The organism is Niveispirillum sp. KHB5.9, from assembly GCF_048066115.1.
Classification (GTDB): Bacteria; Pseudomonadota; Alphaproteobacteria; order Azospirillales; family Azospirillaceae; genus Niveispirillum.
Genome location: NZ_JBLTYX010000003.1, coordinates 281,631 through 336,091, shown reverse-complemented (window position 1 = coordinate 336,091; position 54,461 = coordinate 281,631). Strand labels below are relative to the sequence as shown.

59 protein-coding genes and 3 tRNA genes (2 of these 62 cut by a window edge) are annotated in these 54,461 nt (G+C 66.5%); 28 read left to right on the top strand and 34 right to left on the bottom strand.

Annotated elements, in window-relative coordinates:
• On the top strand, positions 1–46 hold the end of the coding sequence (locus ACM9HJ_RS08250; protein ID WP_416571229.1) for a hypothetical protein. The gene continues 824 nt to the left of window position 1, outside the view; 46 of the gene's 870 nt are visible here — the last part of the coding sequence; its start codon lies off the left edge, out of view; the stop codon is at positions 44–46.
• On the opposite strand, the gene ACM9HJ_RS08245 is transcribed toward ACM9HJ_RS08250, so the two are convergent.
• Positions 47–352 (bottom strand): hypothetical protein, encoded by a 306-nt coding sequence (locus ACM9HJ_RS08245; RefSeq protein WP_416571228.1) that lies wholly within the window; start codon positions 350–352, stop codon positions 47–49.
• A 194-nt stretch (positions 353–546) separates the two neighbouring features.
• Positions 547–1,200, bottom strand: coding sequence for a S24 family peptidase (locus tag ACM9HJ_RS08240; RefSeq protein ID WP_416571227.1), 654 nt, complete (start codon positions 1,198–1,200; stop codon positions 547–549).
• A 135-nt stretch (positions 1,201–1,335) separates the two neighbouring features.
• Here ACM9HJ_RS08240 and ACM9HJ_RS08235 point away from each other — a divergent pair, with 135 nt between their 5' ends.
• Genes ACM9HJ_RS08235 through ACM9HJ_RS08215 form a run of 5 tightly spaced genes read left to right on the top strand, consistent with a single transcriptional unit; the run spans position 1,336 to position 4,854 of the window.
• On the top strand, positions 1,336–1,722 hold the full coding sequence (locus ACM9HJ_RS08235; RefSeq protein ID WP_416571226.1) for a hypothetical protein: 387 nt from the start codon (positions 1,336–1,338) through the stop codon (positions 1,720–1,722).
• Entirely contained in the window at positions 1,719–2,372 is a 654-nt protein-coding gene (locus ACM9HJ_RS08230; RefSeq protein WP_416571225.1) for a hypothetical protein, read from the top strand. The genes ACM9HJ_RS08235 and ACM9HJ_RS08230 overlap by 4 nt, the downstream gene beginning before the upstream one ends.
• A 4-nt stretch (positions 2,373–2,376) precedes the next feature.
• On the top strand, positions 2,377–3,870 hold the full coding sequence (locus ACM9HJ_RS08225) for a portal protein (protein WP_416571224.1): 1,494 nt from the start codon (positions 2,377–2,379) through the stop codon (positions 3,868–3,870).
• Positions 3,863–4,129: a hypothetical protein gene (locus ACM9HJ_RS08220; protein ID WP_416571223.1), complete on the top strand. Its 267-nt coding sequence runs from the start codon at positions 3,863–3,865 to the stop codon at positions 4,127–4,129. The genes ACM9HJ_RS08225 and ACM9HJ_RS08220 overlap by 8 nt, the downstream gene beginning before the upstream one ends.
• A gap of 11 nt (positions 4,130–4,140) precedes the next feature.
• On the top strand, positions 4,141–4,854 hold the full coding sequence (locus tag ACM9HJ_RS08215) for a capsid assembly protein (RefSeq protein ID WP_416571222.1): 714 nt from the start codon (positions 4,141–4,143) through the stop codon (positions 4,852–4,854).
• Between the two features lie 39 nt (positions 4,855–4,893).
• Here ACM9HJ_RS08215 and ACM9HJ_RS08210 read toward each other — a convergent pair whose 3' ends face one another.
• Both ACM9HJ_RS08210 and ACM9HJ_RS08205 read right to left on the bottom strand, forming a co-directional pair.
• Positions 4,894–6,336, bottom strand: coding sequence for a helix-turn-helix domain-containing protein (locus ACM9HJ_RS08210; protein WP_416571221.1), 1,443 nt, complete (start codon positions 6,334–6,336; stop codon positions 4,894–4,896).
• 5 nt (positions 6,337–6,341) lie between these two features.
• Positions 6,342–6,734: a hypothetical protein gene (locus ACM9HJ_RS08205; protein ID WP_416571220.1), complete on the bottom strand. Its 393-nt coding sequence runs from the start codon at positions 6,732–6,734 to the stop codon at positions 6,342–6,344.
• A gap of 243 nt (positions 6,735–6,977) precedes the next feature.
• Here ACM9HJ_RS08205 and aceA point away from each other — a divergent pair, with 243 nt between their 5' ends.
• Together aceA and ACM9HJ_RS08195 are read left to right on the top strand one after the other, a co-directional pair.
• A complete protein-coding gene (gene aceA, locus ACM9HJ_RS08200) occupies positions 6,978–8,264 on the top strand; it encodes an isocitrate lyase (protein ID WP_416571219.1) in 1,287 nt (428 codons plus the stop codon).
• A gap of 420 nt (positions 8,265–8,684) precedes the next feature.
• Complete coding sequence (locus ACM9HJ_RS08195; protein WP_416571218.1) at positions 8,685–8,831, top strand: hypothetical protein; 147 nt, start codon at positions 8,685–8,687, stop codon at positions 8,829–8,831.
• Positions 8,832–8,838: 7 nt separating this feature from the next.
• Here ACM9HJ_RS08195 and ACM9HJ_RS08190 read toward each other — a convergent pair whose 3' ends face one another.
• The 3 genes from ACM9HJ_RS08190 to ACM9HJ_RS08180 form a co-directional block, all read right to left on the bottom strand.
• Entirely contained in the window at positions 8,839–9,261 is a 423-nt protein-coding gene (locus ACM9HJ_RS08190; RefSeq protein WP_416571217.1) for a hypothetical protein, read from the bottom strand.
• 136 nt (positions 9,262–9,397) lie between these two features.
• Positions 9,398–10,192 carry a HesA/MoeB/ThiF family protein gene (locus ACM9HJ_RS08185; RefSeq protein ID WP_416571341.1) on the bottom strand — a complete coding sequence of 265 codons (795 nt, stop codon included), beginning with the start codon at positions 10,190–10,192 and terminating at the stop codon, positions 9,398–9,400.
• An 11-nt stretch (positions 10,193–10,203) separates the two neighbouring features.
• Complete coding sequence (locus ACM9HJ_RS08180; protein WP_416571216.1) at positions 10,204–11,004, bottom strand: TSUP family transporter; 801 nt, start codon at positions 11,002–11,004, stop codon at positions 10,204–10,206.
• An 84-nt stretch (positions 11,005–11,088) separates the two neighbouring features.
• Between ACM9HJ_RS08180 and ACM9HJ_RS08175 the strand changes: the two genes are divergently transcribed.
• From ACM9HJ_RS08175 to ACM9HJ_RS08140, 8 genes are all read left to right on the top strand, one after another.
• Positions 11,089–11,388, top strand: coding sequence for a type II toxin-antitoxin system Phd/YefM family antitoxin (locus ACM9HJ_RS08175; protein WP_416571215.1), 300 nt, complete (start codon positions 11,089–11,091; stop codon positions 11,386–11,388).
• Entirely contained in the window at positions 11,388–11,792 is a 405-nt protein-coding gene (locus tag ACM9HJ_RS08170) for a type II toxin-antitoxin system VapC family toxin (protein ID WP_416571214.1), read from the top strand. The genes ACM9HJ_RS08175 and ACM9HJ_RS08170 overlap by 1 nt, the downstream gene beginning before the upstream one ends.
• Before the next feature lie 155 nt (positions 11,793–11,947).
• Positions 11,948–12,430 (top strand): HPr kinase/phosphorylase, encoded by a 483-nt coding sequence (locus ACM9HJ_RS08165; protein ID WP_416571213.1) that lies wholly within the window; start codon positions 11,948–11,950, stop codon positions 12,428–12,430.
• Entirely contained in the window at positions 12,427–13,362 is a 936-nt protein-coding gene (rapZ, locus tag ACM9HJ_RS08160) for an RNase adapter RapZ (protein WP_416571212.1), read from the top strand. The genes ACM9HJ_RS08165 and rapZ overlap by 4 nt, the downstream gene beginning before the upstream one ends.
• Positions 13,359–13,763, top strand: a complete 405-nt coding sequence (locus tag ACM9HJ_RS08155) for a PTS sugar transporter subunit IIA (protein ID WP_416571211.1) — start codon at positions 13,359–13,361, stop codon at positions 13,761–13,763. The genes rapZ and ACM9HJ_RS08155 overlap by 4 nt, the downstream gene beginning before the upstream one ends.
• A gap of 30 nt (positions 13,764–13,793) precedes the next feature.
• A complete protein-coding gene (locus tag ACM9HJ_RS08150) occupies positions 13,794–14,087 on the top strand; it encodes an HPr family phosphocarrier protein (protein WP_416571210.1) in 294 nt (97 codons plus the stop codon).
• Positions 14,088–14,114: 27 nt separating this feature from the next.
• Positions 14,115–15,914 carry a phosphoenolpyruvate--protein phosphotransferase gene (gene ptsP / locus ACM9HJ_RS08145; RefSeq protein WP_416571209.1) on the top strand — a complete coding sequence of 600 codons (1,800 nt, stop codon included), beginning with the start codon at positions 14,115–14,117 and terminating at the stop codon, positions 15,912–15,914.
• A gap of 30 nt (positions 15,915–15,944) precedes the next feature.
• Positions 15,945–16,736, top strand: coding sequence for a hypothetical protein (locus tag ACM9HJ_RS08140; protein ID WP_416571208.1), 792 nt, complete (start codon positions 15,945–15,947; stop codon positions 16,734–16,736).
• A 155-nt stretch (positions 16,737–16,891) separates the two neighbouring features.
• Here the strand turns inward: ACM9HJ_RS08140 and ACM9HJ_RS08135 are convergent, their stop codons facing one another.
• Both ACM9HJ_RS08135 and ACM9HJ_RS08130 read right to left on the bottom strand, forming a co-directional pair.
• On the bottom strand, positions 16,892–18,106 hold the full coding sequence (locus ACM9HJ_RS08135; protein WP_416571207.1) for a murein transglycosylase A: 1,215 nt from the start codon (positions 18,104–18,106) through the stop codon (positions 16,892–16,894).
• A 73-nt stretch (positions 18,107–18,179) separates the two neighbouring features.
• Positions 18,180–18,905 (bottom strand): Tim44/TimA family putative adaptor protein, encoded by a 726-nt coding sequence (locus tag ACM9HJ_RS08130; RefSeq protein ID WP_416571206.1) that lies wholly within the window; start codon positions 18,903–18,905, stop codon positions 18,180–18,182.
• A 138-nt stretch (positions 18,906–19,043) separates the two neighbouring features.
• Here ACM9HJ_RS08130 and ACM9HJ_RS08125 point away from each other — a divergent pair, with 138 nt between their 5' ends.
• Entirely contained in the window at positions 19,044–19,544 is a 501-nt protein-coding gene (locus ACM9HJ_RS08125; RefSeq protein ID WP_416571205.1) for an FxsA family protein, read from the top strand.
• Between the two features lie 20 nt (positions 19,545–19,564).
• Here the strand turns inward: ACM9HJ_RS08125 and ACM9HJ_RS08120 are convergent, their stop codons facing one another.
• The 5 genes from ACM9HJ_RS08120 to ACM9HJ_RS08100 form a co-directional block, all read right to left on the bottom strand.
• Positions 19,565–20,014, bottom strand: coding sequence for a DUF488 family protein (locus ACM9HJ_RS08120; protein WP_416571204.1), 450 nt, complete (start codon positions 20,012–20,014; stop codon positions 19,565–19,567).
• Positions 20,015–20,025: 11 nt separating this feature from the next.
• The gene (locus ACM9HJ_RS08115) at positions 20,026–20,718 is read right to left on the bottom strand and encodes a response regulator (protein WP_416571203.1); all 693 of its coding nucleotides are present in this window, start codon (positions 20,716–20,718) and stop codon (positions 20,026–20,028) included.
• Entirely contained in the window at positions 20,715–23,441 is a 2,727-nt protein-coding gene (locus ACM9HJ_RS08110) for a DUF4118 domain-containing protein (protein ID WP_416571202.1), read from the bottom strand. The genes ACM9HJ_RS08115 and ACM9HJ_RS08110 overlap by 4 nt, the downstream gene beginning before the upstream one ends.
• Positions 23,442–23,447: 6 nt before the next feature.
• Positions 23,448–24,332: a prephenate/arogenate dehydrogenase family protein gene (locus ACM9HJ_RS08105; protein WP_416571201.1), complete on the bottom strand. Its 885-nt coding sequence runs from the start codon at positions 24,330–24,332 to the stop codon at positions 23,448–23,450.
• Positions 24,333–24,445: 113 nt separating this feature from the next.
• Entirely contained in the window at positions 24,446–27,301 is a 2,856-nt protein-coding gene (locus ACM9HJ_RS08100; RefSeq protein WP_416571200.1) for a TonB-dependent receptor domain-containing protein, read from the bottom strand.
• A gap of 266 nt (positions 27,302–27,567) precedes the next feature.
• Here ACM9HJ_RS08100 and ACM9HJ_RS08095 point away from each other — a divergent pair, with 266 nt between their 5' ends.
• The 3 genes from ACM9HJ_RS08095 (at position 27,568) to truB (ending at position 30,132) form a co-directional block, all read left to right on the top strand.
• Complete coding sequence (locus ACM9HJ_RS08095) at positions 27,568–28,566, top strand: hypothetical protein (protein WP_416571199.1); 999 nt, start codon at positions 27,568–27,570, stop codon at positions 28,564–28,566.
• Between the two features lie 179 nt (positions 28,567–28,745).
• Positions 28,746–29,204, top strand: coding sequence for a 30S ribosome-binding factor RbfA (gene rbfA / locus ACM9HJ_RS08090; protein ID WP_416571198.1), 459 nt, complete (start codon positions 28,746–28,748; stop codon positions 29,202–29,204).
• On the top strand, positions 29,194–30,132 hold the full coding sequence (gene truB / locus ACM9HJ_RS08085; RefSeq protein ID WP_416571197.1) for a tRNA pseudouridine(55) synthase TruB: 939 nt from the start codon (positions 29,194–29,196) through the stop codon (positions 30,130–30,132). Before rbfA ends, truB begins: the two co-directional genes overlap by 11 nt.
• A 185-nt stretch (positions 30,133–30,317) precedes the next feature.
• Here truB and ACM9HJ_RS08080 read toward each other — a convergent pair whose 3' ends face one another.
• From ACM9HJ_RS08080 to ACM9HJ_RS08065, 4 genes are read right to left on the bottom strand one after another with little or no spacing between them, the layout of a single operon-like run.
• Positions 30,318–30,704 (bottom strand): gamma-butyrobetaine hydroxylase-like domain-containing protein, encoded by a 387-nt coding sequence (locus tag ACM9HJ_RS08080; RefSeq protein ID WP_416571196.1) that lies wholly within the window; start codon positions 30,702–30,704, stop codon positions 30,318–30,320.
• A 2-nt stretch (positions 30,705–30,706) separates the two neighbouring features.
• Positions 30,707–30,907 (bottom strand): Trm112 family protein, encoded by a 201-nt coding sequence (locus ACM9HJ_RS08075; RefSeq protein ID WP_416571195.1) that lies wholly within the window; start codon positions 30,905–30,907, stop codon positions 30,707–30,709.
• A gap of 39 nt (positions 30,908–30,946) precedes the next feature.
• Positions 30,947–31,609 (bottom strand): LON peptidase substrate-binding domain-containing protein, encoded by a 663-nt coding sequence (locus ACM9HJ_RS08070; RefSeq protein WP_416571194.1) that lies wholly within the window; start codon positions 31,607–31,609, stop codon positions 30,947–30,949.
• Positions 31,606–32,526, bottom strand: a complete 921-nt coding sequence (locus ACM9HJ_RS08065) for a tetratricopeptide repeat protein (RefSeq protein ID WP_416571193.1) — start codon at positions 32,524–32,526, stop codon at positions 31,606–31,608. The genes ACM9HJ_RS08070 and ACM9HJ_RS08065 overlap by 4 nt, the downstream gene beginning before the upstream one ends.
• A gap of 242 nt (positions 32,527–32,768) precedes the next feature.
• On the opposite strand from ACM9HJ_RS08065, the gene ACM9HJ_RS08060 reads away from it, so the two are divergent.
• Both ACM9HJ_RS08060 and ACM9HJ_RS08055 read left to right on the top strand, forming a co-directional pair.
• Positions 32,769–32,843 (top strand) — tRNA-Gly (locus tag ACM9HJ_RS08060).
• A gap of 44 nt (positions 32,844–32,887) precedes the next feature.
• A tRNA-Gly gene (locus tag ACM9HJ_RS08055) sits at positions 32,888–32,962 on the top strand.
• 482 nt (positions 32,963–33,444) lie between these two features.
• On the opposite strand, the gene rpmG is transcribed toward ACM9HJ_RS08055, so the two are convergent.
• Both rpmG and ACM9HJ_RS08045 read right to left on the bottom strand, forming a co-directional pair.
• The gene (gene rpmG / locus ACM9HJ_RS08050) at positions 33,445–33,612 is read right to left on the bottom strand and encodes a 50S ribosomal protein L33 (protein ID WP_029012212.1); all 168 of its coding nucleotides are present in this window, start codon (positions 33,610–33,612) and stop codon (positions 33,445–33,447) included.
• 140 nt (positions 33,613–33,752) lie between these two features.
• Positions 33,753–35,306, bottom strand: coding sequence for a S41 family peptidase (locus ACM9HJ_RS08045; RefSeq protein WP_416571192.1), 1,554 nt, complete (start codon positions 35,304–35,306; stop codon positions 33,753–33,755).
• Positions 35,307–35,580: 274 nt separating this feature from the next.
• Between ACM9HJ_RS08045 and ACM9HJ_RS08040 the strand changes: the two genes are divergently transcribed.
• The 3 genes from ACM9HJ_RS08040 to panD are packed head-to-tail and all read left to right on the top strand — an operon-like array spanning position 35,581 to position 38,394.
• Positions 35,581–36,573 (top strand): TAXI family TRAP transporter solute-binding subunit, encoded by a 993-nt coding sequence (locus ACM9HJ_RS08040; RefSeq protein ID WP_416571340.1) that lies wholly within the window; start codon positions 35,581–35,583, stop codon positions 36,571–36,573.
• 11 nt (positions 36,574–36,584) lie between these two features.
• Entirely contained in the window at positions 36,585–37,910 is a 1,326-nt protein-coding gene (gene deoA, locus ACM9HJ_RS08035) for a thymidine phosphorylase (RefSeq protein ID WP_416571191.1), read from the top strand.
• A gap of 25 nt (positions 37,911–37,935) precedes the next feature.
• Complete coding sequence (gene panD, locus ACM9HJ_RS08030; protein ID WP_416571190.1) at positions 37,936–38,394, top strand: aspartate 1-decarboxylase; 459 nt, start codon at positions 37,936–37,938, stop codon at positions 38,392–38,394.
• A gap of 324 nt (positions 38,395–38,718) precedes the next feature.
• Here the strand turns inward: panD and ndk are convergent, their stop codons facing one another.
• Positions 38,719–39,141, bottom strand: a complete 423-nt coding sequence (ndk, locus tag ACM9HJ_RS08025; RefSeq protein ID WP_416571189.1) for a nucleoside-diphosphate kinase — start codon at positions 39,139–39,141, stop codon at positions 38,719–38,721.
• Positions 39,142–39,280: 139 nt separating this feature from the next.
• Here ndk and ACM9HJ_RS08020 point away from each other — a divergent pair, with 139 nt between their 5' ends.
• Together ACM9HJ_RS08020 and ACM9HJ_RS08015 are read left to right on the top strand one after the other, a co-directional pair.
• A complete protein-coding gene (locus tag ACM9HJ_RS08020) occupies positions 39,281–41,197 on the top strand; it encodes an ABC-F family ATP-binding cassette domain-containing protein (RefSeq protein WP_416571188.1) in 1,917 nt (638 codons plus the stop codon).
• A 115-nt stretch (positions 41,198–41,312) separates the two neighbouring features.
• On the top strand, positions 41,313–41,915 hold the full coding sequence (locus ACM9HJ_RS08015; RefSeq protein ID WP_416571187.1) for a class I SAM-dependent methyltransferase: 603 nt from the start codon (positions 41,313–41,315) through the stop codon (positions 41,913–41,915).
• Between the two features lie 166 nt (positions 41,916–42,081).
• Here the strand turns inward: ACM9HJ_RS08015 and ileS are convergent, their stop codons facing one another.
• The 11 genes from ileS to ACM9HJ_RS07960 form a co-directional block, all read right to left on the bottom strand.
• On the bottom strand, positions 42,082–45,273 hold the full coding sequence (gene ileS, locus ACM9HJ_RS08010) for an isoleucine--tRNA ligase (RefSeq protein WP_416571186.1): 3,192 nt from the start codon (positions 45,271–45,273) through the stop codon (positions 42,082–42,084).
• A gap of 233 nt (positions 45,274–45,506) precedes the next feature.
• Complete coding sequence (locus tag ACM9HJ_RS08005; RefSeq protein ID WP_416571185.1) at positions 45,507–46,172, bottom strand: hypothetical protein; 666 nt, start codon at positions 46,170–46,172, stop codon at positions 45,507–45,509.
• Positions 46,173–46,291: 119 nt separating this feature from the next.
• Positions 46,292–46,876 carry a YcbK family protein gene (locus ACM9HJ_RS08000; protein WP_416571184.1) on the bottom strand — a complete coding sequence of 195 codons (585 nt, stop codon included), beginning with the start codon at positions 46,874–46,876 and terminating at the stop codon, positions 46,292–46,294.
• Positions 46,873–47,544 (bottom strand): response regulator transcription factor, encoded by a 672-nt coding sequence (locus tag ACM9HJ_RS07995; protein ID WP_416571183.1) that lies wholly within the window; start codon positions 47,542–47,544, stop codon positions 46,873–46,875. Before ACM9HJ_RS07995 ends, ACM9HJ_RS08000 begins: the two co-directional genes overlap by 4 nt.
• 11 nt (positions 47,545–47,555) lie before the next feature.
• Positions 47,556–47,858 carry a flagellar motor switch protein FliN gene (gene fliN, locus ACM9HJ_RS07990; RefSeq protein WP_292903158.1) on the bottom strand — a complete coding sequence of 101 codons (303 nt, stop codon included), beginning with the start codon at positions 47,856–47,858 and terminating at the stop codon, positions 47,556–47,558.
• Between the two features lie 87 nt (positions 47,859–47,945).
• Positions 47,946–48,686, bottom strand: coding sequence for a trypsin-like serine peptidase (locus ACM9HJ_RS07985; protein WP_416571182.1), 741 nt, complete (start codon positions 48,684–48,686; stop codon positions 47,946–47,948).
• 9 nt (positions 48,687–48,695) lie between these two features.
• Complete coding sequence (locus ACM9HJ_RS07980; RefSeq protein WP_416571181.1) at positions 48,696–48,821, bottom strand: hypothetical protein; 126 nt, start codon at positions 48,819–48,821, stop codon at positions 48,696–48,698.
• Between the two features lie 248 nt (positions 48,822–49,069).
• Positions 49,070–50,185: a calcium-binding protein gene (locus ACM9HJ_RS07975; protein WP_416571180.1), complete on the bottom strand. Its 1,116-nt coding sequence runs from the start codon at positions 50,183–50,185 to the stop codon at positions 49,070–49,072.
• A gap of 404 nt (positions 50,186–50,589) precedes the next feature.
• Positions 50,590–51,711, bottom strand: coding sequence for a calcium-binding protein (locus ACM9HJ_RS07970; RefSeq protein WP_416571179.1), 1,122 nt, complete (start codon positions 51,709–51,711; stop codon positions 50,590–50,592).
• 384 nt (positions 51,712–52,095) lie between these two features.
• Positions 52,096–52,171, bottom strand: a tRNA-Ala gene (locus ACM9HJ_RS07965).
• Positions 52,172–52,309: 138 nt separating this feature from the next.
• Positions 52,310–52,714, bottom strand: coding sequence for a TIGR02300 family protein (locus ACM9HJ_RS07960; RefSeq protein WP_416571178.1), 405 nt, complete (start codon positions 52,712–52,714; stop codon positions 52,310–52,312).
• A gap of 201 nt (positions 52,715–52,915) precedes the next feature.
• On the opposite strand from ACM9HJ_RS07960, the gene ACM9HJ_RS07955 reads away from it, so the two are divergent.
• Complete coding sequence (locus ACM9HJ_RS07955; RefSeq protein ID WP_416571177.1) at positions 52,916–53,542, top strand: hypothetical protein; 627 nt, start codon at positions 52,916–52,918, stop codon at positions 53,540–53,542.
• On the opposite strand, the gene ACM9HJ_RS07950 is transcribed toward ACM9HJ_RS07955, so the two are convergent.
• Together ACM9HJ_RS07950 and ACM9HJ_RS07945 are read right to left on the bottom strand one after the other, a co-directional pair.
• The gene (locus ACM9HJ_RS07950) at positions 53,543–54,328 is read right to left on the bottom strand and encodes an SDR family NAD(P)-dependent oxidoreductase (protein WP_416571176.1); all 786 of its coding nucleotides are present in this window, start codon (positions 54,326–54,328) and stop codon (positions 53,543–53,545) included.
• Positions 54,329–54,389: 61 nt separating this feature from the next.
• Positions 54,390–54,461 carry the end of a GNAT family N-acetyltransferase gene (locus ACM9HJ_RS07945; RefSeq protein WP_416571175.1) on the bottom strand. 906 nt of this gene lie beyond the right edge of the window, so 72 of the gene's 978 nt are visible here — the last part of the coding sequence; the start codon falls outside the window, past its right edge; its stop codon occupies positions 54,390–54,392.

Here is a 54,461-nt window from a genome sequence, read left to right as displayed (position 1 = left end):
GGCGCGGCTGATGGTCGGGCACCTGGACGTGCTGGCACGGCGGTAATCAGCCCGCGACCAGCCCGTCCCTGGCATCACGCAGCGCCCCCACCAGCCGCTCCAGCCAGGGGTCGCCCGGCGCGTCGGCCGCTGGCAGCTGTCTGCGCCGCCGGGCCAAGGCCATGCGGGCCGCCATCCCCTCCGCCAGCAGCCGGTCGCACTGCGCTTGCGATGCCACCCCTGCCAGGACAGCATCCCCAGCCGCCAGGGCAACAAGCCGCCGGTCACGCGGGGGACGCCCGTCATATCGGGCATGGAGATCATCCAGAAGGGTGCCCGCATCGGGCGCGGATGGGGTAGGCAACGGCGACATGGGGGCGACTCCGGCCGTGGAAAGGGGCTTCCCGGCAGGATAGGTGGTGCCTCGCCATCAGGTCAATGAATAAAATCCTAGGACAATCAAGCCAAGGAATCCGACTCCCGACCTGTCCTGCGACTCGAGTCGCCATAATGGGACAAGGGAGGGGTACCGCCACAAGCGCTTGGGGGTCGCGGGGCGCACAGCCCCTACTGGCTGGCCCACATGATACGGGCGATCCAGGACACGTCGCCCATGGCCAGCGACCGGTCGGGATGGGCCCGGTTCAGCGAGGTCAGTTCCAGCCGGTTGGCGGTCTGACGCGCCAGCTGCTTGGCCATCACCTCTCCGTCGCGCGTGCGGACCACGACACGGTCGCCCCGACGCAGGGACGCGGCGGGAGAGACGACGATGATGTCGCCGTCGCGATAGACCGGCTCCATGCTGTCGCCCGACACTTCCAGCGCATAGGCATGATCGTCGGCGACATGGGGGAATTCCAGCTCGTCCCAGCCATTGCCGGCCGGATAGCCGGCATCGTCGAAATAGCCGTCATTGCCGGCCTGGGCATAGCCGATGACCGGCACGCGGCGCAGGGCGGCCACGGCCACCGGCACCTCTCCGATCCCCGCCCCCTCGCCCGTCATGCCGACGAAATCGGTGAAGCTGCTGCCCGTCGCCTCCAGCACCTTGGCGATGCTTTCTGTCGACGGCCAGCGCAGCTTGCCGTCCGGCGTCATGCGCTTGGACTTGTTGAAGGTGGTCGGATCCAGGCCGCCGCGCTTGGCCAAACCGGAAGCGGAGAGGCCATGTCGCTGCGCCAGCCGGTCGATGGCCCGCCATATGTCTGCATGCTTGAGCATGGGAGTGTTATCCCAGAAACCTCACCCCCTGTCCCTAGGATAATTTTCATTATACCCTTGACTTAGGAATTTAAACATGTAGTTCTGAGGTAAATTTCCCCAAGCCGCGGAATGCGGCCAGCCGAAAGACCTGGAATGACCCTGCACAGACCCGTCCCGGGCCCGCGCCCGCGGGCCCTGCCGCCGCTGCCGCCCACCGAGACCACGCCGTTCGACAGCGCGGAGGAGGCGTGGCTCTGGTTTGTCCCGGCGCATGAGGCCAAGCTGACCGGCGCGCGGGTGCGGGCCGGCCAGGGGCTGGTCACCCGTCCGTGCGAACCGGGCGACATCCTCTGCATGGTGGACCGGCTCTACCGCCGGCGCCGGTTGCTGCGCGATCATCTGCTGGTCCTGGCCCATTATGGCCGCCGCCAGATGGCACCGGAGCCCGACAGGCGGCGCGAGATGCGCGACCATGCGCTGTGGGTGGAGGCCCTGTCCGCCCTGGCGCCGGTCCTGCGCGAGAAGGGGATCGTGCGGTGAGGGGGCCGGCGCTGCTGGTCTTCTGCCATGAGACGGAGATCGCCTGGCTGCGCTGGCTGAAGCCCGGTTTCCGCCACGTCTTCCTGGCCCTGCCCATGCCCGGCGGCTGGGTCACGCTGGACCCGCTGTCCACGCAGCTGGAGGTGGAATTCCACCCCCTGCCCGCCGATGCCGACCTGGCCGCCTGGTTCCGCGCCCGTGGGCACATCGTTCTGGCGGCCGTCCTCCGCCCGCCCCTGCCCGTGCAATGGCCGCTGGCCCCCTTCACCTGCGTGACGGTGGCCAAGCGGGTGCTGGGCATCCGCGCCGCCCATGTCCAGACCCCCTGGCAGCTCTACCGCCATCTGGGCGGCGCCCCGCCCATCCCCCAGAAGAAGGAGTGCGCAATCTTGGCCCGCCTCGTCTCCTCGCCCAAACCCCGCGCCACGGCGGCAGCCCCCGCCGCAGCCGTGCCTGTGGCTGCTTCCGTGCCCGCTGCCGCCCCGGCCTCACCCGCCGCCGTGACCAGCCCCGACCCGCTGTCCACGGCGGGGGAACAGAGCCTGTTGCGCCGCACCGCCGGCCGGGCCGGCACTGTGCTGACCGGATGGCGCGGGGTGCTGGCCCCCGGCACCCTGGCACCCGCCCGCAAGACGCTGCTGGGGGAATAGGAAGATGCAGTCACAGCCCCCAGCCCCGGCAGCGCCCGACCCGCAGGCGGCATCGCTGCTGGACCGCCATGCCCGCGCCGCCGCCCGCCGCGCCGCCTGGGAACCCTTATGGCGGGAATGCTATGAGCATGCCCTGCCCCAGCATGCCGGCTTCGATACCGGCGCCACACCTGGCGCGCGGCGCGGCGACCGGCTTTACGACGCCACCGCTGCCGATGCCGTGGACCAGCTGGCCGCCTCCCTGCTGGCGCAGCTGACGCCGCCCTGGTCGCGCTGGATGGGGCTGACCCCCGGCCCGGCGCTGGAGGAGGACCTGGCCACCCGGCTGTCGCCCCTGCTGCTGGAAGCGGCCGGCACGTTCCATGCCCAGATCGACCGGTCCAACTTCGCGGTGGAGGCACATCAGGCATTTCTGGATGTGGTCACCGGCGGCACCGGCTGCCTGCTGGTGGAGGAGGCCGCCCCCGGCGCCCCGTCGGCCCTGCGTTTCACCGCCGTGCCCTTGCACGATCTGGTGCTGGAGGAAGGGGAGGAGGGCCGCCTGGACCATCTCCACCGCCGCCAGCGCCTGACCCTGGCTGAGCTGGCCGCCCGCGTGCCGGTGGAGCGTATACCGGAGCCGGTGAAGCGCGACGGTGCCGCCGATCCCGCCCGCCGCTTCGCCATCATCGAATCGGTGATGGCGGAAGGTGCCGCCTGGCGCTGGCGGGTGGTGCTGGAGGAGGGGGAGGCGGTGCTGCTGGCCGATGGTCGCTTCGCCGAGATGCCTTTCATCGCCTTCCGTTGGCTGAAGGCGCCCGGCGAAACCTATGGCCGCAGCCCGGTGATGAAGGCCCTGCCCGACATCAAGACCGCCAACAAGGTGGTCGAACTGGTGCTGAAGAACGCGTCGATCGCCGTTACCGGCATCTGGCAGGCGGATGATGACGGGGTGCTGAACCCCGGCGCCATCCGGCTGGTGCCCGGCACCATCATCCCCAAGGCGGTGGGATCGGCCGGGCTGACGCCGCTGGCCAGCCCGGGGCGCTTCGACGTCAGCCAGCTGGTGCTGGACGATCTGCGCCGGCGCATCCGCCATGCCCTGCTGGCCGACCGGCTGGCCCCCGTGGACGGGCCGCGCATGACGGCGACGGAGGTGCTGGAGCGCGGGGCCGAGATGGCCCGCCTGCTGGGCGCCACCTTCGGGCGGCTGCAATCGGAACTGCTGGTGCCGCTGGTACGGCGCTGCCTGTCCATCCTGCGCCGGCGCGGGCTGATCCCCGACATCGCCGCCGACGGACGGCAGGTGCTGATCCGCATCCTGTCGCCCCTGGCCCGCGCTCAGGCACAGCGTGACGCGGAGGCCACCCTGCGCTGGCTGGAAAGCGTGGCCACCCTGGGGCCGGATGCCCTGTCCGTCGTCGACCTGCCCGCCTGCGCCCGGTTCCTGGCCGATGCGGCGGGCGTGCCCCCCACCCTGGTCCGGCCCCTGCCGGCGGTGGAGGGGAGCGATGGCTGATCCCGGCTGGCCCTGGGCCGAACCCGTTGCCGATACGGTGCCCGAGGATCAGCTGGCCGTCGCCTGCGCCCGGCTGTTTGCCGGCACCGATGGCGCCCTGCTGCTGTCCCACCTGACCCGCGTGACACTCGCCACCACCCCCGGCCCCGACGTGACGGAGGCGCGGCTGCGCCATCTGGAAGGGCAGCGGGCCCTGGTCCTGACCCTTCGCCATCTGGCCGCGCGCGGCGGCCTGTCCCCCCTTCCCCCCATCCTCTGAAGGAGATCGCCATGGATGCGACCGATATCGAGACGCCGACGGCCACCATCCCCGCCCGCCCCGACCATGTGCCGGTGAAGTTCTGGGACCCGGAGACAGGCACCGTCCGGGTGGAAGCGCTGCTGAAATCGTACCAGGAGCTGGAACGCAAGCTGTCCACCCCGCCCGACCCGGCTGCGGAGAAGGCCAAGGCCCTGGCCCTGCTGGGCATGCCGGCCAGCGCGGAGGATTACTGCATCCGCTGCGACCACGGAATGTTCGAACCGGATGCGGAGATCAACAGCCGCCTGTTCGGCGCCGGCTATACGCCCGATCAGGCGCAATTGCTCTATGATCTGGCGGCGGAACGGCTGCTGCCGCTATTGCAGGAGATGGCCGCCGGCTTCCAGGCGGAAGCCGAGCTGGAGAAACTGGTCGGCCATTTCGGCGGGCAGGAGAAATGGCGCGACCTGTCGGGCCAGCTCCTGGCCTGGGGCAGCCGCAACCTGCCTGCCCCGCTGTTGGATGCCCTGTCGGGCACGGCCGATGGCGTGCTGGCCCTGCACCGGCTGATGCAGGATGGCGGCGGGGAACCCAAGCCGCTACGGCCCGGCGCGGAGGGCGATGGGGTGGGCCAGGTCACCGACCTGAACCGCATGATCGCCGATCCCCGCTACTGGCGCGACCGCGACCCCGCCTTCATCGCCAAGGTCACGGACGGGTTCCGCCGGGCCTATGGGGGTTAAGAGAGGGGGCGTCGCATGCGCTGACGCTTATGCACGCCCCTACACCGCCCCCACGCTGACATAGCTGGAAACGCCCCTGATATGCTCATCCACCGCCAAGCGGTGGGAGAGCGGGGGGAAGGCGCGCTGGGTGCAGTCCATCCGCGGACAGATGCGGCAATTCACGCCGATGGGTGTGGCCGCATCCACGTTCGACAGGTCCATTCCATCGGCATAGACCAGCTGTCCCGCATGGGCCAGATCGCTGCCGATGGCCACCGCGAATTGCCGTGCCGGCTGCTTCCAGCCGCCGCCCGGCTTCTCCACCGTGCGCACGATGGAGAAATAGGCGGCGGCGTCCGGCATGCGGGCCAGCTGCGTCTGGATCACGCCCGGCCGGCGGAAGGCGTCATGCACATGCCAGCGCGGGCAGGCGCCGCCGAATCGGGCGAAATGGAAACCGGACGCGGCACTGAACCGTTTCGACATATTGCCCGCCGGATCGACCCGGGCGAAGAAGAACGGCACACCCTTGGCACCCGGCCGTTGCAGCGAGGTCAGGCGGTGGCAGACCTGCTCATAACTGGCCACGAAACGCCGGGACAGGATTTCAATATCGTAACGAACCTCCTTGGCCGCGGTCAGGAACCGGCCATAGGGCATCATTATTGCGGAAGCGAAATAATTGGCCAGGCCTACCCTTGCCAGTCGCCGCGCCTCCTCATGGCTGAAATTGCCGCGGCCCACGGCGGCATCGATCAACGCCGTCTGACCCAGCAGTCCCGCCTGACTGGCCAGTTGGAAGGTGCGGCCGGCCGGGTCCAGCATTTCGGAGATCAGCACCCTTTTGGAATGCCGGTCATAGCGACAGATGGCCCCGCCCATCACCTCTGTCGGCATCAGGCGCACACGCACGCCATGCTTCTTCTGAAGATAGGCGGCCAAGGTGCCGTACAGGTTGCCGCTATCCAGATCGCCATCGATCCACAGGCTTTCGGCGGCGGTTTCCAGGTCGGGGAAATGGTTCTGTTCGGCCTGGAAGAATTCAGACACCTCCTCCTGCGGGAAGGCCTGGGCGCCCATGACTTGCAACTTGTCGCGGTCGGCCACCTTCTCCGCCAGCGCCCCCAGATCCTCCCGCGCCTCGCGGAAGGCACGGTACAGCGCCACGACGGCATGGCCCAGATTGGGGGCGGCCGCCGCCACCTCCTTCATGTCCTGGCCCTTGATGTCGCCCGTCTCGAACAGCGGATCCGCGAACACCTCCCGCAGGCTGGCCACCAGCCGCGTCTCGTCATCCTCGGCGAAACTGGCCATGTCGATGCCGTAGACCGACGCGATCTTCAGCAGCAGCGGCACGGTCAGGGGGCGTTGGTTGGCCTCGATCAGGTTCAGATAGCTGGGGGAGACGCCGATCTCCTCCGCCATCTGCGCCTGGGTCATCTTCAGATCACGGCGCAGGCGGCGGACCTTGTGGCCCAGCATGGCCTTCTTCTCGGACATGGACCTCAGCCTTCCTTACGGGTGATGTTCTTCACCTCGTCCCGATAACGGAAGCGCAGGGCCGACCAGTCATCATCCAGCGCGATCTGGGTGACGGGGATCAGGCCGGCCGCCGTCAGTCTCTGCCATCCCGCATCGCGGGAAAGATCGCTCCTGATCGACCCGCTTTTCTTCGGGTGTGCGAACCATAAGCTGCCGCCACGTTTGTAAATCGGCAGGACCCGGTCACAGACCGTCTCCAGGGCTGCCTGATCGATGGCGAAACCCAGCAGCAGGTCAATGTCACCCTCGGGCCGCACCACAGGCAATCCAATGATTGCGCTGAGATTTTCAGGCGCATTCACCATCCAGGCCCGCTTTCCCGACTTGAAACCCAGCTTGTCCGCGATGGTCTTCATGGCCCGTCCCTCTCCGTTGCGCATTGTCAATTTACAAACTTTACAACATGACAGCAATGGTCATTACAGACTGTGACAGCAACACTATTTTACGAACAACACCGTATTGATCATTTTCTGTCTCCACTCCATGTTCATCTCAACGGCGCTGCACCGCACACCAAACCCACAAACGGGACCGTGCGATCAAACAGCCCTTCCCGAGAGACACCCAGAGAGCCCCACCAGGCCAGGAGTTGAGAGATGTCCCCGTTGGACCAAGCCCAGAGCATCGATCTCGCCGCCGTTCACGCCAAGCGCTATGACGGCATCAAGCGGGACTTCACGGCCGAGGATGTGCGCAAGCTGTCCGGCTCGGTGAAGATCGAATACACGCTGGCCGAAATGGGTGCCCGCCGCCTGTGGGAACTGCTGCACACCCGCCCGTACGTCCATACGCTGGGCGCCTTCACGGGTAACCAGGCCCTGCAGCACGTCAAGGCCGGCCTGGAAGCCATCTACCTGTCGGGCTGGCAGGTCGCGGCCGACGCCAATCTGGCCGGCCAGATGTATCCCGACCAGTCGCTGTACCCCGCCAACTCCGTCCCGGCCGTCGTGAAGCGCATCAACAATGCCTTTCAGCGCGCCGATCAGATCCAGACGGCCGAAGGCAAGGGCGACACCTACTGGTTCGCACCGATCATCGCCGACGCCGAGGCCGGCTTCGGCGGCCCGCTGAACGCGTTCGAGCTGATGAAGGGCATGATCGAGGCCGGTGCTGCCGCCGTCCATTTCGAGGACCAGCTGGCGTCGGAGAAGAAGTGCGGCCATCTGGGCGGCAAGGTGCTGATCCCGATCCAGCAGTTCATCCGCACCCTGAATGCCGGCCGTCTGGCCGCCGATGTCTGCGGCACCTCCACCCTGGTCGTGGCCCGCACCGATGCCGAGTCGGCGCAGCTGATCACCAGCGACATCGATGAACGCGATCACCCGTTCATCGACCGCAACGACCGCACGCCGGAAGGCTTCTTCCGCATCAAGAAGGGTGTCGGCGTCGATTACTGCATCGCCCGCGCCCTGGAATACGCCCCCTATTCCGACCTGATGTGGTGGGAAACCTCCAAGCCGAACCTGGACGACGCCCGCCGCTTCGCCGAGGCCGTGCACAAGAAGTTCCCCGGCAAGATGCTGGCCTATAACTGCTCGCCCTCCTTCAACTGGAAGGCCAACCTGGACGAGGCGACCATCGCCAAGTACCAGGCCGAGCTGGGCGCCATGGGCTACAAGTACCAGTTCGTGACCCTCGCGGGCTTCCACAGCCTGAATCTGGCCACCTTCGAACTGGCCAAGGGCTACAAGGAGCGCGGCATGGCCGCCTATTCCGAGATGCAGCAGCGCGAATTCGCCGCCGCCGACCAGGGCTTCACCGCCGTGAAGCACCAGCGCGAAGTGGGTACCGGTTACTTCGACGCGGTGGCCGTGGCCATCTCCGGCGGCACGTCCTCGACGACCGCCATGAAGGACAGCACCGAGACCGACCAGTTCCATTGATCGGCTCCAGACTTCTCAAATCGATCCGTCATCCTTCCTGAACAGGGTGACGGGTCCGCCGGGGTTAGGGGCTGCATCCTTTCCCCAGGCTCTTGGCCCCAGGGCTGAAACCTTTCCGCCTCCCTCCGCGCTGGATGGGAGGGGGCGGCGGAAAGCCGGCGGACGGCGCGATGGATCGCCGACCCCTCCGGATCGTGACAGCCAGGGGCCCTTTCAAATCGGGACCGGGGCAGCGCTCTTGCCTTTGGTCCTTCCGGGGTCCGGTTCGCCGGGCCCCGGGTTCGATCCCCAGGATGATGACGCACCGCTCAACCCGGCGACAGGGGTGGGGCGGTGCGTCGTCATGTCTCCCCCCCTTCCAAAGGCGCCGGCATCACCCATTTGAAACCATCGCATCTGACTTTTTACAGGAGAATGCCCATGGACGGCTTTGCCACCCTTTCCCCGAAAGAAGATCAGGAAATCGCGGTCCCCAACGGGCCGGTGATGGAAGCAGGTGAATGGGTCGCCGTCAGTGCCGGCGACAGCGCGTATATGGTCTGGTTTCCGGCTGCGGACAGGGACTGAGTCCCCGTTACACGAACAGCAACTGATCCCCCGGCCGCACGCGGCCCAGCAGGCTGACCATGCCGGTTGTCTCCACCTCCAGGCCCTGGCGCAATACCGGTTCCCGGATGCCCAGCGCCCGCCAGCCCATCTCGCAGGCCAGGAAGGTCACGCCCAGTTCGGCACAGCCGGTCAGCAATTCCTCGAACGTGCCGACGCCGCGATGGGCCAGGGTGGCGTCGCGCGCCTCCGGGCTGGTGCCGTCATCGGAGAAATCCAGCCGCTTCCAGCCCTCGCGGTCCAGCAGGGCCGGAAGGGCGCGGCCGGTGAAGAACAGGGTGACGGGCCTGCCCGTGGCCACGGCCGCGGCGGCCGTCACCAGGGCGTAATGCACACGGTCGAAGCCCCCGGACTGGATCACCAGCGCCAGGCCCCATTTGCCGTCAGACATCGAATGCTCCCCGTCGGTTGCAGCGGTTTCCAGACATCCGGGCGCCGCTTCGACGGCGACTGCCGCCGCGCGCCACGTGGCGCGAAAGCCAAGCTGCGGATGCAGCGCCGGCGATTAAGGGCACCGAACTATCGTTTCAGAACGGATGGTGCGAAAGATCAACGTAGGTGGGATTTGTACCGCAGGTGGGGCAGTCGGGATCGCGGCGGATTTTCACGGTGCGGAAACTGGTCTCAAGCGCCGAATACATCAACAGCCGGCCGGACAGGCTATCGCCGATGCCCAGCAACTCCTTCAACACCTCAACCGCCTGAAGGCTCCCCATCGATCCGGCCAAAGCGCCCAGCACCCCGCCCTCCGAACAGGACGGGATCATGCCGGGCGGCGGCGGCTCGCGGAAAATGCAGCGATAGCAGGGGTGCGGATCGCCCAGATGCGCCTTGAAGGTCGATAACTGCCCGTCGAAGCGCAGCATGGCGGCACTGACCAGCGGCTTGCCCGCCAGATAGCAGGCATCGTTCAACAGGAAGCGCGTGGCGAAATTGTCGGTGCCGTCGGCCACCACGTCATATTGGCCCACGATATCCAGCACATTGGACCGGTTTAGGCGGGTCCTGTGGATCTCCACCTTCACGTCGGGATTGATGGCCGCGATGCGGGCGGCGGCGCTGTCCACCTTGGCCACGCCGATACCGGCCGTGTCATGGATCACCTGGCGCTGCAAATTGGACAGGTCGACCACATCATCATCGACAATGCCGATTCGTCCCACCCCGGCCGCCGCCAGATACAGCAGCATCGGGGCACCCAGCCCGCCGGCACCGACGATCAGGGCGGAAGATGAAAGCAGCTTCGACTGCCCCTCCCCACCGACCTCGCGCAGCATGATATGGCGGGCATAACGGTCGATCTGGCTGTCGGTCAGGTCCAGCATAGGGTCCCTCAGGCGGCGAACAGGTCGCGGATGAAAACATATAGGGGGTGGTCGGGCTGCGCCACCAACCGGATGGTCATACCCAAACAGACAATGACCAGCAGCGGTCGCACCAGCTTCGCCCCGAACCGGATGGCGGCATGGCTGCCGGCCCAGGCGCCGATCACCTGCGCCAGGGCCATGATCAACCCGGCCTTCCACACGATCTGCCAGCCCAGCGCGAACACGCCCAGGCTGACGACATTGCTGGTGAAGTTCAGCAATTTGGTGTTGGCCGTGGCCCGGCGCATGTTCATGCCCAGCAGCGCCACGCAGCCGAGTGCAAAGAAGCTGCCCGTCCCCGGTCCGAAGAACCCGTCATAGAAGCCGATGGCGAAACCGATCGTCAGGCTGAAGGCCGGCAGGCTCATCCGCGCATGCGCCTCCACATCGCCCACGCGCGGGCTCAGCAGGAAATAGAGCGCGATGGCGACCAGCAGCAGGGGGATCACCGTGACCAGGAACCCCGTCCCCGTCACCTGTACCGCCACGGTCCCCGCCGCCGATCCGACGAAGACGCAGGCCACGGTGAAAGCCATCCGCTTCAGCTCGATCTGTCCGGCCCGCCAGAAGGTGAAGGTGGCCATGGCCGTGCCGAAACTGCCCTGCAGCTTGTTGGTGGCCAAGGCGGCGGCTGGCGGGATGCCGGTGGACAGCAGGGCGGGAATGGTGATCAGCCCGCCCCCGCCCGCGATGGCATCGACGAAACCGGCCAGCAGGGCGGCAAAGGCCAGGAAGAACAGGATGTCGGTGGACAGAAGCTCGGACACGGGTGGGGCCTGTCACGGAAGGAGAACCGGTGACAGTGATAGGGGGTGATGCGGCCGGGGGGAAGGGGTTGACCGGTATGGCAAATGCGCCCAGGCTTATTCATACAAATGGGGCACCGACCCGAAGGAACGCGGACCATGCGTGAATTTCAGTCCACGGAAGCGACAGCCCAACTCTCTCAGATTCTTGACGCAGTGGAACGGGGAGAGACGGTCGCCATCACCCGGCATGGGCGCCGAATCGCCCGACTGGTGCCGGAGCCTGATCAACGACGCGAGCGAGTGGGCCGAGCCATTGAGGAACTGCGCGCGCTGGGCCGAGAGAATGGCCCCATAACGGCGGAGGAGCTTCTCTCTGCCCGGCATGAAGGGCGGCGTGGCTGATGCCCTTCATCCTCGACGCCTCAGTTGCTGCGAGTTGGGCGTTTGATGACGAGAAGCTGCCGCTGGCGCAGAAGATTCTAGAACGGTTGAACAGCGATGAGGCGATAGTCCCCGCCCTCTGGTGGTTCGAGATATTGAACATCATGGCTGTGAATGAACGGCGCGGGCGTATAAGCGCGATCATCGCGGCACGCTTCCTGTCGTTGCTTCGGGAACTGGAGATCGGTGTAGATTATGCGGCCGATCATGGCGCCATCCTGTCACTTGCCCGCCAGCACCGCCTGACCGGCTATGACGCTGCCTACCTGGAACTGGCGATACGGGAAGGGCTGCCACTGGCCACGCTGGACAAGGAATTGGCCAAGGCGGCGGCATACGCCGGCGTGCGGCTGCTATCCGCATGACCACCGATTACCCTCGCCCCCCGCTTCCGCGTTTGCTAAGAAGATTGTTCCACTCGATCTCGGGGGCTGAGGGGATGGCCGGGATGCCGGAACATGGGACGGATGGGCGGCGGAATGTTTCCCGCCCTGGTTCCTGATCCCGTCTGTTGGTGATCATGGTCCAGATACATGCAAGCTGTGTCGCCATCGACGGTCTGGCCCTGCTGCTGCGGGGCCCGTCGGGGGTGGGCAAGTCCGATCTGGCCCTGCGCCTTGTCGATGACGGCGCGCGGCTGGTTGCCGACGACCGTGTCGACCTGATGCCAGATGGCAGGGGCGGGCTGCTGGCCCGCTGCCCGCAGGCGATTTCCGGCCTGATGGAGGTGCGCGGTCTGGGCGTGCTGCCCGTCCCATCCGTCGAAGCTGCCCCCCTTTCCCTGATCGTTGACCTGGGAGAGGACGCGGAGCGCCTGCCGCATCCGGGATTCGAGATCATCGCCGGCGTCGCCCTGCCCCGCATCATCCTGAACCCGTTCCACGCCTCCACCTCAGCCAAGCTGCGCCTGGCCATGGCCGCCCTGTCGCGCGGCTGGCCGCTGGTGCCGGGCGAGGATGCGTGGGGTCGTCTGGCGGCGACCGCCACCGGAGGCCGGGCATGACCGCGCTGGGTCCTGACGGCCGCCTGCCCGTCGTGGTCGCTACGGGCATGTCCGGCAGCGGCCTGTCCACGGCCATGAAAAGCCTGGAGGATCTGGGCTACGAGGCGGTGGACAATCTGCGCCTGTCGCTGTTGCAGCCCCTGGTCAGCCAGCCGCACGACCGGCCGCTGGTCATCGGCATCGACAGCCGCACCCGCGACTTCAACGCCCAGCAGCTGCTGGCGGAGATCGCACGCCTGCGCGACCGGCCGGATTTGCGCGTCCGGCTGCTGTTCATGGATGCCCATGCCGACGCCTTGCAGCGCCGCTATACGGAGACGCGCCGGCCCCACCCGCTGGCCGCCGACCGGCCGGTGCTGGACGGCATCGCCACCGAACGCGTGCTGACGCAGCCGCTGCGCGACGCGGCGGACGAGGTGGTGGATACCACCAATTTCTCCGTTCATGACACGCGCCGCCACCTGACCGGCCTGTTCCGGCTGGAAGGCGGGCCCGGCCTGTCCATCTTCTGCACCAGCTTCGCCTATCGCCATGGTGTGCCGCGTGAGGCCGATCTGGTCTTCGACGTGCGCTTCCTGGACAATCCGCATTGGGATACGCAGCTGCGCCCCCTGACCGGGCTGGACCAGGCGGTGGCGGACTACATCACCCGCGATCCGGATTATAACGAGTTCTTCGGCAACCTGACGCGGCTGCTGGAACCCTTGCTGCCCCGCTATGTGCGGGAGGGCAAGCATTACCTGACCATCGCCATCGGCTGCTCCGGCGGTCGCCACCGGTCGGTCTTCATCACCCGCAACCTGGCCCTCTGGCTTCGGGAGCGCGGATACAAGGTGGGCGAGGCGCATCGCGACCTCGACCGCAAGGAGCAGGCTGCACCCGTCCCCGAGGACAGGGCGGCGGCCGGCACGAACCTGAGGGAAAGCGCATGATCGGCCTGGTCCTTGTTACCCACGGCAATCTCGCCGTGGAGTTCATCGCCGCCATGGAACATGTGGTGGGTCCGCAGAGCCAAGTCTGCGCGGTCTGCATCGGGCCCGAGGATGACATGGAACAGCGCCGCAACGACATCCTGGCCGACGTCGCCAAATGCGATGCGGGCGACGGGGTCGTGGTGCTGACCGACATGTTCGGCGGCACGCCGTCCAACCTGGCCATCTCCATCATGGACCGCGCCCGGGTGGAGGTGATCGCCGGCATGAACCTGCCCATGCTGATCAAGCTGGCATCGGTCCGCAAGACCGGCGCCGACCTGAAGGCCGTGGTGAATGCCGCGCAGGAGGCGGGGCGCAAATATATCAACGTCGCCTCCGCCCTGCTGTCGGACAGCTGAGCCCTCTCAACCCCTGCCCCCGGTCCCCTGATGAGCGAAAGCATCCTGCCCCCCGGCGCCCTGTCGCGCACGGTCACCATCCGCAACAAGCGCGGCCTGCATGCCCGTGCGGCGGCGAAGTTCGTGCGGCTGGCCGGCGACTATGATGCGCAGGTGGAGGTGGAGCGTGCCGACAATATCGTGTCGGGCGTGTCGATCATGGGGCTGATGATGCTGGCGGCCAGCATCGACACCACCATCGATATAAGAGCGGCCGGGCCCCAGGCCCGTGAGGCGCTGGACGCGCTGACCGCCCTGGTCGATGACAAGTTCGGCGAAGACTAAAAAAACACCTTTTGGGGAGTGCCCGCCATGACGCTGCGACAGCACCCGCCCCGCGATGGCGCGGGGGAAACAGCCACGGCCGAGCGCATGCTGCGTGGCCTGGGCGTGTCGCCCGGCATCGCCATCGGTCCCGCCCATGTCATGGAGGCGGGCGCCATCCAGGTGCCGGAATATTCCGTGGCCGACAGTGCGGTGGATGAGGAGGTGGCCCGCTTCCACATCGCGGTGGACAAGGCGCGCCGCCAGTTGGGCAAGCTGAAATCCAAGGCCGGCACCCTGCCCACCGATGCCGCCGCCGACGTGGCCACGCTCTTGGAGGCGCACCAAGCCATGCTGTCCGGGTCGCGCCTGATCCGCGGCGTGGAAAAGCGTATCCGCACGGAACGGCTGAACGCCGAATCGGCGGTGCAGCAGGAGATCGCGGTCCTGGCGCAGAGCTTCGCCGCCATGGACGATGCGTACCTGTCGGCCCGTGTCGATGATGTGCGCGAGGTCGGGCGCCGCCTGATCCGCAACCTTATGGAAACGCCCTATCAGGCCTTCTCCCGCCTGCCCGCCGGCGCCATCATCCTGGCGGAGGAACTGTCGCCGGCCGACACGGCCCTGCTGGACCCGCGCCGCATCGGCGGCTTTGCCACCGTGCTGGGCGGGGCGGAGGGGCATACGGCCATCATGGCCCGGTCGCTGGGCCTGCCGGCCGTGCTGGGTTCCGCCGGATTGCTGCAAGGCGTGGAGACGGGCGACATCGTCGTGGTCGACGGGCGCGCCGGCCGCGTGCTGATCAACCCGTCCGACGATGTCCTGGCTGATTACCGCCAGCGCCAGGCCCTGTGGCGGGCGGAGCGGGAGCAGCTGAAGGCATTGGCCGGCCTGCCCGCCATCACCCGCGACGGCACCGACGTGACGCTGTGCGCCAATCTGGAACTCCCGCGTGAGCTGGACGGCGCGCGCGAGGCGGGGGCGGCCGGCGTCGGCCTGCTGCGCACCGAGTTCATGTATATGAACCGCGACGACCTGCCGGGGGAGGAGGAGCAGTACCAGGTGCTGCGCGACCTGGTGATCGCCATGGAGGGCAGGCCGGTCACCGCGCGCACCCTGGATGTGGGCGGTGAAAAACTGGCCGGTGCTTTGGCCGACCGGTTCGCCACCCCGGCCAACCCGGCGCTGGGCCTGCGTGCCATCCGCCTGGGCCTGAAGGAACCCAAGCTGCTGGAAACGCAGCTGGCGGCGATGCTGCGTGCAGGCGCCCACGGGCCCCTGCGCATCCTGGTGCCGATGATCAGCAACCCGTCGGAGATGCGCAAGGTGCGCGAGCTGATGCGCGCCGTGGCCCGCCGCCTGCTGCGCCGGGGGCACACGATCGCCGATCCGCTGCCCCCCCTGGGTGCGATGATCGAAATTCCCGGTGCCGCCCTGGCCGCCGACGCCTTGTCGGCCGTGTCCGATTTCTTCGCCATCGGCACCAACGACCTGATCCAGTACACGCTGGCCATCGACCGCGGCGATGAACAGGTGGCCTATCTCTACGACCCGCTGCACCCGGCCGTGCTGCGGCTGGTGCAGTTCACACTGGAGGCGGCGGGACGGGCCGGCATCCCCGTATCGGTCTGCGGCGAAATGGCGGGCGATCCGCGCTATGCCGCCGTGCTGCTGGGCCTGGGCGTGCGTGAGTTGTCCATGGCGCCCGGCAACCTGCCCTTGGTCAAGCGCCGGGTGCGCGGCATGGACCTGGTGGAGGCCAAGCGCCGTGCCGGCATGATCATGTCGCAGACCGATGGCGGCCGCATCGCCGCCCTGCTGGATGATTTCAACGAAGCGTTGGGGTAAAAGGGAAGGGCCCATCCCTGGGAGGTACCCATGCTGCGCAATGTCCTGGCCCTGTCCGCCCTGCTGCTGGCCGCCCCTGCGGCCCTGGCCCTGCCATCAGAGCCGGAAACGGTGCGCGAGGAACAGCGCCTGACCCTGGATGGACGGGAGGAGGTCTGGCAACTGGTCTGGACCGGCCCGGTGCGCGATTTCTGCGAGGCGGTCAGCCCGGAAATGGCCATGACTGCACCCTGCGCCAGTCTGGCCGCGCGGGAGACGGGCCGGCTGTCGCTGCGCCGGATGCGCGACGGCACGGTCATCGACCGGTTCGATCCCGGCCCCGCCTTCGAGAAAGCCACGGCAACGGTGGAGGCCGGCCTGTCCGTGCTGCCGCGCCGTGCGGCACCCGACAATGAATATGAACGCTGGCTGGAGGATGAGGGGCGGTTCGTATCCGCCGCCGAACAGCGCCCGCCCCTGTCCGTGATGCGCTTCGGCGATTATGACCGCGACGGGCGGGCGGTGGAATTCCTGTTGCAGACCGATGCCGAACCGCAGGGCAAGCCGCTCTATGCCGCCATCGGCCTGCCGGCGGGGATCGACCGGCTGGGTTTCCTGCGATCCGCCGGCCGGCCGGACCGGACGCTGGTGATGGGCGCACGCGCCTGGATGACCCTGCGCGACCAGGGGGGGCCGGCGACCGTGACCCGCCGCGCCTGTGGTGAGCAGGGTGCCCGGACAAGGTCGGATTATCTGCTATCGGCGGCCAACGGACGCATCGATGTGACGCTGCGTGACAGCGCCTGCCCGAATGGACCGGTGATCGAGGAGACGGCGTGGTAAGCCTACGACCGCAATCCCAATGATTTCATCTCATTGGGATTGCGGTCACGGCGGCGACCGCCGCCGCGCGGCACGTGCCGCGTAGCCAAAGCCCACGGATGTGGGCGCCGGCGACTGAGGCCCAGTGATCGGTACGATCACACTGGGAACAAGCGTTACGAAACCGGTGGGGCGACACCCTTGGGCAGCAGGAGCCAGTAACGGCCGGCGGACTTCATCAAGCCGGCGCGATGTTCGGCTTCCGGCCCGTGCCCCCAGAATACGTCGCCGCGTACCGGGCCACGGATGGCGCCACCCGTATCCTGGGCCACCAGCAGCCGGCGCACACGGGCGCCGGCCTGCACCGGGTCCTCGGCATCCAGCCACATCGGCACGCCATAGGCGATGAAGCTGCGGTCCACAGCCAGCGACCGGCCCGGCGTCAGCGCCACACCCTGGGCGCCCAGCGGCCCCTCCCCCTCCAGCTTGCGGAAGAAGACGAAGGACGGGTTCACATTCATCACCTCCGCCGCCTTGGCCGGATTGGCCTCCAGCCAGGCACGGATGGACTGCATGGACACATCCTCCTTCAGCAGCGCGCCACGCGCCACCAGTTCCCGCCCGATGGCGAAATAGGGCTGGCCGTTCTGCCCGTCATAACCGACGCGCATCTGGCTCCCGTCGGGCAGGGTGATGCGGCCCGATCCCTGGATCTGCAGGAAGAAGGCATCGACCGGATCATCGACATAGAGCAGTTCCAGCCCCTTGCCGTTCAACGCCCCGGCTTCGATCGCCTTGCGGTCGGCATAGGGCTTCAACTGCCCGTCGACGACACGGCCGGCGATACGCTCCCCCTTCAGGTTGGGGCGGAACTCCCCCAGGTCCACCATCACCAGATCGGCCGGCCGCTTATAAAGCGGGGTCTGGTATTTGCCCTGTTTCTTCAAGGACCCGCGCAGGGCGCTCTCGTAATAGCCGGTGAACAGCCCGTCCTCATTGCCATTGTCACCGGCGGCCCAGGGCTGGAACAGGCTTTCCACCGTCCGGCGCAGGGCGACATGATCGCCGACCGGCAGTTTGGTGATCGCGGCACAAGGGGCCATCCAGTCACCGATGCGGCCCATCATGCCGTTGGGCCCCAGCGTCCGGTCCGCCGGTTGCTTGACCAGCCGGTCACAGGATTTCAGCAGCGCCGGCAGGGCATCGGCCTGCCGGTCCACACCCCAGCCCGGCAGCTCGGCGAAGCTGGCCGGGCGCAGGGTCAGGCGGGCGGCGGACTTCTCCACTTCCGGCACCGTGGCCGCCGGCGGCTTGGTCCCCTGCTGGGCGCAGCCGGCCAGCAGGCCGAAGGCGAGAAGGGCGGCGAGGCGGGCGGTCTTGTTGCGGCGCATGGGCATTCCATGGGTCGGATATGAAAAGGGCGCCCGACGAGGGGCGCCCGTGAAAGGCCGGCAACGGACGGCATCAACCGCCGCTGCGGGTTTCGGACAGATGCCAGTTGGGATCGCTGGCGCGGGTGTTGCGGCTGAAGGTCCAGATATCCGTCACTTCTTCCGGCTTGCCCTCGTCACCATCCACGACATTGCCCTGGGCATCGCGGGTGACATGGGTCTGGCGGGTGGTGAAGGTGACGGTGCAATGCGCCGTGCGGCCATCCATGCGCGCGGCCGACAGATCGACCGATTCGAAGCCATGGATGCGGCTTTCCAGCGTCTCTCCCGCCGCTTGACGCTCGCGAATGGCGGCGGCGAACCGGTCATAGACATCGTCGGCCAGCAGCGGGCGCAAGGTCGGCGTATCGCCCTCGGCAAAGGCCTTCACGATCATCTCGAACGCGGCCTTCGCGCCCTGCAGGAAGGTGCGCTCGTTGAAATTCGCATCAGCCGCGCGGATCAGGCGCAGGCCGTCTTCCAGGGAGACGGGGCCGCCGGACGCATCCGGCAGGTCGGGCATATCCGTGGCCGGACCGCGCGACGGCAGCTGGATGACATTGTCGGTATCGGGCGTGCGGGTGGTGGTGGGACCGGTGGCGCCGTTATTGTCGCGCTGGGCGAACGGGTTGGGGCGTTCCTGCTCCTCCCCATGCTTGCGACCCAGCACATTGCGCAGACGGTAGACGAAGAAAGCCGCCACCATCGCGAAAATCAGGATTTCCAGCCAGACGGAGCCGCCACCCATCGCATCACCCATTTCTGCCCTTGGCAACCCGGTCGGTCATCAACACATCTGATGCGGGGAATGATCCCTCGTCATCGGACCGCCGGGGCGTTAATTTATGAAAGCCTGTCCGTTAGATAGGCTCTCAATCGGTAAAGAGCAAGGACAGCCATGCGTTTCCTTCTTCCGTTGCTGCTGCTTCCCCTACTGGAGATTGCCGGATTCGCCTGGGTTGGCGCGCAGATCGGAGCGTTGAACACGGTGCTGCTGGTGCTGCTGTCCGGGGTCGTCGGCGTGCTGCTGTTGCAGCGCACCGGCCTGGAAAGCGTGCGCCGCGCCCAGGTCGGCCTGCGCACGGGCGAAACGGAACCCATGCGCCAGATGTTCAACGGGCTGTGCACGGCGTTTTCGGCCGTGCTGTTCCTGGTGCCCGGCTTCATCACCGACATCCTGGCCCTGATTCTGTTTCTGCCGCCGGTGCGCGCCGCCCTGCTGGCCCGCATGACCATCTTCATGCAGGTCAACGGCCAGACCGTCCGCTCCCGCCCCGGCCCCACGGGTGCCCGGCCGGTGATCGATGTCGAGTATGAAGATGTGTCGAAGCCGGAAGCCGGCGAGACGGCGGGCGATCTGCCGCCCCCGGACAGCAAGTGGCGTCCGCCGGGTGTTTGAGTAAGTCGCGCGTTCCCGACCTAAAAGCCTGGATCGGGGCGCAGATGGTTTACGTCGAACCCGTGTGCCGTGACCAGCCGGTTGGCCACCTCCAACCGGTGGCAATGCGTATGGTCCGCCTCGAAACACAGCAGGCAGGCGGGCTTTTCCAGCGACAGCGAACCGGCCAGCGCCAGTTCATACTGCGCCTCCGGCCTTGCCAGACCTTCCTCTACGATCGACCAGAAATCATCCATCCGCCCCGCGCGGTTGGCCAGCCGCCCTTCCTTGGGTGTGCCCAGCTTCTTCAGGTGCAGATAGTCGATCCCTTCCGCCTCCAGGCTGGCGCGCAGGGGGGACTTGGAGAAGCCGGCCCGGCGGGACGATGGCAGTTCCCGCACATCCAGCAGCAACCGCACGCCCGACGCCTTCAAGGAAGCGATCACCGCGCCCTGGGAAGCGCCTTCATAGCCGATTGTGTGCAGGATCATGGCACTGCTCCCTACCCCGCATCCGCGAACCGGTACCCGATGCCCGGCTCCGTCAGCACAAACACCGGCGCATTCGGGTCATCCTCAATCTTCTGGCGCAGTTGGCGGATATAGACGCGCAGATACTGCACTTCCTCCACCTTGGCCGGTCCCCAGACCTCCTTCAATATCTGGGCATGGGTCAGGATGCGGCCGGCATGCTGGGCCAGAAGGCGCAGCAGGTCGAATTCCGTGGGCGACAAATGCAGGCGCTTTCCCGCCTTCTGCACATGGCGGTTGACCATGTCGATCTCCAGATTGCCCACCGCCAGCAGGGGCCGCCCGCCCACCTGCTGGATGGCGTGGCGCTGGGCCGTGCGGATGCGGGCCATCAGCTCGCCGGCGCTGAACGGCTTGGTGACGTAATCATCGGCGCCCAAATCCAGCGCCAGGACCTTGTCCTGCTCCCGGTCGCGCGACGACAGCACGATCAGCGGCACCGGCCGTTCCCGCTTCAGAGCGGGGATCAGGTCCAGACCGTCCAGATCGGGCAGGCCCAGATCGAGCAGGATCAGTTCCGGCAGGGCCTGACGCGCCACGTTCAACGCCTCGGCGGCATTGGTCGCTTCCACCATTTCCCACCCTTCCGGCGTGATGATGGTCTTCAGCAGGCGGCGGATCGCCACCTCATCCTCCACGACCAGCAGGCGATGAGGTCGCGTCATGGCTGTTCGCTCCCGATCAATCCATCGCCGCGCGGGTCGATGGCCAATGTCAGCTCGAAGCAGGCGCCCGGCCCGCCATCGGGCCGGTCATGGACCGACAGCGTGCCCCCCATGGCTTCCACGAAACCGCGGGCGATGGCAAGGCCCAAGCCGGTGCCGGCGGTGCGATGGTCGCGCGCCTCCACCCGGAAGAACTTGTCGAAGACCTGGGTCCGCGCCTCCTCCGGAATGCCCGGCCCCTGATCCTCCACCCGCAGCTTCACATGCGCGGCCTCGCGCAGGGCCTGCACGCGCACGGCGGTGCCGCGCGGCGCGTATTTGCCGGCATTGTCCAACAGGTTGAACAGGGCCTGTTCCAGCAACAGGTGATCGCCCCGCACCAGGGGCAGGTCACCGGGCATGCGGATATCGATCATGTGGCCGGACAGGATCGGCCCTGCCCGCTTCACCGCCCCGGACACCACATCGGCCAGATCGATGGGCTCCCGCTTCAGATCCAGCGCGCCGGCCTCCAACCGCGTCATGTCCAGCAGGTTGCGCACGAAGCGGCCCATGCGCTCGGCCTCCCCATGCAACGTATCCAGCATCTCCGCCGTCTCGTCCGGCGCCATGCGGCCGATACCGGATTTCAGGCCCGTCACCGTGCCGATGATGGCGGCCAGGGGCGTGCGCAGATCGTGGGAGAGCGAGGTCAGCATGGCGGAGCGCAGCCGCTCCGTCTCGCTTTCCAGCTTGGCCTGGTCGATGGCGCGGACCAGCTTCACCCGCTCGATCGCCACCGCCGCCTGATCCAGCAGCGCATCCAGCAGCCGTCGGTCATCGGGCGTCAGCAGGCCGCCGCCGCCGGCATCATCATTGCCGATCCCGGCCACGGCCACGGTGGCCCGGTCGGTGCGCAGCGGCAGGTACAGGCGCTGCGTGCCCGGCAGGGTGGCCGCCCCCCGCCCCGCCGGCTTGCCATTCTCGAATGCCCAGACGGCGGCGGCATGGTCGGCGGGCGATATCTGGTCGTCGGGCGGGTAGGCAGAGGCGGGATACAGGCTGGCGGCCCGATCCTCCTCCGCCGGCAGCAGCAGGACCACGCGCAGCTTCAGCATCAGGGCGATCTGGTGGCTGGCCGCCCACAGCAGATCGTCCATGTCGCCGATCCCGGCCAGCTTGCGGGCGAAGGCCGACAGCTGCGCGGTGGTGCGGGCGCGGGCCTGGGCAATGGCAGCCTGTTCGCGCACCCGCGCCGTCAGGCGGCTGGTCAGCATGGCGGCGGCCATGAAGAAACCCAGCGACCAGATATTGCCAGGATCGCCGATGGAGAAGGTGTAGAGCGGCGGCAGGAAGAAGAAATTATAGGCCGCCACCGCCAGCACGGCAGTGAACAGGGACGGCAGAAACCCGTGCAGCACGGCGCTGCCCAGCACGGCCATCAGGAAGACCAGGCTGATATTCTGCACGCCCAGCCATTCATCGACCAGGATACCGGCCCCCAGCGCCACGCCCGTGAACAGCAGGCCGGCCAGATAGGCCTTGATATCGGCGGGCCGGCTCTCCGGCCTTGTCGTCACGCGCTTGGCGGCATTGCTGTCGGGATCAGCCTGTTCGCCGGCGATGACATGCACCGAAATGCCCTTGGCCCGGCGCAGCAGATCATGCACCACCGACCCGTTCAGCATCTCGAACCAGCGGGAGCGCTGCGACTTGCCGATGATGATCTGGGTGATGTTGTTGGCGTGCGCGAAATTGACCAGCGCGTCGGTCACCGTGCGGCCCGGCAGGGTCAGCGCCTCACCGCCCAACTGTTCGGCCAGGCGCAGCGCATCGGCCACCCGGTCGCGGTCGGCCTCGTCCAGGCGCTGGTGGCGGGCGGTTTCCACATAGACCGCCGTGAACGGCGCCTTCAACCGGTCGGCCATCCGCTTGGCATGGCGGACCAGCCCCAGCGTCGATGGATCGTCGGAGATGCAGACCAGCAACCGGTCCCCCGCCGCCCAGGGCCCGGCGATGGCGTGGCTGCGCATATAGGTGACCATCTGGTCGTCCACGCGCTGCGCCGTCCGCCGCAACGCCAGCTCGCGCAGCGCCGTCAGGTTGCCGGGCGAGAAATAATGCTTAAGCGCCCTTTGCGCCTGATCGCGGACATAGACCTTGCCCTCACCCAGCCGCTTGATCAGGTCGGACGGGGTCAGGTCGATCACCTCCACCTCGTCCGCGCCATCGATCACCTGGTCGGGCACCGTCTCGCGCACCCTTATCCGGGTGATGCGGGCCACGACATCGTTCAGGCTTTCCACATGCTGGACGTTCAGGGTGGTCAGCACGTCGATCCCGGCCTCGCGCAACTCCTCCACATCCGAATGGCGTTTGGCGTGGCGGCTGCCAGGCGCGTTGGTATGGGCCAGCTCATCGACCAGCACCACCTTGGGTCGCCGCGCGATCAGCCCGTCCAGGTCCATCTCAGCCAAGTCCTGACCGCGATAGGACAGGGCCTTGCGGGGGAAGATTTCCATCCCCGCCAGCATCGCCTCGGTCTCCGCCCGCCCATGGGTTTCCACCACGCCGACAACGACATCCACCCCCTCCGCCTTCATGGCATGGGCGGTGCGCAGCATCTCATAGGTTTTGCCGACACCGGGGGCGGCGCCCAGGAAGATTTTCAGCTTGCCGCGCCGTTCGGCCGTCGCCGCCTGCAACAGGGCGTCGGGGGACGGACGGGCCGGATCGGATGACATGGATATTTACGCCTGTTTCGCGTCGATGATCGACCGGCGGACGGCGCGGGTACGGGTGAACAGCTCATGCAGCTTGTCCCCCTCGCCCCAGCGGATGGCCCGCTGCAGGGCCGTCAGGTCCTCCGTGAAGCGCTGGATCACCTCCAGCACCGCCTCCCGGTTGTTCAGGAAGATGTCACGCCACATGGTGGGGTCGGATGCCGCGATGCGGGTGAAGTCGCGGAAGCCGGTGGCGCTGAACCGGATCACCTCGGATTGGAGATGTTCCTCCAGGTCGGTGGCCGTGCCCACGATCGTATAGGCGATCAGGTGGGGCAGATGGCTGGTGATGGCCAGCACCCGGTCATGATGGCCGGGTTCCATCACCTCGATCATGCTGCCGCAGCCCGTCCAGAAGGCGGCCAGCTTGTCCACCGCCGCCTGGTTGGTGCCGGGCACCGGCGTCAGGATGCACCAGCGGCCCTTGAACAGGGCGGCAAAGCCGCTGTCGGGGCCGGAATGTTCGGTGCCGGCCAGCGGATGGCCCGGAATGAAATGTACCCCGTCCGGCACGAACGGGGCGATATCGCGCAGCACCGACTGCTTCACCGACCCGACATCGGTCAGGATCGTGCCCTCGCTCAGGTGCGGGCCGATCTCCGCCCCCAGATCGGCGAAAGCGCCGATGGGGGTGGCCAGGATCACCAGGTCGCATGTGGATACCAGCGCCGGATCGGTGCCGGCTTCCACCGCCAGGCCCAGTTCCAGCACCCGGTCGCAAACCGCCTGCGACCGGTCCACGCAGACCACCCCGTTGGCCAAGCCCGGATATTCCGCCACACAGCGCGCGAGCGAGGAACCGATCAGGCCGAAGCCGACGATGGCAACCTTGTCGAACAGGGGGGCGGTCATGGGAAAGGGTCCTGAAAAGAAAAGACCTGGGTTCACTAGCACAGTGAACCCAGGTCCGTCCAAATCGGCATGTCGCATGCGGCCCTTGCGGGCCTTATGCGACAGAACCCCGCTCACATCTTGTACGTCAGGCGCGCATAGCCGAACTGGCCCGGCGCGTCATAGGTGGTGGGATCGAAATTGTTCAGGCCACAGCTGAAGCAGGCCGGCGGGTCCTTGTCGAACAGGTTGTTGACGCCAAGCGTCAGGCCGACCTTGTTCTCGAACATCGCCGGGAACCAGCTGACCTGCACGTCGGTGTAAAGACGGGCATTCAGCTTGTTGTCCGCCTGGCTTTCCTCGACGCTCTTCACATAGCGGTTGGTCAGCGAGGCGGAGAAATCGTCCTTGGCCCAATCCAGGATGGCCGTGGCCTTGTATTTGGGGAAGGCCTGGTCGGGGCTGCCCTTCTCCGTGCCCTCGCGGTCGATCTTCGTGCTGCCATTGGTGGCGGGCACGGTCTCGGCATAGTTCAGCAGGAAGGTCTGGTTCAGCGACAGGCGGAAGGTGCCGATATCCGACGCCGGCCCCTGCCAGTTGATGGTGAAATCGATGCCGTCCGTGTCGATGGCGCCGATATTCTGCAACAGGCCGGTGATCTGGTTGATGGCACCCGACGCGGTACGGGTAACGGAAGCGCAGGAGAAAGCGTCGTTGTTCTGCTCGCACCGGCCCAGGATGGTCTCCGCACCGATGGGCTGGATCGCGTTCTTCAGCTTGATGTCATAATAATTCACCTCGAAATCCAGCCGGTCGGCCCAGTCCATTTCCCAGGACGGGCTGAACACCCCGCCGAACACCCAGCTTTCCGAGGTTTCTGGCTGCAATTCGTCATTGCCGCCGGTGACCACCGACAGCTGCGGATTGGCCTGGACGTAGGAGCCATTGGCCGGCACGCCATGGGCGATACAATTGGCCCGGATGGCGGCCGAGGCGGCGGTACCGCCCGACAGGCCCAGCATGTCGGAGCAGGGGTCGACCAGTTCCTGGTCGAAGCGCGATGGCGTGCCGAACAGCTCGCCGATACCAGGAGCCCGGAAGCCCTGGCCATAGGATCCGCGCAGCAGCACATCGTCCGTCACGCGCCAGTTGACACGACCGCTATAGGTGGTCTCGCTGCCGAAAGTGGAATAGTCGGAGTAACGGACCGCACCCGACACTTCCAGCAGCTTGGCCACCGGCAGATCGGCCAGCAACGGCACCCGCAGCTCGCCATAGGCCTCATTCACGTCGAAGCTGCCCTTGGACGGCAGGGCCGGGATGTCGGAACCCAGGCCGGCGGCCACCACGGCGTCCGGCTGGAACTCGCCACGCTGGTCACGATATTCGTAGCCCAGCGCCACGCCCACGCCACCGGCCGGCATCTGGAACAGGTCACCCGACAGGTTGACGGAAGCGTCGCCCAGGCGCTGCTTGCTGCTGTCCTGCTGCGTGAACAGCACGTAATCCATCTGCTGCTGTGTGATCGACCCGGCACCGCCGAAGATATTGAAGGGCACGCAAGGTGCCGTGCAGCCCGACACGGGGCCGAGCGCCTGGGCCAGGCGCTGCGCATTCACGTTGCCGGTGAATTTCTGCGTGGCGCTGTTGCGGGAGAAGATGGTGTTGACGTCCCAGTACCACTTGTTCTCGCCCAGCATCAGCGAGCCGTCCAGCGTGCCCGACACGTACCAGGTGTTCACCTCCTGCTCATAATGGCGGGGGCCCGCCTCCACGAAGCGGCGGCCGATGAAAGCGTAGTTGGCCGGGCCGTTGGCCCCGCCCGACGACAGGGTGACGCCGAACGGGTTGTAGGGGTTGGTGACGTCGATGCTGATCCGGTCCAGCATGTTGCCGTTGCCGGCATCCGGCCCCACGAACAGCGGGATGGGGGCGGCCTGGTTGGCGGACTTGCGATTGTTATAGACGGCCTTCAGGCGGAAATTGATGTCGGGCGTGATCTCCTGCGTCACCGTGAAGAAGGTGCCGATGCGCTCCGACGGGGCTTGGATGTAATTGTAGGGCTGGAAATTGAACCGGTCGGCCGTGGTGAAATCCTTGAAGCTGCCCGCGGTGGGGGCCAGCGGGTTGAACACCGGCTTGCCGGTCAGCACCGCCTGCTTCAGGGTCAGGTTCATGCCGGCCCCGGTGACGGGGTTGTTGACGATGAAGCGGCCCAACGGCGTGCCCGACGAACAGGAACTGTCGCATGCCGTGACGCCAGGCGTGGGGAATTGCGAGATGGAGCGGTCGCCCGACATCACGTCTTCCACCTTCACATAGGTCACATCGGCCACGATGCTGGTGCCGCCCGACGACGCGCCCCAGGACAGGTCGTATTCCTGCGTGACGCCGTCGCCCTCGTCAAAGGCGCCGACCTGGGCGGAACCGGTGAAGCCATCCTGCTTCTTCTTGGTGATAATGTTGACCACGCCGGAAATGGCGTCGGAGCCATAGATGGACGAGGCACCCTCCTGCAACACCTCGATCCGGTCGATGATGCCCTTGGGGATGGTGTTCAGGTCGGTGGATGACGGGATGCCCGACGCGGAAGCGCCGTTCACCCAGCGCAGCCCATCGACCAGCACCAGCGTACGGCGCGAGCCCAGATAGCGCAGGTCCACCTCGGCCGCACCCGCACCCACGCCGCCGCCGTCGGGCGGGTTGCCGAAATTGCCGCTATTGTTGAACTTGCTGTTCAGGCCGCCGCCGGAGATGGGCAGGCGCTGCAGAATCTCCGCCGTACTGGACAGGCCGGTGCGGGCCATCGCCTCGCTGTCGACCTGGATGACGGGCTGGGTCTGGGTCAGCGGGCTTTGCCGGATACGCGAACCTGTGACGACAATTTCATCCAGCGTATCCTGGGCGGAAGCCGGCAGGACCGGGATGGCAGCAGCCACCATGAGGGCGAGCGAAGCCGCCCCGCGAAGCAGATTGTGTTTGGATTGCATGTATATCCCCTGTCCGAGAAAGGTTTGTTTTTAAACGCGGTTTTTTCATCCGCGCCGACAGGGTTAACAGAATGTGACACCGGGAAGGAAGCCCCCTGATTGCAACGGAATCGTATCGTTGGTCACTGTTTCTTTTCTGCATCTAAACCCTTTGTACCAGCGATTGCCGCCACCGGTGTCAGCGCGCATACTTGGGACTACCCAATAGGGAGGGGGCAAATATGTATAGTGAGGAAGAACTAGACGCTGCGGTAACCGCTGGAGTCTTGACCGATCAGAATGTTGACGGGTTGCGACGCTTCGTGGCCGCACGGCGCGGTCACGTGGACGCAACGGAGCATGAGCGCTTCCGCCTGCTGACCGGTTTCAACGACGTGTTCGTCGCCGTCTGCTGCATCATGATCCTGGCGGCAGCGGCCTATCTGGGCAGCCGCGTGCATGAGGCGCTGGCGGGGGCCGCCATGGCCGTGGTCAGCTGGGGCCTGGCCGAGTATTTCACCCGCCGCCTGCGCCTGTCCCTGTCCAGCATCGTGCTGCTGATCGGCTTTGCCGGCGGCACGCTGGCGGCTGGCCTGATGGGCATGGTCGATCTGCTGGACCTGAAGAATGTCCGCGACCCGGCCGATGCCGCCGGTGCCGTGGCCGCCGCCACCCTGCTGGCCGGTGCCGGTTCCTATGCGCATTGGCGCCGTTTCATGGTGCCGATCACCGTGGCGGCGGGGTCCGCCATCGGGCTTTCCGCCCTGTTCGCGCTGCTGCTGCTGGCCGTGCCGTCGCTGAGGGACAGCATCACGGTGATGGTGCTGGTGGGTGGGCTGGCCATGTTCGCCATCGCCATGCGCTGGGACAGCCAGGACCGGGAGCGCAACACGCGGCGCTCCGACGTGGCTTTCTGGCTGCATCTGGCGGCCTCGCCCATGATCATCCACCCGGTCTTTTCCTGGGTGGGCGTCAATGGCGCGGTACAGGTGGTCAGTCCCGGTCTGGCGCTGGCCGCCTGCATCGGCACGTACCTGGCCATCGCCCTGGTGTCGCTGGCCATCGACCGCCGCGCCATGCTGATCTCTGCCCTGGTTTATGTGCTCTATGCGATGGGCCAGCTCTTCTCCATGGCCGGCACGGCCCGGGAGATGAACATGGCGCTGGCCGCCCTGGTCATCGGGTCGGGCCTGCTGCTGCTATCGGCCCGCTGGGAAGCCGCCCGCCGCCTGCTGGTCCCGCGACTGCCGGGTCAGGTGCGGGAGGCGCTGCCGCTGGCGCGATAACAGCACCGGTTACAGACGTACCAAGGGGGTGGCGGGGCTGTGGGGCGCCGCTACCCCTTCCATGCGTAACTTCCTTGCCTCATCACACGTCCGCTATGCTACGCACGGCCCCTTGACCAAAATGCGAGCAAAGCCCGGGTCCGGGGTCCCATCCCCCGCCAGGGCAAAGGATTGATGTGATGAACAAGCGACGCGACGGCGGCCACGCCGACAAGGGACCCAGCCAGCGCCAGTTGCGCGTGGGCGAGGAAATCCGCCACACCCTGGCCGACATCTTCCGCCGTGGGGAATTCCGCGACCCGGAACTGATGGACCTGAACGTCACCGTGTCGGAAGTGCGCATCAGCCCCGACCTGAAGAACGCCACGGCCTTCGTGATGCCGCTGGGTGGGTCCAAACCGGAACTGGTGGCCGCCCTGAACCGCGCCTCTGCCTTCCTGCGCACCCAGGTGGCGCATGAGATTCGCCTGCCCTATGCCCCGCGCCTGTCGTTCCAGCTGGATACCAGCTTCGACTATGCGGAGAAGATCGACCGCATCCTGCACGACCCGCATGTCGCCCGCGACATGAGCGGCACCCGCAAGCCCGGCTATGCCGATGACGAGGAAGAGGGCGGGGACGATAACCATGGCGCGTAAGCGCAAGGGTGTGCCCCGGCACGGCTGGCTGGTCCTGGACAAGCCCGGCACCATGACCAGTACCCAGGCCATGGCGAAGGTGCGCTGGATGATGAATGCGGAAAAGGCGGGCCATGGCGGCACGCTGGATCCCATCGCCACCGGCATCCTGCCCATCGCCTTCGGCGAGGCGACGAAGACCGTCCAGTACGCCATGGATGGGCACAAGACCTACCGGTTCGTGATGAAATTCGGCGAAGCGACGGACACCGACGACCGCGCCGGACAGGTCATCGCCACCGCGCCCTCGCGCCCCACGGACGAGCAGATCGAAACGGCGCTGGAGGGTTTCCAGGGCCTGATCAGCCAGGTGCCGCCGCAATATTCCGCCATCAAGGTGGATGGCGAGCGCGCCTATGACCTGGCGCGTGAAGGCGAAGCGGTGGAATTGGCCGCCCGCATCGTGCGCATCGACGGGTTCCACCTGACCGGCCGGCCCGACCTGGACCATGCCGAATTCGAGGTGGAATGCGGCAAGGGCACCTATATGCGCTCGCTGGCCCGTGACCTGGCGCTGGCCGTGGGCAGTGTCGGCCATATCACCGTGCTGCGCCGCCTGTCGGTGGGACCGTTCAGCCTGACCAACGCCGTAACGCTGGAGGAACTGGAACGCATCGTGGCCGAGGGTGATCCCGACAGCCTGCTGATGCCGGTGGCTGCCCCCCTGGACCGGTTGCCCGCCATCGACCTGTCCCCGGCGGAGGCCGACCGGCTGCGCCATGGCCAGGGCGTATCGCTGCTGCGCCAGGGCGATCTGGCCCGGCTGGAGGCGCTGCGCGATGCAGGTGGCGAGGATGGGGCCGCACTGGCCGTGTCCGCCGGCCGCCCGGTGGCGCTGGTGCGGCTGGAGGCCGGGGAGATCCGGCCGGCGCGGGTGTTGAACCTGTAGAGAGGCTACCCTCTCCCTCCCATTGGCTGCGCCAACGGGCCCCTCCCTCTCCCACTGCGTGGGCGAGGGTAGATGACTGCGCTATGACCAATTTCTACCCTCTCCCGCCTGCGGGAGAGGGAGGGACCCAAACGCGCCAGCATTTGGGAGGGAGAGGGTAATCCCAGGAAAGGTGGAAGCCCCCCCTACCGTCCCAACCCCTTCGCCGTCAGCGCCGCCAGATACGCCTCCCACAGCGTGTCCCGCTCCCGCCCCAACCGGTGCAGCAGGGTCCAGCTGTAGATGCCGCTGTCATGCCCGTCATCAAAGGTCAGGCGCACGGCGTAATTGCCCACGGGGTCGACGCGGGTGATGGCCACGTGGCGCTTGCCGGCCACCAGCTGCTTCTGCGCCGGGGTGTGGCCCTGCACCTCCGCCGACGGGCTTTCCACCCGCAGGAATTCCGCCGGCAGGTCGAAGCGGCTGCCATTATCGAAGCTGACGGACAGCACCCGTTCCGCCCGGTTCAGGCGCAGTTCGGTGGGCCAGTGCGTGGTCCCGCCCGCCTCGCTGACGAAAAGTTCCTCCGCCACGATCAGACCGCGTCGTCCAGGCGCCGCGCCTCGTCCACCAGCATGATGGGAATGCCGTCGCGGATCGGATAGGCCAGCTTGGCCTGGTCGGAAATCAGTTCCTGGGCCGCCGCATCGTAACGCAGCGGTGCCTTAGTCAGCGGGCAGACCAGGATCTCCAGCAGGCGCGGATCGACACGGGCTTGGGAGGTAGTATCGCTCATCGCGAGGTTCCTTTTGAGGCAAGTCTCAAGTGTCAACAATCAATGGCGGGCGGAACCGCCGCCATCGCCATCCTCATGCACGGCCATTTCCACCAGCGCCAGCAGCAGCCGGGCGCGGCTGTTCACATCCGGGCTTTCCAGCAGGGCCTGCTTCTCCGGCGCATCGAACGGACAGATCATGGACAGCGACGTGACCAGCCGGTCCAGCGGCGCCTGGGATACCGATTCCCAATTGGCGCTGATGCCCTGCTGCTTGAAATAGGTCTGCAGCACCGCGTCCAGCCGTGAACGGTCCAGATCGCAGGGGCCGTCCTCCTCCAGGTCCGCCTCGAACCCCGACCAGTCGGTGATGGCCCGGCGATAGCCGCGCGTGGTCGGCACTTCGCCGGTGATCCTGAACCGGCTGATCCCCGTCAGGGTGATCAGGAAGCGGCCATCCTCGGTCTCGTTGAAGCTGGTGATGCGGCCGGCACAGCCGATCTCGTACAGCGGCGGGTGGTTGCCCGCCCCGCCGTCGCGCGGCTGCACCATGCCGACCAGCCGGTTGGTGGCCAGCGCGTCCTGCACCATGTTCAGGTATCGCGGTTCGAAGATGTTGAGCGGCAGCTTGCCCTTGGGCAGCAGCAGCACCCCCGTCAGGGGAAAGACGGGGATGGTCTCCGGCAACTGGTCATGGGGCAGGTCGAACGGGTTCTGGCTCATGAGAACAGCAGCGAGGACAGCTTGCGGCGGGCCTGGATGACCAGCTTGTCGGTGAAGCCCATCGCCTCGAAGATCTTCAGCAGCTGGGTGCGGGCGGCCTTGTCGTTCCATTCGCGGTCGCGCTTGACGATCTCCAGCAGCGATTCCACCGCCTCCTCGTTGCGGCCGGCGGCGAACAGGGCCACGGCGTAATCGTAACGGGCCTGGTGGTTGGCCGGATCGGCATCCACAGCGGCCTTCAGCCCGTCCAGCGGGCCGGCATTGGCCGCCTGCTCCGCCAGCTCGACCTGCGACTTCACGGCGGCCAGCTCAGGCGACTTGGCGATGCCGGCCGGGGCGTCGGCAATCATGCCCTTTGCGGCATCCGCCTCCGCCACCGCCAGCAGGCAGCGGATGACGCCGGCATAGGCCGCCGCGTTCTCCGGCTCCTCCGCCAGAACCTCCTGATAGATGGCGGCCGCCTCCTGCGCATTGCCCTCATCCAGCATGGCCTTGGCTTCGGCCAGGATGGCGGCGATGTCGATGGCGCCCGGCGCACCCGACAGCTTTGCCAGCTTGTCGACGAACGCCTTGACCTGGCTTTCCGGCAGCGCCCCCTGGAACCCGTCCACGGGACGGCCCTTGAAGAAGGCATAGACGGTGGGGATCGACTGCACGCGCAGCTGCCCGGCCACGGCCGGATGCTTGTCGGTATCGATCTTCACCAGCTTGACGGCACCCTTGGCGGCCGTGACGGCCTTTTCCAGCAGGGGGCCCAGCGTCTTGCAGGGGCCGCACCAGGTGGCCCAGAAATCGACAATGACCGGCACCGTCTGCGATGCCTCGATGACGTCGGCCATGAAGCCGGCATCGCTGCCATCCTTGATCAGGTCGGTGGCAGCGGGCTTGGGCACAGGGGTCGGCGTGGGGGAGAACATCGGCGGCTTGTTCCTGGATCGGGTGATCGTTGCTGGCCCCCGCCGGTGCGGGAGCGGTCATGGGCTTATATAGAGCGCCAACCCGCCGTCGGCAAACCTCCCGATTGGGTGCCATGCATGGATAAGGGCGAAGCTTTCCGGGAAAAGCGTCAGGGGGGCCAAAAAAACCCTTGCATGGCAAAGTTTGATGGCTATATTCCGCGCTCACCGCCGGGGACGACCCGGACGGAGTTCGGAAATGGGCGGGCGTAGCTCAGGGGTAGAGCACAACCTTGCCAAGGTTGGGGTCGAGGGTTCGAATCCCTTCGCCCGCTCCAGTTCCGAAAATACCCACCGTCGCAAGACGGGCCTGTCTGGTCATGCGGGCGTAGCTCAGGGGTAGAGCACAACCTTGCCAAGGTTGGGGTCGAGGGTTCGAATCCCTTCGCCCGCTCCAGACAACACATTATATATGCATCGAAAAGGCCGTCCCTCGGGGGCGGCTTTTCGCATTTGTGGCCGTCGCATGGTCACCAGCGAGAATCGGTCCAATCGACGAAAGGGGCCATGTGCGGCGAATGCGTACATGCTGACGGAATATTGAGTGGCAAACCGATCAGCGCTTCACACATTGCCGATGCTTTTCGAACGCACAGCGCGGCCGGTCATTGACTGGCGGTGGGTTGACCAACACATCGAAGAACGCTTCCCGGTCCACTTCCGACAGACTCAGAGCCACATCGCTGTGGGCAGCCTGTCTTTCCGCCCCTTGCTGTGGAGAGCGCACTGTCTTCTGATCCATGACGACTCATCCATGGGCTGCTTGAAGCCTTCCAGACTTTCGCGCTCTTCCGAAACAGCAGCAACCCCAAATGTAAAAAGCCCCGCCGGGCGAACCCGGCGGGGCTTTTCCAAGAGAGGATCATCCCAGGCGGGAGATCACTTCATCTTCGATTCCTTGAACGCAACGTGCTTGCGAGCAACCGGATCATACTTGTTGAATTCCAGCTTCTCGGTCGTCTTGCGGGGGTTCTTCTTCTTCACATAGAAGTAGCCCGTGTCGGCGGTGCTCACCAACTTGATCAGCACGGTGTTCTGCTTAGCCATGATACCCTACCTGCGTCTGCTTGCGGCCACCGCAAGGACGCGCGGCCGATCCATATAAACGTTCCCCGCCGGGAAGGAACCCCCGGACGGCACAGCGGCGGAATCTACGCATCCGCCCCCATCTGTCAAGGACAAAGACCCTACCTCTCCGCAACGTTGATGTGCCGGGATGCAAGGGCTTGGCGATAGAGGCCCGCATCCTCCAGCAATGCACGGGCCAGCGCCAGGGTCGTGGCCGTCGCCGCCACGCTGTCGGCGGGCTTGGACGGACAGGCGGCCCGCAGCTGGGCCAGCGCTTCGGCATCATCCGGGGCGGCCAGCCGGTGGCGCGACAGGACCGCCTGTTCGCCCCGGTCGCCACGGCCGGCCTCGACCAGCAGCGACTGGACGTTGGCGCCGGGCAGCGAGGTGCAGAGGCTGGGCAGCACGCCCTGCCCGTCGAAACTGTAACCGCTGGGCGCGTAGATGCGTGACCAGGTGATGAACAGTTCCCCGCCATTGGGCAGTTGCGTCACATGCTGCACGCTGCCCTTGCCATAGCTGGAGGACCCGACGATCAGCGCCCGGCCGGCATCCTGCAACGCCGCCGCCACGATCTCCCCGCTGGACGCGGTCTGCCCGTCGATCATCACCACCAGGGGCAGGTCGGGAAACATGGTGGTGGGCCTCTGCGCCTCGAACCATTGGATGGAGCTGGGGTTGCGGCCGCGGGTGGTGATGATGCGGCCCTGCGGCACGAACAGGTTCACCACTCCCACCGCCTGTACCATCACCCCGCCGGGATTGCCGCGCAGATCCATGATGACGCCGCGCACCGGCCCCTTATCCAGGTAACGCTGGATGGCTTGGCGGACATTGTCTTGGGTGGCGTTGTTGAACCGTTCGATTCGGATCGTGGCGACGCCATCGGTCAGGCTGGCCTGCACCGTGTTGGGCACCAGATGGCGGCGGCGGACGGTGACGGTGCGCGGGCGCTGCTCGCTGGCCCCCACCTTCATCTCCACCCAGCTGCCTTCCGGCCCCTGGATCAGGGCCGACAACCGCTCATAGGGCAGGCCCACGGTGCGCGTGCCCGCCACCTCGAAGATACGGTCGCCGACGCGCACGCCGGCATTGGCCGCCGGCCCGTCGGCCACCATGTCGGAGATCTCGAAGAACCCGTCATTGGACCGGATGCCCACGCCGATCCCGTCATAGCCTTCACGCTGCGTCCGCTCCCCCTGGGCGCGGTTGGGCTCGGCATAGCGGGAGTAGGGGTCCAGGTCGGTCATCATCCCGTCGAACATGTCGCGCCACACCGCCTCCCGCTCCCTGGCGGCGATGGCGGGGGATGCGGCGGCAATGGCGCGCAGCATCTCCGCCGTGACGTTGGCCCAGCGTTCCGGGATCGTGTCGGTGGGCAGGGTGACGCGCGACAGCTCCACCCCGTCGCGGGTCAGCAGCAGATGGCCCGGCACCTGCACGACACCCAGCATGCGGTCTGATGAGGCCACCCGGCGCAATCCGTCGCCCAGCAGATCACCCATGGCGGGCGGCTTCAGTGCATTGTCGATGATGGGACGGAAGGCGACGGAGAAAAGCTGTTCGGCCGTCAGGTTCGATATCGCCGGCAGGACCTGCTGTTCGGCCCGCACGGGTGCCACCGCGGACAGAAGGCCCAGAACAACCAGCATCGGCGCGAACCGTGATGCCATGCGCGTTTCCCCCGTCGGGCGTCGTCTCGATGGCGACGCTTCCTCTGATGACAGAGTGCCGCAGGCAAAAGGGCGCGTAAAGCCCATGTACCGACCAAAAGGCTAGGACAAATCCATCCCAAAGACATGAATCCCTGTGGCAACAGCGTCCGTTATTCGGCACTGCCATCCCATCGGCGCATTTGACAGTCACGCTGGAAAAGCGTGAATAAATCCAAACTTGGTAGGCGTTGGTGCCATGTCCCCCAGATATTGGTTAATTCCGTTGTTGGCGGTGCCCGTGATGGCACTGGCGGCACTTGGCCGCGCGCCGGCCAATACGGAAAGTGCCGCCCGCTATCTGCGCATCGCGGCCGACCCGTCGGGGGAACGCGGTTTCGATGTTGGCGCAGCCCTGGCCTCCATGCTGTCGCGGCCGCCGGGCATGCCGGCCTGCGCCGATGACCGCGCCTGCGGCGTCCCGGGCCTGGTGGCCCTGACCCAGAGCCTGCCCGACCGCCGCGATATTGTGGAGGCGGTGGCGTCGGGTGCGGTGGAAACCGGTCTGGCACCGGCCGACCGCATCTATGCCGCCCGCTGCCTGCCAGCCCCCGGCGCCAAGCCCGCCGATCTGGTCATCCTGGGCGAGATCTACAGCGAGGCGCTGCATGTGCTGGTGCGCGGCGACGCCAAACTGACCGATATCGATCAGTTGAAGGGCAAGCGCGTGGCCGTCGGCGCCGCCGGATCGGACGAACGCCGCCTGGCCGAACGCATCCTGTCCGCCCACGGCCTGCGCCGCCAGCAGGTGCGGGCGGTTGAGATCGGCGGGGAACAGGCGGCCCTGGCATTGGCCGATGGCCGCATCGACGCGCTGTTCCGTATCGCCGCCACGCCGGACCCGGTATCCGCCATGGCCGTGTCGGCGGGTGCCCGGTTGCTGCCGGTGACCGGCGACGCTGCCGGCCGCCTGTCCGGCCTGCACCCGTTCGGCGCACCCGGACAGATCAGTGCCGGCACCTATGGCGCCGACCAGGCGGACGTGGCCACCATGATGCAACCCGTGGCCTGGATCGCCGGTCCCGGCCTGGACCCGGTGCTGGCGGCCAAGCTGACGGCGGCGCTGGCCAGCCGGGCGAATCGCGACGCGCTGCACCGCCAGGACCCGGACATGGTTCTGTTGCGCCCTGTGGCATTTCGCATGTCGGCCCCCCTGCACCCGGCGGCCGGAACACGCTATGGTGTGGATCCCATCGCCATGGCCTGTCCGGGTCAGAAGCCCCGCTGAGTGCGCCGCCCATGTTCCTGCCGCAGGAGATCATTCGCCGCAAACGCGACGGGCTTGCCCTGTCGGCGGTGGAGATCGGCCATTTCATCGCCGGCCTGACCGACGGATCGGTGACGGAGGGTCAGGCCGCTGCCTTCGCCATGGCCGTCTATTTCAAGGGCATGGATAGTGACGAGCGGGTGGCCCTGCTCCAGGCCATGGTCGGGTCGGGCACCATCCTGGACTGGTCGCGTGAAGGGCTGGGCGGGCCGGTGCTGGACAAGCATTCCACCGGTGGGGTGGGCGACAAGGTCAGCCTGCTGCTGGCCCCGATCATCGCGTCCTGCGGCGGCTATGTGCCGATGATTTCCGGCCGGGGGCTGGGCCATACCGGCGGCACCCTGGACAAGATGGAAGCCATCCCCGGCTATGACGGGCAGCCCGACCTGCACCGGCTGAAAACCATGGTGCGCCGTGTGGGCTGCGCCATCGTCGGTGCGACAGGGGAGATCGCCCCCGCCGACCGTCGCCTCTATGCCATCCGCGACGTGACGGCGACGGTGGAAAGCATCGACCTGATCACGGCCTCGATCCTGTCCAAGAAGCTGGCGGCCGGCCTGAACGCCCTGGTGCTGGATGTGAAGTTTGGCTCCGGCGCCTTCATGGCGGACCAGGGCCGCGCCCGCGACCTGGCCGGCACGCTGGTGCGCACTGCCACCGGTGCCGGCCTGCCCGCGCGTGCCGTGCTGACCGACATGGGCCAGGTGCTGGGCCACAGTGCCGGCAATGCCCTGGAACTGCGCGAATGCCTTGCCATCCTGGCCGGCGGGACGGCGGAAACGCGGCTGTGGCGGGTGACAAGGGCCTTGTGCGTGGAAATGCTGGTCCTGGCTGGCCTTGCCCTGGATGCCGACGGTGCCGGAGCCCTGGTCGATCAGGCCATCGCCACCGGGGCCGCCGCTGACCGGTTCGCCCGCATGGTTGCGGTGCTGGGCGGGCCGCCCGACCTGATCGAACGGCCAGACCGGCATCTGGCCACGGCCCCCGTGGTGGTGCCCGTCCTGCCCGACCGGCCGGGATTTGTCACAGGCCAGGATGTGCGGGCCCTGGGTCTGGCCGTGGTGGCGCTGGGCGGCGGGCGCACAAGGCCGCAGGATGGCATCGATCCGCGCGTGGGGCTGGATCAGGTGGCAGGCATCGGGGCCGAAGTGGGACCCGACTGCCCGCTGTGCCTTGTGCATGCGGCGGACAGGGCTGCGGCGGATGCGGTGGCGTCGGCGGTCCGGAACGCTTATGTCATAGGCGAAACCGCCGCGGCGGCCGCCGACCCGGTGGCCGGAACGATCGGCGGGCCTTGAGGATAGTGCCAGACCGGAGTGCCCCATGATCAAGATCGTCCGCGCCAAGTTCCACGGTATCCGCGTCACCGGTGCCGACCTGAACTATCACGGTTCCATCACCCTGGACCCCGAACAGTGCGCGCTGGCCGGCATCTATCCGCTGGAATTCGTGGAGATCTGGAACAAGAGCAGCGGTGCCCGCATCTCCACCTATGTGATCTTCGGGGAACCGGGGTCCAAGGCCTGCGTCCTGAACGGTGCCGCCGCCCGTACCTGCCAGAAGGGGGACGAGGTGATCATCGCCGCCTCGGCCAGCATCACGCCGGACCAGCTCTATTCGATCAAGCCCAAGGTCCTGACCTTCCATGCCGATAATTCGGTGGACCGGGTCCTGGAATATGATGTGTTCAAGGGTCCGGAACGCGATTTCGACTTCCGCACGCTGGACATCACCGACGGCCGTGACGCGGCGGTGGAACTGTCGGTGCCGATCCGGACGTAAGGCTCTTCCCGCCTTTCCCGCTTTCGCGACGCCTTTGCGAAACTCTGGGGCACTATCGTTGCCACCCTCTCTACCGTCACCCCGGCGAACGAAGGCCGGGGCCTAGGTCGTAAAGCAAAGTGCTTGGAGCAAAGTGCTTGTCACTCGGGCCCCGGCCTTCGCCGGGGTGACGGTAGATATTGCTGGGACCCTCAGAGCACACGCTTTCGCAGCGGAGGGCAACAAACCGCTCCCCCCAAACCCCAAAACGAAAAACCGCCCGAGGTTTCCCACGGGCGGTTTTCCTGATCACATTCCTGTCGGAACGTCCATCGCGGCTCTAAATCAGCCGACGATCTCCGTGCCGGCGAAGAAATAGGCGATCTCGATCTTGGCATTGTCCAGGCTGTCGGAGCCATGGACGGAGTTGGCCTCGATGCTCTCGGCGAAGTCCTTGCGGATGGTGCCGGCGGCGGCGTTGGCCGGGTTGGTGGCGCCCATGATCTCGCGGTTGCGGGCCACGGCGTTGTCGCCTTCCAACACCTGCACGACCACCGGACCGGAGATCATGAAGGAGACCAGTTCGCCGAAGAAGGGACGCTCGCGGTGAACGTCATAGAACTGCTCGGCCTGCTGCTTGGACAGCCACACGCGCTTCTGGGCAACGATGCGCAGGCCGGCTTCTTCGAAGCGGGCATTGATCTTGCCGGTCAGGTTGCGGCGGGTCGCGTCGGGCTTGACGATCGACAGCGTCCGTTCGACAGCCATGGGTATCTCCATAAGACATAAGGCTTGAAACTGGGCCGGCTTATACAGGGGGTCCCGCCATGCTGCAACGCCGAATCCGGCGGACCATGTATGCGTCCCGCTTCTGCGGTATCGCGCTTTATGGTAAGGGGCGGTCATCATGCTGCAGATCACCGACCTCACCTATCGCATCGCCGGCCGCCTGTTGCTGGACCAGGCCTCCGTCACCATTCCCGCCGGGCATCGCGTGGCGCTGGTGGGGCGCAATGGCACGGGCAAATCCACCCTGCTGCGCCTGATCGCGGGCGAGGCACAGCCCGATGCAGGCGCCATCACCCTGCCCACCGGCCTGAAGATGGGCTGGGTGCGGCAGGAGGCGCCAGGCAGCGAGACGACGCTGATCGACGCCGTGCTGGCAGCCGATACCGAACGCACGGAATTGCTGGCGGAAGCCGAGACGGCGACCGATCCGCTGCGCATCGCCGAAATCCATCACCGCCTGTCCGACATCCAGGCCCATTCGGCCGAAGCCCGCGCCGCCCGCATCCTGTCCGGTCTGGGTTTCGATACCGAGGCGCAGCGCCGGCCCTGTTCGGATTTCTCCGGCGGCTGGCGCATGCGCGTGGCCCTGGCCGGCGTGCTGTTCGCCGAACCCGACCTGCTGCTGCTGGACGAGCCGACCAACCACCTGGACCTGGAAGCCACCCTGTGGCTTGAGGAATATCTGCGCAACTACCCCCACACGATGCTGATCGTGTCCCATGATCGTGGCCTGCTGAACCGCGTGCCGACCAGCATCGTGCATCTGGACCAGTTGAAGCTGACCGCCTATGGCGGCAATTACGACCAGTTCGTGCAGATCCGCACCATGCGGATGGAACATGCCAAATCCCAGGCCGCCAAGCAGGACGCCCAGCGCGCCCATCTTCAGGCCTTCGTCGACCGGTTCCGCGCCAAGGCCAGCAAGGCCACGCAGGCGCAGTCCAAACTCAAAGCCATTGAACGGCTGGGACCGCGCATCCAGGTCATCGACGACACGCCGGTCAATTTCAACTTCCCCTCCCCGGACGAGCTGGCCCCGCCGCTGATCCGGCTGGACGATGTCTCCGTCGGCTATGGCGACCGGGTGGTGCTGAAACGGCTGGGCCTGCGCATCGATGCCGATGACCGCATCGCGCTGCTGGGGGCCAACGGCAACGGCAAATCCACCCTGGTCAAGCTGCTGGCCGGCCGCATGGGCACCATGGCGGGGGAGATGTTCCGGTCCTCCAAGCTGCGTGTCGGCTATTTCGCCCAGCATCAGCAGGACGAGCTGAACATGGGCTGGAGCGCGCTCCAGCAGATGCAGGCGGTGATGCCTCAAGGCACGCTGGAGGGCCAGGCACGCGCGCATCTGGGCCGGTTCGGCTTCAACCAGTCCAAGGCGGACACCAAGATCTCGTCCCTGTCGGGCGGGGAAAAGGCCAAGCTGCTGCTGGCCATGATGACCCGCGACGCGCCGCATATCCTGATGCTGGACGAACCGACCAACCATCTGGACATCGACAGCCGCGAGGCTTTGGTCGAGGCGCTGAACGAGTATGAGGGGGCGGTCATCGTCATCAGCCACGACCCGCATCTGGTGGAACTGACCGCCGATCGCCTGTGGCTGGTCAATGACGGCACCTGCAGGCCGTTCGAGGGTGATCTGGAGGATTACAAGCGCCTGCTGCTGGACAAGAGCAAGGCGGAGCGGGCGGCGGCGGCCGGTGTGGGCGGTGGTGCCGGGGCCGACAAATCCGGCGGGCGCGATGCCCGCAAGGAGGAGCGCCGGGCGGCGGCAGAGCTGCGCCAGCAACTGGCCCCCTTGCGCCGGCAGATCGAGGCGATTGAAAAGAAGATGGCCACCTTCACCAAGCGCAAGGCGGAGATCGAGGCCAAGCTGGCCGACCCCAAGCTCTATGAGGGCCCGTCGGACAAGGTCACCAAATTGCAGATCGAGTTGGGTTCCGTGTCCGATGACCTGGAGGGTGCGGAACTGGAATGGCTGGACCTGTCCGAACAGATGGAAACGGCGCTGGCGGCCGGCACCGTGTAAGCCCACATCAGGAATGGGGTGCGGCGAGACATCCCAGGGCCGCTTTGGTGGCGACATTGCAATGCGGCAATGGGCGTGCCATGTCTGGTATCGGCATAACCGCCAGGTTGAGAGAATGATCCATAGGCACGCCACGGTCCGCACGCATCAGGAAGCCAGCGCCGCCTGGCTTTTCTTCAAGCGTTGGTTGGCCAATCCGCTCTCCATGGCGTCCATCACCCCCTCCGCCCCCTCCCTGTCGCGCCTGATGGCCGCACAGATCACGCGGGCGCCTGACGAGGTGGTGGTGGAATTCGGCGGCGGCACAGGTGCCGTCACCCAGGCCATCCTGGAAGCCGGTGTTCCGCCCTCCAAGCTCTATACGGTGGAGCGTGATCCGGAACTGGCGGCCTATCTGCGCCGGCACCTGCCGGGCATCCATGTGCTGGAAGGCGATGTGGCGGACATCCGCTCCATGCTGCCCGAAGAGGTGCGGGGCAAGGTCGGCACCGTGCTGGTCTGCCTGCCCATGATCCTGATCCCCGTGGAGGATCAGCGCGCCATCGTGGATGCGATCTTCGAGGTCATGCCGCCGGGCCGCGCCTTCTACGCCTATACCTATTCCGCCCGCTCACCGCTGCGGCGCAAGGCACTGGGCCTGAAGGGACGGCGTGTCGGCTTCACCATCGCCAACATCCCACCGGCCAGCGTCTGGCGGTTTGTCAGGGACGGGGTGTAGGGCCTTCAATCGACAGTGTTTTTGCCTTCCCGGCGAAAGCCGGGACCCAGGGCCACGAGCCCAACCTATCCGCTGCGTTGATCGATGCTGCTGAGAGGTTGACCCTGTGGCCCTGGGCCCCGGCTTTCGCCGGGGAGGCAGATATAGATGAAGCGATATGCGTTCTTTACGCCTTCGTCAGCACCAGCGACACCGACGTCCCCGACAGGTCTACCGACACCGCGCCTTCCGGCAACGCTTCCGGGTTCACCGTCAGCGACAGCGCCAGCGTCTCGCGCTTGATGGTCTCGGCATGCGTGGTCAGCGCACCGGCGATGGCGTCCGGCACCTGGGCCGCGATGATGATGCGGTCGGTGACCTGGAAGCCCGAGTCCTTACGCGTTGACTGAACCGCGCGCACGAAGTCGCGGGCCCAGCCTTCGGCCTCCAGTTCGGCATCCACGGTCACGTCCAGCACGACAACGCCCTTGCCGCCGGCGAAGCGGGCGGCGTGGGTGCCTTCCTTGGCCTGGACGCGGATGTCGAAATCGCCCGCTTCCAGCACCACACCGGCCAGTTCGACGGTACCGTCGCCCTTGTCGGTCCAATTGCCCTGCTTGGAGGCGGCCATCACCTCCTTCATCTTCGGGCCGACCTTGGGGCCGACGATCGCCGCGTTCACCGCCAGCTGACGGGTGCCGACCAAGCTGATGTCGGACGACACGGTCACCTGCTTGACGTTGACCTCATCCGCCACCAACGCCCCCAGCACGGCGTCGAACTGGCCCTTCAGCCGGTCGGCATCCGGGTGGACGATGGTCAGGGTGCGCAGCGGCAGGCGGATGCGCAGCTTCTTGGCCTCGCGCAGCGACATGGTGGCCGCACAGATCTCCCGGACAAGGTCGATCTGGCTGGTCAGATCATGATCGGACGGCAGGTGCGACACGTCCGGCCAGTCGGCCAGATGCACCGACGCCTCACCGGTCAGCGCCGTATAGATCCGCTCCGTCACATGCGGCAACAGCGGGGCCAGGGCCTTGGTCGCCGTCACCAGACAGGTATAGAGCGTGTCGTATGCATCGCGCTTGTCCTGGGCATCGCCCTCCCCGGCCTCGCGCCAGAAGCGGGAGCGGGAACGGCGGATGTACCAGTTGTTCAGCGCGTCGTAATAGCCGGTGATGATCGCATAGGCGCCGGGCAGGTCGTAGGCGTCCATGCGGCCTTCGATGCCCTCCACCAGCTCGCGCGTCTTGGCCAGGATATAGCGGTCCAGCAGGCCCTTCTGGTCGGCGCGGATCGTCCCCTTCACCTGATCGATATTGGCATAGAGCGTGAAGAAGCTGTAGGCGTTCCACAGCGGCAGCACGCCCTGGCGCAGGGCCTGGGCGATGCCGCGCGCATCCTTGGGCATGGCCAGATCGCCCCCCACCATCAGGGGGCTGGACACCAGATACCAGCGCAGCGCGTCGGCACCCTGGTTGTTCAGCACCTCCACCGGATCGGGATAGTTGCGCAGGCGCTTGGACAGCTTCTGCTTATCCTCGTCCAGCACGACGCCGTGGCAGATGACGTTCTTGAACGGCGCGCAGTCGAAGAGCGCCGTGGACAGCACCATCAGCGTGTAGAACCAGCCGCGTGTCTGGGCCACATATTCGACGATGAAATCGGCGGGGAAGGCGGCTTCAAACCGTTCCTTGTTCTCGAACGGGTAATGCTGCTGGGCGAACGGCATGGAACCGCTCTCGAACCAGCAATCCAGCACATCCTCCACCCGGCGCATCATCGACTGGCCGGTCGGATCGTCGGGGTTCGGGCGGACCAGATGGTCGATGGCGGGGCGGTGCAGGTCGGTGACCTTCACGCCGAAATCGCGCTCCAGCTCCGCGATCGAGCCATAGACGTCGATGCGCGGATAGCGCGGGTCATCGCTGCGCCAGACCGGGATGGGCGAACCCCAGAACCGGTTGCGGGAGATGTTCCAGTCGCGCGCGTTCGCCAGCCAGTTGCCGAAGGAACCATCCTTCACATGGCCGGGAATCCAGTTGATCTGCTGCTGGTTCAGCTCAACCATCCGGTCCTTGAACTTGGAGACCTCGACATACCAGCTGTTCACCGCCTTGTAGATCAGCGGCTCGTCCGTGCGCCAGCAATGCGGGTAGTTGTGCAGGTAGGTCTCGTGCCGCAGCACGACGCCGCGCGCCTTCAGATCCTGGATGATGGGCTTGTTGGCCTCGATCACGTTCAGGCCGACATAGTCGGTGATTTCCGCCGTGAAGCGGCCGGCCACGTCCACCGGCACCTTCACGGGCAGACCGTGCGCCTTGCAGACGGCCAAATCGTCCTCACCGAAGCCGGGCGCCATATGCACGATGCCCACGCCGTCGCCGGTGGTGACGAAATCGGCCACCAGCACCTGGTGCGACTTTTCCAGCCCCTTGAAATAGGGGAAGATCGGCTCGTAGGTGCGGCCACGCAGGTCTTCCGCCGACAGGGTGCTTTCCTGCTCGTACCCTTCCAGTTCCTTGGCATATTTGCCGATGGCGCTGGTGGCCAGGATCAGCCGGTCATCGCCCTTGCGCATGACCGCGTACTCGATCTCCGGACCGACCGCCAAGGCCAGGTTGGACGGCAGGGTCCAGGGCGTGGTCGTCCAGGCCAGGATATCCAGCGGGCCGGCATCGCCGGGCCGCACATCCAGACGGAAACGCACGGTCAGGGCCGGGTCCTGGCGCTCGCGGTAGGAATTGTCCAGGCGGGTTTCGAAGTTCGACAGCGGCGATTCCACGGCCCAGCTATAGGGCACGACGCGGTAACCCTCATAGACCAGCCCCTTGTCCCAGAGCTGCTTGAAGGCCCACATCACGCTTTCCATGAAGCTGATGTCCATGGTCTTGTAATCGTTCTGGAAATCGACCCAACGGCCCTGGCGCGTGACGTAATATTCCCATTCATGGGTGAAGCGCAGCACCGACACCTGGCAGTGGGCGTTGAACTTGTCGATGCCGTATTTCAGGATGTCGTGGCGCCCGGAAACGCCCAGTTCCTTTTCGGACTGCAGCTCCGCCGGCAGGCCGTGGCAGTCCCAGCCGAAACGGCGTTCGACCTTGCGGCCCTTCATGGTCTGGTAGCGCGGCACCAGATCCTTCACGAAGCCCGTGACCAGATGGCCATAATGCGGCAACCCGTTGGCGAACGGCGGGCCGTCATAGAAGACGAACTCGTTATGCTTGCCGTCCTTTTCCAGCGGGCGGAAATCCACCGACTGCTGGAAAACCGCGTTCTCCTTCCAAATCCGCTGCACCTCTTCTTCGATCCGGGGGAAGTCCGGATTGGGTTCGGCGGCGGGATATGGTGTGAAGGTTTCGTTGGACGCGGTCATGGGACACCCATGTGGTTGGCAATACCCGAAAGGTCACGGATTTACATCCGCATCCGTGGGAAACTCTCATGTAGCTGTCGGCAAAGGCCCTGTCCAGGATGGCCGGGCGCAAAGCACGCCTGCGGGCTTCTCGTTCCCTCAGACGCCGGGCGCCGACATCCGTCGGCTTGGCTTACGGCGCATGAGCGCCGGGCCGGCAGTCGCCGGCCTCCGCTGGCATGATGCCAGCGGCCTTACAAGTCGGGCAACTGCATCGGCAGGTCGGCACGGCAGTCGCCCACCGCCACCGCATCGCGCAACCCGTCGGACAGAACGGAAACCACCAGATCGCGGCCGGGCAGGCGCACCAGTTCCCCCGCCTCGTCCAGCTTCAGCCCACGGCGCGCGGCCTGGGACTGGACGGCGGCAGCGATGGGTTCCTGGCCGGAATGGCTGGTGCCGCATTGGACCAGGGCCAAGCGCGGCGCGTCGGTGCCCTGGCGCATCAGCGCGAAGAAGGCGAAGAGATAGCGTTCCTCCGCCTCCCCCTCCGCCAGGGTGCGGGCCAGATCCTTGGCGCGGCGGGTGCCATGCAGCAGCCGTTCCAGCCCGGCCTGGGTCACGCGGCCCTGGGCCAGGAACAGGGCCCGCGCCTCCCCACCCGGCACCTGGATCTGGGCCAGCGGCACGCCGGGAATGGGCACGAAGGCGATGGACCCGACCCGGCCGCCCGGTGCGCTGGCCACATAGCGCATGCCCACCCGCAGCGATTCCTCCACCACGGTCAGCGTATCGCCGGTGCCGGTGGGCAGGTCGCGCGGCACCGTACCGGCGGGCAGTTCCACGCCGGTGGGCAACACGGGCACCCGTGATGTCAGGACGGGCTTGCACCCGGCCAGCAACAGGGGGGCCAGCAGCACCAATGCCAGACTGCGGCGAGCAGTCTGGTTGGCGCGTTGAGCGCCCGCGGGCCCGTGCCCGCGTAGCCAAGCCGCCGGATGGCGGCGCCCGGCGACTGAGGGAAAAGCGAACAAACCCTTCATCGCGTCTTCCAGGTGCGGTTGGGGCCTGTGTCTATATGGGTATGACCGGTGGAAGGATAATAGGCGGCCCCGCCACGCTGCATGGTCTTGGCGATTTCGCCCAGGGCGGCCCCGGGCAGCAGCGGCACCTTGAAATCCATGGCGCGGCCCTGAAGGTGATAGCTTTCGCGCGCCGCATTGGCATTGTCGCGCACCAGGTCGGCATTGGTGCCCGGCGACCGGAACCCGTCCGTCACCTCCACCACCGTGGTTGGCGGCAGGCCGGTGCGCTGCAACAGGTCGAACATGAAATCCATCAGCAACGGATCGATGCGCCCCACCTGCCCCGTCCGCCGGTCGCGCAGCAGCTGGTCGATCTGCTGCAGGGCACGGGGATCATAGGCGCCGCTATGGAAATAGATGACGTCGACCCGTTCCCTGCTTTTCGGGTGCGACAGCACGATGCGCCGCACGTCGGGCAGGGGCGGCAGGTCGGGCGGCGGTCCGTCCTCCTCCCCCGCCGGCGGGCGGGTGGAACAGGCGGCCAGCGGGACCAGCGACAGAACGGACAGCAGCAGCGCGCGACGTGACAGAAGGCTCATGCCGGCACCGGCTCCCCCGCCAGACGATAGCCACCCTCGACCCGCACCAGCAGTGACGCCCCCAGCTTGCGGCGCAGGCGGTAGATATGGGTTTCCAGCGTATGGGTGTCGATCCCGGCGCCATAACCCCAGACGGCCCCCAGCAGATCCTCACGCGGGGCCATGCCCCCATGGCGGCAGAGATGATGCAGGATCTGCGTCTCCTTCTCGGTCAGGCGGATGCGGGACCCGTCCACCGCCTCCAGCCGCTTGGCGGCTGGCAGGAAACGGTAGGGGCCGATGATCAACGCTTCCACCATAGCGGCAGCCACCGTGTCAGCCTGACGCAGCAGGGCGCGCAGCCTTGTCAGCAGGGTGCCCAGGCGGATGGGCTTGGCCAGATGATCATCACCGCCGGCCGGCACGCCCAGGCCGGGCGGCAGCAGCAGGACCAGCGGCCCCGACAGCCCGCCGGCGCGCAGGGCTGGGATCAGACCGTCACCGGCCAGCGTGGCATCCAGCAGGGCCGCATCCGCTCCATGCCCGGCCAGCAGTGCCAGTGCCGCCTCTCCGTTCGTGGCGCACAGGGCGTGCAGACCGTCCTGTTGCGCCAGCTGTTCGGCCAGCACGCGGCACAGGGTATCGTCGGAATCGATCAGCAGGATGCGCTTGGCGGCTGCCCTGTCCATGCCGTCCCCGGTCACTCGCCGGGGCCGGGGCCCAGGGGTTCGCGGCCACGCGTGGCCTGGGGCATCAGTTCCACGATGGTCAGGCCCAGGCGCCCGTCGACCACCACCAGTTCGCCCCGCGCCACCATGCGGTCATTGACATAGACGTCCACAGGATCGCCCACCACGCGTTCCAGATCGACGATGTCGCCGGGCCCCATGCGCAGAAGCTGGCTGATGCGCAGCCGCCGCCGGCCCAGGCGGACCGACACCTGCACCGGCACGGACAGGATGGAGGAACGGTCGATATCGTCGCCGGACATCGGGTCGGGCATAAGGGTCGGTTCTTTCCACTAGCCGTGGGAAACATCATTGCCGCGACTATAGGGATTTCCGCGCCGCAGGAAAAGAGTCCGCCGCCGTCAGGGCTTGGAAAGAGCGGCGATGGCGGCGTCCAATCCATCGGGCCACAGCGCCAGATTGCCGGATTTCGGCGTGACGGCGATATTGACCCCGCCCACGCGCCAGACCCCGTCGATCTGCACCAGCAGCGGCCCGCCGCTGGTCCCCCGGCTGGCGGAACAATCATGGAAGACCAGGGTGCCGCCGGCCCCTTCCGCCCGCACCTGGGTTTTCACCGCACAGTCGCGGTCGGCCATCAGCAGATGCACGCGGTCCTGGCTGAAGCCTGCCACCGCCACCTTGTCGCCCGGCTGCGCCCCGCGCCCGGCCGGTGCCAATACCGGGACCAAAGCGGGGCCGGACAGGCGCAGCAGGGCCCAGTCATGACGCATACTGTCGCCGGGCCGCGTGCCGTCATAGGCGGGCGGCACATGCAGCGTGTCGACCGTCAGGTGGGTCTTGTAATCGCCGCGCTCATAGCCCAGCAGAACATGCAGCGACCCCGCCTCCAGCAGGCGGCGGGTGCGGGGATTGTAAAAGCAGTGGGCGGCCGTCAGCACCAGCCTGGGGCCGATGACGGTGCCGGTGCATTTGCCGCCGATATTGGTCTGTACCCGCGCCACGCTGTTCCAGGGCGGGGTGGCGATATCCACGATCTGCCGGCTGTCATCCGCGGCCACACCAGGCGCGCGTATCTCCTGCGCCGATGACAAGCCGGCGCAGAGCAACAGGGCCAGGGCCAGAAGCGGCAGACGGCGCATGGGGCCGGATCAGAAGGGGCTGTTGTCGCCGCCGCCCGGATCACCACCCGTCAGGAAGGTCCAGATGGCGTAATAGAACACCCCGGCGAAGGGCAGCCCGATGAGCATGCCCAGCAGCATATAAATCACATACATGACGCACCTGTCTTGAAAGCGGCTGCGCGAATGGAAAAGGGCCGCCCGTCCGACGGCGCGGCCCTCCACCACTGCTACGCCTGCCTTCGCCCCTTGTCATCGGACAAAAGGACGCGGACGGATATGTCATACCCATCGGCAATGAGTGAACTCATTGCCGATGGGTTGGCGCATTGAGCGCCCGCGCCCATGGGCGCGTAAGCCCAGCCGCCGGATGGCGGCGCCCGGCGTTTGAGGGACGGAACAACTCATCCAATCCAGTCCATGGTCGGGTTGGACAACTGGGCCAGCCGCCCGTCGGCCGCACCGATATACAGGTAATGCAGCAGCGGGTTCAGGCCACTGGCCCCGACATCATCGTTGGTCGCCAGATACGCTCGGGTATTGAAGAAGGCCGATGGATCGCGCCCTTCCTTCCAGCCATAGTTGCTGTAGTGCGACCAGGCGGTGGTCTGCCCGCCGGCCACGGCGGCCGCCACGTCCTGGTTGTTCGCCAGATAGAAACCCACGTCGAACAGGGCGTTGGGGTCACGGCCCTCCCGCTCGCCATAAAGCTGGAAATGCTCCCAACCGCTGGCCACCGCCCCGTTACGCACGGCAACGGCGACATCGCCATAGCGGGACAGGTACAGAGCCTCGTCAAAGCCGTTGCGCGCCGTACCGGGGGCATGGGGCGTCAGCAGCTTCACATCCGTGCCGAACACGGCGATTTCCACGCCGCGCATGTCGGCGGATTCGGCGAACTGCGGCAGGTGCGTGTTGGTGACGAAGGTCTGCGCGCCGGTCACCGTGAACTGGTAATGGCTGGCCGGGCTGCTGAAGACGGCGATATCCAGGCCTTCGCTACCGATCAGCCGATCCTCACCCAGGCCGGCGATCAGCAGATCGTCGCCCGTCCCGCCATTCAGCAGGTCGTTCCCGGCCTCACCCAGCAGGATGTCGTCGCCGCTGTCGCCCAGCAGCAGGTCATGGCCGGTGCCGCCCAGGACCAGATCATCGCCGCCACCGGCCCGCACGAAATCATCGCCACCCAGCGCGCTGATGAAATTGTCCAGCGCATTGCCCTGGATGTCATTATCCAGCGCATTGCCGATGCCGATCTGCGGACCGCTGGTGACCGGGTTGGGAATATGGCCGCGATCGGCATATTCCATGGTCAGGTCTTCAACGAAGTCCGGCAGCACGAAATCGATATGCGCGACCACCAGATCGGCGCTGTCGCCACCCGCCTCCTCGCGGATGACGGTGCCGTAATGCAGCACGTCATAGGTGTCGTTGCCGGCCCCGCCGGCCAGGGTGTCCCCGGCCGACAGGGAATAAAGCGTGTCGTCATTGGGCGTTCCCGCCCGCAAGGTACCAGACATGATGTTCTCAATTCGCAAGAAACGGGTCGCTGCCGCTCCCTCATGGAGCGACTGTCGCGAAGCCCATCCGCCGACAATTCTCCAAAGGAAGACCAATCAGGCCCGTCACAACCCCTGTAGAACAAACATTCGGCGCATTAAGCAAAAAATCAATAGAATTTACGCAATGAAATAATAGAAACAATGCTTGCATCGATACAATTATCCGGTCAACAGATGCTTTATATTTACAGAAATTTTCATTTCACTTTTGATATGGTTTTCACTCAACATGTTGAGATCGCTGAGCACAGTGGATGATTGCCCCGGCACCCGTCAATCGACCGCCCGGATCCAAGCATCCGCCCCGGCGGCGGCATCGACCGGACCATCCGATCCGATCAACGCAGCCATGCCGGATGGGGTTACCCGCCGATCCAGTCCAGCGTGGTGTTGGACAATTGTGCCATCTTGCCGGCATTGATGCCGATGTGCAGGAAATGCACCAGCGGGTTCAGGCCGGTGACCGCGACATCGTCGGTCGTCTCGGCATAGGCGCGGGTGTTGAACCAGGCGGACGGGTCGCGCCCTTCCCTGCCGCCGTAATTCAGGTAATGCCCCCAGGCCGTGGTTTCACCGCGCGCCACGGCGGCCGCCACGTCACGGTTGTTCGCCAGGTAATAGTCGGTATCGAACAGGGCGTTGGGGTCCCGGCCTTCCCGTTGCCCATAGGTGCGGAAATGGTCCCAGCCGCTGGCCAGGGTCCCATTGCGCACAGCGGCGGCGATGTCGGCATTGCGGGACAGGTACAGCGCCTCGTCAAAGCCGTTGCGGGCGGTACCCGGTGCCGGCTGGGAATTCACCAGGACCTCCGTACCGAACACCACCAGTTCGACACCCTTCAGCACATCGCTGGCATCGCTGGTCATGCTGGTGACCCTGATGGTGCCGTCCAGGTCGCGGACGGCACTGTGTTCGCCGCCGATGAAGCTCAGCCGTCCGTCATAAAGCACGACGTCCAGACCGTCGCCGCCGAAGATATTGTCGTCGCCGGCACCGCCGATGATGACATCATCACCCGGGCCACCGGCCAGGTCGTCATTGCCGGCACCACCGATCAGCGTGTCATTGCCCGCCCCGCCGGTGAGCAGGTCGTTGCCGTCGCCGCCCTCCAGACTGTCATCGCCGCCATTGCCCAGCAGCGTGTCATTGCCGGCCAGGCCCTTGATGGTGTTGTCCAGGCTGTTGCCGGCGATCATGTTGTCGCGGCGGTTGCCGATGCCCAGTATCGCACCGGCCAAAGCCGGATTGGGCTGATGGCCACGCTGGGCGTACTCCATGCTCAGATCCTCGACGAAGTCGGGAAGCATGAAATCGATATGGGCCACCACCACATCATGGCCGCCGTCGGGCATCTCCTGCACCGCGACGCCGTAATGGGCGATGTCATAGATGTCGTCGCCGGCCCCACCCGACAGCCTGTCGCGCGGGGATTGGGAAAGCAGTATGTCATCACCGGGCGTCCCCGCCCGCAAGGTACCAGTCATTTCTGTCGATCCATACGAGGATGGTCGCCGCCCCGTACCCCAGCCGATATCGGCCCGTCGCATTCATTCATGCCGGATCGATCGAACGGGGGCTTTGGCAACCAGGTGAATGCCCCTGCGACGGCTTATAGGCCACCCGTGCCGATGACATGGATACCGTGTCGGGCGGGCCGCATGGGGCCACTTGGCAGGGCTCGCACCGTCAATATGTCGTTCCTGTAACGGGTCGTCGGCCCGACGGGCATTTTCCCGTCCCCCCAGGCCGACCGGGGCCGGCCCGCGCGACGGGTGGCACCATTGCCCCACCGGGGGAATGGACCGGTCGGCCGCAAGGGCCGGAAACAAGAAAGGGCCCCGCCATTTCCGGCGGAGCCCTTCTCATTTTGGTGGAGCCAAGCGGGATCGAACCGCTGACCTCTACAATGCCATTGTAGCGCTCTCCCAGCTGAGCTATGGCCCCGAAACTGTTGGCACCGTCTGGGTCGTCGGCGCCGTGCGCGGGTTTATCTAGAAACTCGGGCACAGATGCAAGCGGAAAATGACGGGCCGATGACGGATTCTTGGGACATCCTCCATCAAGGCCGGCCCGCCGGTCCGATCAGACCTCTTCCTCGCCCTCGACATCGACGACTTCGCCCATGTCGTCGCCATCATCCAGCTCGTCGGCATCTTCCAGCAGGACGTCCTCGTCGTCGCCCACGCCGTCATCAACCTCGTCGGCTTCCAGATCGTCGGCAACGTCGGCCTCGTCATCGGCCACGTCATCGGCGACCTCCAACTCCTCCTCGGCCTCGTTATCCAGCGCCTCCTCGTCATCCCGCTTGGCGACGGCCTTCTTGGTGTCCTCCACCGGCAGCGGACGGGCGCGGCGCGACTTCAGCAGCGCCTCGGGATCGAAGACGGTGCCGCACGACGGGCAGGTCGGCGGGTTCTTCTGCATGTCGTAATAACGTCCGCCGCAATTCGGGCAGATGCGCTTGATACCCCACTCGGGTTTGGCCACGGCAATACCTCCGTCACAATTACGCGCGCCGGGAAATGCGCCGCGGTTCGGGCCGCATCTGCCATGGCTGGCGGCCCCTGTCAAACGGAAGTGTGACAGCTTGTGCGTGTTGCCGCCATGCTGGGCTTCGGGGGGCACGCTTTCGGCCCGTCCGCTTCCATGCTATTCCCGGCACTGCACCCCCTTTGCCAAGGCCCACCGATGCCCGCGATCGACCTGTCCTCCCTGGCCCTGATCCTGGGCGCGATGGCGCGCGGTCCGACGCGCGTCACCGGCGCGGACGATCCGGGACTGGATGGGCTGGCGGCGGCATTGGGTGCCCTGGGCGTCCATGTGACAAAGGCCGGTGCCGGCGGGTGGGCCGTACACGGCACCGGTGTCGGCGGCTGGCGGGAACCGGACCGGGTGCTGGACCTGACCGGCCGGCCGGGGGCCGTGCCGCTGCTGGCCGGCGCGCTGGCCGCACATCCCTTCACCGCCGTCCTGGTGGGCGACTCGGATGCGACCCTGGCCACATTGCGCGGGCCGCTGGAACGGCTGGGCGCCGGTTTCGCGCTCCGTCGGCTGGACCGGCTGCCGGGCAGCATGACGGGGGCGGAATGGCCGCTGCCGGCCCTGCACCGGGGGATGGGGCCGGCCGACGGGATCGCCCTGCTGCTGGCCGGGCTGAACAGCCCCGGCCGCACGGGCGTGACGGATATGCGGGAACTGGCCCCCGGATTGGACCTGCTGCGCCGGTTCGGGGCGACGATCGATCAGATCGACGGGACGGCCTGGGTCCGCGGCCATCCCGACCTGACGGGCGCCGACATCGCGGTCGGCCCCTGATCACAGCATCACGGCACCGCCGCAGGGGCTGATGCATTGGCCGATCATGTGATGGGCATCGTCCGACGCCAGGAACAGGTAGGCGGGCGTGACATCGGCCACGGTACCCAGGCGCTGGCTGGGCAGGGCGCGGCGCAGCGCGTCCACCCCGGCCTGGGCGACGCTGGTATTGGCCTTGGGATCGATGGCGCCCGGCGCCACGCAATTGGCCGTGACATTGCGCGGACCGATATCATGGACCAGGCTGCGGGTGAAACCCAGCAGCGCGCCGGCGGCGGCACCATAGAGCGTATAGCCAGGCGCCCCGTGATAGGCCACGTCCGACACGGTGGTGACGATGCGCCCGTAATTCTGCGCGAACATCAGCGGCAGCACCATGCGCGTCACCATAAAGGCGGAACGCACATTGGCGGCCATCACCACATCGAACTGTTCCGCCGTGGTATCGACGAAGGAGATGGCGGGCCGCAGCCCGGCATTGTTGACCAGCACGTCGACGCGGCCCAGGCCGGTCACCGCACTTTCCACCAGCCCGTAGGCGCCGTCGGCATGGGTGACGTCGGTGCGCAGCGCCAGGACCCGTCGCCCAAGCCGCTCCAGCTCGCGCGCCAGCTCACCCATATCGTTGCGCTGGCCCTCCTCCTCGTAATGCAGGACAAGGTCGGCGCCTTCGCGGGCGAACGCCAGGGCGACGGCCCGGCCGATGCTGTTCCCGGCCCCCGTGATCAGGGCGACACGATCCTTGAGGCGCGGCATGTTCTTCTTCCCCATGGCAGGCTGCGACATGGGCGCATCCTGACCAGCCCGGGGGTTCGCGTCAACCTGTACGGGCGGCAGTGGGCCCAACCTACAATATCTTGCCGAAGCAGGCCGATTCCACCCGCCCCTGATAGGGCCCGTAATTGGCTGCCAGCCGGTA

Excerpts from the sequence above, each read along its gene's own strand:
- ACM9HJ_RS08100 (WP_416571200.1), bottom strand. The coding sequence starts at position 27,301 with ATGCAATCCAAACACAATCTGCTTCGCGGGGCGGCTTCGCTCGCCCTC.
- ACM9HJ_RS08190 (WP_416571217.1), bottom strand. The coding sequence starts at position 9,261 with ATGTCTGACGGCAAATGGGGCCTGGCGCTGGTGATCCAGTCCGGGGGC.
- ACM9HJ_RS08140 (WP_416571208.1), top strand. The coding sequence starts at position 15,945 with ATGCTGCGCAATGTCCTGGCCCTGTCCGCCCTGCTGCTGGCCGCCCCT.
- ACM9HJ_RS08065 (WP_416571193.1), bottom strand. The coding sequence starts at position 32,526 with ATGTTCTCCCCCACGCCGACCCCTGTGCCCAAGCCCGCTGCCACCGAC.
- ACM9HJ_RS07975 (WP_416571180.1), bottom strand. The coding sequence starts at position 50,185 with ATGTCTGGTACCTTGCGGGCGGGAACGCCCAATGACGACACGCTTTAT.
- ACM9HJ_RS08235 (WP_416571226.1), top strand. The coding sequence starts at position 1,336 with ATGACCCTGCACAGACCCGTCCCGGGCCCGCGCCCGCGGGCCCTGCCG.
- ACM9HJ_RS08070 (WP_416571194.1), bottom strand. The coding sequence starts at position 31,609 with ATGAGCCAGAACCCGTTCGACCTGCCCCATGACCAGTTGCCGGAGACC.
- ileS (WP_416571186.1), bottom strand. The coding sequence starts at position 45,273 with ATGACCGCGTCCAACGAAACCTTCACACCATATCCCGCCGCCGAACCC.
- ACM9HJ_RS08175 (WP_416571215.1), top strand. The coding sequence starts at position 11,089 with ATGCGCCCAGGCTTATTCATACAAATGGGGCACCGACCCGAAGGAACG.
- ACM9HJ_RS08155 (WP_416571211.1), top strand. The coding sequence starts at position 13,359 with ATGATCGGCCTGGTCCTTGTTACCCACGGCAATCTCGCCGTGGAGTTC.
- ACM9HJ_RS08245 (WP_416571228.1), bottom strand. The coding sequence starts at position 352 with ATGTCGCCGTTGCCTACCCCATCCGCGCCCGATGCGGGCACCCTTCTG.
- ACM9HJ_RS08110 (WP_416571202.1), bottom strand. The coding sequence starts at position 23,441 with ATGTCATCCGATCCGGCCCGTCCGTCCCCCGACGCCCTGTTGCAGGCG.
- ACM9HJ_RS08115 (WP_416571203.1), bottom strand. The coding sequence starts at position 20,718 with ATGACGCGACCTCATCGCCTGCTGGTCGTGGAGGATGAGGTGGCGATC.
- ACM9HJ_RS08015 (WP_416571187.1), top strand. The coding sequence starts at position 41,313 with ATGATCCATAGGCACGCCACGGTCCGCACGCATCAGGAAGCCAGCGCC.
- ACM9HJ_RS08205 (WP_416571220.1), bottom strand. The coding sequence starts at position 6,734 with ATGAAGACCATCGCGGACAAGCTGGGTTTCAAGTCGGGAAAGCGGGCC.
- ACM9HJ_RS07995 (WP_416571183.1), bottom strand. The coding sequence starts at position 47,544 with ATGGACAGGGCAGCCGCCAAGCGCATCCTGCTGATCGATTCCGACGAT.
- truB (WP_416571197.1), top strand. The coding sequence starts at position 29,194 with ATGGCGCGTAAGCGCAAGGGTGTGCCCCGGCACGGCTGGCTGGTCCTG.
- ACM9HJ_RS08045 (WP_416571192.1), bottom strand. The coding sequence starts at position 35,306 with ATGGCATCACGGTTCGCGCCGATGCTGGTTGTTCTGGGCCTTCTGTCC.
- ACM9HJ_RS07970 (WP_416571179.1), bottom strand. The coding sequence starts at position 51,711 with ATGACTGGTACCTTGCGGGCGGGGACGCCCGGTGATGACATACTGCTT.
- ACM9HJ_RS07955 (WP_416571177.1), top strand. The coding sequence starts at position 52,916 with ATGCCCGCGATCGACCTGTCCTCCCTGGCCCTGATCCTGGGCGCGATG.
- deoA (WP_416571191.1), top strand. The coding sequence starts at position 36,585 with ATGTTCCTGCCGCAGGAGATCATTCGCCGCAAACGCGACGGGCTTGCC.
- ACM9HJ_RS07985 (WP_416571182.1), bottom strand. The coding sequence starts at position 48,686 with ATGCGCCGTCTGCCGCTTCTGGCCCTGGCCCTGTTGCTCTGCGCCGGC.
- ACM9HJ_RS08165 (WP_416571213.1), top strand. The coding sequence starts at position 11,948 with ATGGTCCAGATACATGCAAGCTGTGTCGCCATCGACGGTCTGGCCCTG.
- rpmG (WP_029012212.1), bottom strand. The coding sequence starts at position 33,612 with ATGGCTAAGCAGAACACCGTGCTGATCAAGTTGGTGAGCACCGCCGAC.
- aceA (WP_416571219.1), top strand. The coding sequence starts at position 6,978 with ATGTCCCCGTTGGACCAAGCCCAGAGCATCGATCTCGCCGCCGTTCAC.
- rapZ (WP_416571212.1), top strand. The coding sequence starts at position 12,427 with ATGACCGCGCTGGGTCCTGACGGCCGCCTGCCCGTCGTGGTCGCTACG.
- ACM9HJ_RS08170 (WP_416571214.1), top strand. The coding sequence starts at position 11,388 with ATGCCCTTCATCCTCGACGCCTCAGTTGCTGCGAGTTGGGCGTTTGAT.
- ACM9HJ_RS08020 (WP_416571188.1), top strand. The coding sequence starts at position 39,281 with ATGCTGCAGATCACCGACCTCACCTATCGCATCGCCGGCCGCCTGTTG.
- ACM9HJ_RS08195 (WP_416571218.1), top strand. The coding sequence starts at position 8,685 with ATGGACGGCTTTGCCACCCTTTCCCCGAAAGAAGATCAGGAAATCGCG.
- ACM9HJ_RS08075 (WP_416571195.1), bottom strand. The coding sequence starts at position 30,907 with ATGAGCGATACTACCTCCCAAGCCCGTGTCGATCCGCGCCTGCTGGAG.
- ACM9HJ_RS08215 (WP_416571222.1), top strand. The coding sequence starts at position 4,141 with ATGGATGCGACCGATATCGAGACGCCGACGGCCACCATCCCCGCCCGC.
- ACM9HJ_RS08220 (WP_416571223.1), top strand. The coding sequence starts at position 3,863 with ATGGCTGATCCCGGCTGGCCCTGGGCCGAACCCGTTGCCGATACGGTG.
- ACM9HJ_RS08240 (WP_416571227.1), bottom strand. The coding sequence starts at position 1,200 with ATGCTCAAGCATGCAGACATATGGCGGGCCATCGACCGGCTGGCGCAG.
- ACM9HJ_RS07950 (WP_416571176.1), bottom strand. The coding sequence starts at position 54,328 with ATGTCGCAGCCTGCCATGGGGAAGAAGAACATGCCGCGCCTCAAGGAT.
- ptsP (WP_416571209.1), top strand. The coding sequence starts at position 14,115 with ATGACGCTGCGACAGCACCCGCCCCGCGATGGCGCGGGGGAAACAGCC.
- fliN (WP_292903158.1), bottom strand. The coding sequence starts at position 47,858 with ATGCCCGACCCGATGTCCGGCGACGATATCGACCGTTCCTCCATCCTG.
- rbfA (WP_416571198.1), top strand. The coding sequence starts at position 28,746 with ATGAACAAGCGACGCGACGGCGGCCACGCCGACAAGGGACCCAGCCAG.
- panD (WP_416571190.1), top strand. The coding sequence starts at position 37,936 with ATGATCAAGATCGTCCGCGCCAAGTTCCACGGTATCCGCGTCACCGGT.
- ACM9HJ_RS08000 (WP_416571184.1), bottom strand. The coding sequence starts at position 46,876 with ATGAGCCTTCTGTCACGTCGCGCGCTGCTGCTGTCCGTTCTGTCGCTG.
- ACM9HJ_RS08120 (WP_416571204.1), bottom strand. The coding sequence starts at position 20,014 with ATGATCCTGCACACAATCGGCTATGAAGGCGCTTCCCAGGGCGCGGTG.
- ACM9HJ_RS08135 (WP_416571207.1), bottom strand. The coding sequence starts at position 18,106 with ATGCGCCGCAACAAGACCGCCCGCCTCGCCGCCCTTCTCGCCTTCGGC.
- ACM9HJ_RS08125 (WP_416571205.1), top strand. The coding sequence starts at position 19,044 with ATGCGTTTCCTTCTTCCGTTGCTGCTGCTTCCCCTACTGGAGATTGCC.
- ACM9HJ_RS08210 (WP_416571221.1), bottom strand. The coding sequence starts at position 6,336 with ATGTCCGAGAAGAAGGCCATGCTGGGCCACAAGGTCCGCCGCCTGCGC.
- ACM9HJ_RS08150 (WP_416571210.1), top strand. The coding sequence starts at position 13,794 with ATGAGCGAAAGCATCCTGCCCCCCGGCGCCCTGTCGCGCACGGTCACC.
- ACM9HJ_RS08105 (WP_416571201.1), bottom strand. The coding sequence starts at position 24,332 with ATGACCGCCCCCCTGTTCGACAAGGTTGCCATCGTCGGCTTCGGCCTG.
- ACM9HJ_RS08130 (WP_416571206.1), bottom strand. The coding sequence starts at position 18,905 with ATGGGTGATGCGATGGGTGGCGGCTCCGTCTGGCTGGAAATCCTGATT.
- ndk (WP_416571189.1), bottom strand. The coding sequence starts at position 39,141 with ATGGCTGTCGAACGGACGCTGTCGATCGTCAAGCCCGACGCGACCCGC.
- ACM9HJ_RS07980 (WP_416571181.1), bottom strand. The coding sequence starts at position 48,821 with ATGTATGTGATTTATATGCTGCTGGGCATGCTCATCGGGCTGCCCTTC.
- ACM9HJ_RS08225 (WP_416571224.1), top strand. The coding sequence starts at position 2,377 with ATGCAGTCACAGCCCCCAGCCCCGGCAGCGCCCGACCCGCAGGCGGCA.